Annotated in this window: 42 protein-coding genes and 2 pseudogenes (1 of these 44 running past the window's edge); 22 read left to right on the top strand and 22 right to left on the bottom strand. The window is 66.5% G+C overall.

Translation table 11 applies throughout. The features are described 5' to 3' along the window. The first annotated feature begins 515 nt into the window (after positions 1-515). The 4 genes and pseudogenes from NOF53_RS16245 (at position 516) to NOF53_RS16230 (ending at position 3,492) form a co-directional block, all read left to right on the top strand. Positions 516-914, top strand: a complete 399-nt coding sequence (locus tag NOF53_RS16245) for a hypothetical protein (protein ID WP_255970526.1) — start codon at positions 516-518, stop codon at positions 912-914. Positions 915-919: 5 nt separating this feature from the next. Next, positions 920-1,321: a hypothetical protein gene (locus NOF53_RS16240; RefSeq protein ID WP_255970524.1), complete on the top strand. Its 402-nt coding sequence runs from the start codon at positions 920-922 to the stop codon at positions 1,319-1,321. A gap of 46 nt (positions 1,322-1,367) precedes the next feature. After that, positions 1,368-1,937 (top strand): NADPH-dependent FMN reductase, encoded by a 570-nt coding sequence (locus tag NOF53_RS16235; protein WP_255970522.1) that lies wholly within the window; start codon positions 1,368-1,370, stop codon positions 1,935-1,937. A 120-nt stretch (positions 1,938-2,057) separates the two neighbouring features. Continuing rightward, positions 2,058-3,492: pseudogene (locus tag NOF53_RS16230) on the top strand (IS1380 family transposase). A gap of 200 nt (positions 3,493-3,692) precedes the next feature. Here the strand turns inward: NOF53_RS16230 and NOF53_RS16225 are convergent. Beyond that, positions 3,693-4,442: a hypothetical protein gene (locus tag NOF53_RS16225; protein WP_255970520.1), complete on the bottom strand. Its 750-nt coding sequence runs from the start codon at positions 4,440-4,442 to the stop codon at positions 3,693-3,695. A 235-nt stretch (positions 4,443-4,677) separates the two neighbouring features. On the opposite strand from NOF53_RS16225, the gene NOF53_RS16220 reads away from it, so the two are divergent. Together NOF53_RS16220 and NOF53_RS16215 are read left to right on the top strand one after the other, a co-directional pair. After that, positions 4,678-4,911: a hypothetical protein gene (locus NOF53_RS16220; RefSeq protein WP_255970518.1), complete on the top strand. Its 234-nt coding sequence runs from the start codon at positions 4,678-4,680 to the stop codon at positions 4,909-4,911. A 938-nt stretch (positions 4,912-5,849) separates the two neighbouring features. After that, a complete protein-coding gene (locus NOF53_RS16215; RefSeq protein ID WP_255970516.1) occupies positions 5,850-6,281 on the top strand; it encodes an SMI1/KNR4 family protein in 432 nt (143 codons plus the stop codon). A 570-nt stretch (positions 6,282-6,851) separates the two neighbouring features. On the opposite strand, the gene NOF53_RS16210 is transcribed toward NOF53_RS16215, so the two are convergent. Further along, a complete protein-coding gene (locus tag NOF53_RS16210; protein WP_255970515.1) occupies positions 6,852-7,148 on the bottom strand; it encodes an antibiotic biosynthesis monooxygenase family protein in 297 nt (98 codons plus the stop codon). A 150-nt stretch (positions 7,149-7,298) separates the two neighbouring features. After that, positions 7,299-7,487 (bottom strand): hypothetical protein, encoded by a 189-nt coding sequence (locus NOF53_RS16205; protein WP_255970513.1) that lies wholly within the window; start codon positions 7,485-7,487, stop codon positions 7,299-7,301. A 139-nt stretch (positions 7,488-7,626) separates the two neighbouring features. Between NOF53_RS16205 and dhaL the strand changes: the two genes are divergently transcribed. The 5 genes from dhaL to NOF53_RS16180 all read left to right on the top strand — a co-directional run bounded on the left by dhaL (position 7,627) and on the right by NOF53_RS16180 (position 15,980). Continuing rightward, positions 7,627-9,360 carry a dihydroxyacetone kinase subunit DhaL gene (gene dhaL / locus NOF53_RS16200; RefSeq protein ID WP_255970511.1) on the top strand — a complete coding sequence of 578 codons (1,734 nt, stop codon included), beginning with the start codon at positions 7,627-7,629 and terminating at the stop codon, positions 9,358-9,360. A 125-nt stretch (positions 9,361-9,485) separates the two neighbouring features. Beyond that, a complete protein-coding gene (locus tag NOF53_RS16195; RefSeq protein ID WP_255970509.1) occupies positions 9,486-10,280 on the top strand; it encodes a hypothetical protein in 795 nt (264 codons plus the stop codon). Positions 10,281-10,405: 125 nt separating this feature from the next. After that, positions 10,406-11,128 carry a TrbL/VirB6 family protein gene (locus NOF53_RS28030; protein ID WP_255970507.1) on the top strand — a complete coding sequence of 241 codons (723 nt, stop codon included), beginning with the start codon at positions 10,406-10,408 and terminating at the stop codon, positions 11,126-11,128. A gap of 5 nt (positions 11,129-11,133) precedes the next feature. Beyond that, complete coding sequence (locus NOF53_RS16185) at positions 11,134-15,657, top strand: cation-translocating P-type ATPase (RefSeq protein WP_255970505.1); 4,524 nt, start codon at positions 11,134-11,136, stop codon at positions 15,655-15,657. Positions 15,658-15,689: 32 nt separating this feature from the next. Next, entirely contained in the window at positions 15,690-15,980 is a 291-nt protein-coding gene (locus NOF53_RS16180; protein ID WP_255970503.1) for a hypothetical protein, read from the top strand. Positions 15,981-16,013: 33 nt separating this feature from the next. On the opposite strand, the gene NOF53_RS16175 is transcribed toward NOF53_RS16180, so the two are convergent. Continuing rightward, positions 16,014-16,490, bottom strand: a complete 477-nt coding sequence (locus NOF53_RS16175; RefSeq protein WP_305086947.1) for a WKL family lipoprotein — start codon at positions 16,488-16,490, stop codon at positions 16,014-16,016. A gap of 292 nt (positions 16,491-16,782) precedes the next feature. Between NOF53_RS16175 and NOF53_RS16170 the strand changes: the two genes are divergently transcribed. Further along, entirely contained in the window at positions 16,783-17,880 is a 1,098-nt protein-coding gene (locus NOF53_RS16170; protein WP_255970499.1) for a GIY-YIG nuclease family protein, read from the top strand. Between the two features lie 37 nt (positions 17,881-17,917). On the opposite strand, the gene NOF53_RS16165 is transcribed toward NOF53_RS16170, so the two are convergent. Then, entirely contained in the window at positions 17,918-18,826 is a 909-nt protein-coding gene (locus NOF53_RS16165; RefSeq protein WP_255970498.1) for an MSMEG_6728 family protein, read from the bottom strand. A 171-nt stretch (positions 18,827-18,997) separates the two neighbouring features. Here NOF53_RS16165 and recC point away from each other — a divergent pair, with 171 nt between their 5' ends. The 3 genes from recC to recD are packed head-to-tail and all read left to right on the top strand — an operon-like array spanning position 18,998 to position 27,434. Further along, positions 18,998-22,258, top strand: coding sequence for an exodeoxyribonuclease V subunit gamma (gene recC / locus NOF53_RS16160; RefSeq protein WP_255970497.1), 3,261 nt, complete (start codon positions 18,998-19,000; stop codon positions 22,256-22,258). Beyond that, positions 22,255-25,578 carry a UvrD-helicase domain-containing protein gene (locus NOF53_RS16155; RefSeq protein ID WP_255970495.1) on the top strand — a complete coding sequence of 1,108 codons (3,324 nt, stop codon included), beginning with the start codon at positions 22,255-22,257 and terminating at the stop codon, positions 25,576-25,578. Before recC ends, NOF53_RS16155 begins: the two co-directional genes overlap by 4 nt. After that, a complete protein-coding gene (recD, locus tag NOF53_RS16150; protein ID WP_255970493.1) occupies positions 25,575-27,434 on the top strand; it encodes an exodeoxyribonuclease V subunit alpha in 1,860 nt (619 codons plus the stop codon). The genes NOF53_RS16155 and recD overlap by 4 nt, the downstream gene beginning before the upstream one ends. Here recD and NOF53_RS16145 read toward each other — a convergent pair. The 5 genes from NOF53_RS16145 to NOF53_RS16125 all read right to left on the bottom strand — a co-directional run bounded on the left by NOF53_RS16145 (position 27,352) and on the right by NOF53_RS16125 (position 30,991). Next, a complete protein-coding gene (locus NOF53_RS16145; RefSeq protein ID WP_255970491.1) occupies positions 27,352-27,882 on the bottom strand; it encodes a DoxX family protein in 531 nt (176 codons plus the stop codon). The two genes, recD and NOF53_RS16145, sit on opposite strands and share 83 nt — an antisense overlap. 10 nt (positions 27,883-27,892) lie before the next feature. Continuing rightward, positions 27,893-28,390, bottom strand: coding sequence for a DUF4188 domain-containing protein (locus NOF53_RS16140; protein ID WP_255970489.1), 498 nt, complete (start codon positions 28,388-28,390; stop codon positions 27,893-27,895). A 134-nt stretch (positions 28,391-28,524) separates the two neighbouring features. Continuing rightward, positions 28,525-29,040: a pentapeptide repeat-containing protein gene (locus NOF53_RS16135; RefSeq protein WP_255970487.1), complete on the bottom strand. Its 516-nt coding sequence runs from the start codon at positions 29,038-29,040 to the stop codon at positions 28,525-28,527. A gap of 198 nt (positions 29,041-29,238) precedes the next feature. After that, positions 29,239-29,619, bottom strand: a complete 381-nt coding sequence (locus NOF53_RS16130) for an excalibur calcium-binding domain-containing protein (protein WP_255970484.1) — start codon at positions 29,617-29,619, stop codon at positions 29,239-29,241. Positions 29,620-29,896: 277 nt separating this feature from the next. Further along, positions 29,897-30,991: an alpha/beta hydrolase family protein gene (locus NOF53_RS16125; protein ID WP_255970482.1), complete on the bottom strand. Its 1,095-nt coding sequence runs from the start codon at positions 30,989-30,991 to the stop codon at positions 29,897-29,899. 105 nt (positions 30,992-31,096) lie between these two features. Between NOF53_RS16125 and NOF53_RS16120 the strand changes: the two genes are divergently transcribed. Genes NOF53_RS16120 through NOF53_RS16110 form a run of 3 tightly spaced genes read left to right on the top strand, consistent with a single transcriptional unit; the run spans position 31,097 to position 34,030 of the window. Continuing rightward, positions 31,097-31,951 (top strand): tryptophan 2,3-dioxygenase, encoded by an 855-nt coding sequence (locus tag NOF53_RS16120; RefSeq protein ID WP_255970480.1) that lies wholly within the window; start codon positions 31,097-31,099, stop codon positions 31,949-31,951. Then, entirely contained in the window at positions 31,948-33,183 is a 1,236-nt protein-coding gene (gene kynU, locus NOF53_RS16115; protein WP_255970478.1) for a kynureninase, read from the top strand. The genes NOF53_RS16120 and kynU overlap by 4 nt, the downstream gene beginning before the upstream one ends. Next, entirely contained in the window at positions 33,167-34,030 is an 864-nt protein-coding gene (locus tag NOF53_RS16110; protein WP_255970475.1) for a PaaX family transcriptional regulator, read from the top strand. Before kynU ends, NOF53_RS16110 begins: the two co-directional genes overlap by 17 nt. Positions 34,031-34,035: 5 nt before the next feature. Here NOF53_RS16110 and NOF53_RS16105 read toward each other — a convergent pair whose 3' ends face one another. From NOF53_RS16105 to NOF53_RS16065, 9 genes are all read right to left on the bottom strand, one after another. Continuing rightward, the gene (locus tag NOF53_RS16105; protein ID WP_255970473.1) at positions 34,036-34,485 is read right to left on the bottom strand and encodes a flavodoxin domain-containing protein; all 450 of its coding nucleotides are present in this window, start codon (positions 34,483-34,485) and stop codon (positions 34,036-34,038) included. Positions 34,486-34,522: 37 nt separating this feature from the next. Continuing rightward, complete coding sequence (locus NOF53_RS16100; RefSeq protein ID WP_255970471.1) at positions 34,523-36,292, bottom strand: sulfite reductase subunit alpha; 1,770 nt, start codon at positions 36,290-36,292, stop codon at positions 34,523-34,525. After that, a complete protein-coding gene (locus tag NOF53_RS16095; protein ID WP_255970470.1) occupies positions 36,289-41,781 on the bottom strand; it encodes a glutamate synthase-related protein in 5,493 nt (1,830 codons plus the stop codon). The genes NOF53_RS16100 and NOF53_RS16095 overlap by 4 nt, the downstream gene beginning before the upstream one ends. 181 nt (positions 41,782-41,962) lie before the next feature. After that, the gene (locus tag NOF53_RS16090) at positions 41,963-42,379 is read right to left on the bottom strand and encodes a nitroreductase/quinone reductase family protein (RefSeq protein WP_255970469.1); all 417 of its coding nucleotides are present in this window, start codon (positions 42,377-42,379) and stop codon (positions 41,963-41,965) included. Positions 42,380-42,423: 44 nt separating this feature from the next. After that, a complete protein-coding gene (locus NOF53_RS16085; RefSeq protein ID WP_255970468.1) occupies positions 42,424-43,806 on the bottom strand; it encodes a dicarboxylate/amino acid:cation symporter in 1,383 nt (460 codons plus the stop codon). Positions 43,807-43,996: 190 nt separating this feature from the next. Then, positions 43,997-45,457 (bottom strand): CYTH and CHAD domain-containing protein, encoded by a 1,461-nt coding sequence (locus NOF53_RS16080; protein WP_255970466.1) that lies wholly within the window; start codon positions 45,455-45,457, stop codon positions 43,997-43,999. Then, positions 45,457-46,449, bottom strand: coding sequence for an isopenicillin N synthase family dioxygenase (locus tag NOF53_RS16075; protein ID WP_255970463.1), 993 nt, complete (start codon positions 46,447-46,449; stop codon positions 45,457-45,459). Before NOF53_RS16075 ends, NOF53_RS16080 begins: the two co-directional genes overlap by 1 nt. 118 nt (positions 46,450-46,567) lie before the next feature. Then, entirely contained in the window at positions 46,568-47,776 is a 1,209-nt protein-coding gene (locus tag NOF53_RS16070; protein ID WP_255970460.1) for an enhanced intracellular survival protein Eis, read from the bottom strand. A gap of 81 nt (positions 47,777-47,857) precedes the next feature. Continuing rightward, complete coding sequence (locus tag NOF53_RS16065) at positions 47,858-49,240, bottom strand: DUF2252 domain-containing protein (RefSeq protein WP_255970458.1); 1,383 nt, start codon at positions 49,238-49,240, stop codon at positions 47,858-47,860. Between the two features lie 210 nt (positions 49,241-49,450). Here NOF53_RS16065 and NOF53_RS16060 point away from each other — a divergent pair, with 210 nt between their 5' ends. Beyond that, positions 49,451-50,083 (top strand): hypothetical protein, encoded by a 633-nt coding sequence (locus NOF53_RS16060; protein ID WP_255970587.1) that lies wholly within the window; start codon positions 49,451-49,453, stop codon positions 50,081-50,083. On the opposite strand, the gene NOF53_RS16055 is transcribed toward NOF53_RS16060, so the two are convergent. Further along, positions 50,041-50,958, bottom strand: a complete 918-nt coding sequence (locus tag NOF53_RS16055; RefSeq protein WP_255970456.1) for a dienelactone hydrolase family protein — start codon at positions 50,956-50,958, stop codon at positions 50,041-50,043. The two genes, NOF53_RS16060 and NOF53_RS16055, sit on opposite strands and share 43 nt — an antisense overlap. A gap of 116 nt (positions 50,959-51,074) precedes the next feature. Continuing rightward, positions 51,075-51,482 (bottom strand): VOC family protein, encoded by a 408-nt coding sequence (locus NOF53_RS16050; protein WP_255970454.1) that lies wholly within the window; start codon positions 51,480-51,482, stop codon positions 51,075-51,077. 123 nt (positions 51,483-51,605) lie between these two features. Between NOF53_RS16050 and NOF53_RS16045 the strand changes: the two genes are divergently transcribed. Both NOF53_RS16045 and NOF53_RS16040 read left to right on the top strand, forming a co-directional pair. Then, the gene (locus NOF53_RS16045; protein ID WP_255970452.1) at positions 51,606-52,349 is read left to right on the top strand and encodes a DUF429 domain-containing protein; all 744 of its coding nucleotides are present in this window, start codon (positions 51,606-51,608) and stop codon (positions 52,347-52,349) included. A 195-nt stretch (positions 52,350-52,544) separates the two neighbouring features. Next, positions 52,545-53,000, top strand: coding sequence for a tellurite resistance TerB family protein (locus NOF53_RS16040; protein ID WP_255970449.1), 456 nt, complete (start codon positions 52,545-52,547; stop codon positions 52,998-53,000). Between the two features lie 42 nt (positions 53,001-53,042). Here NOF53_RS16040 and NOF53_RS16035 read toward each other — a convergent pair. Further along, positions 53,043-56,305: pseudogene (locus NOF53_RS16035) on the bottom strand (arabinosyltransferase domain-containing protein). Between the two features lie 417 nt (positions 56,306-56,722). Here NOF53_RS16035 and NOF53_RS16030 point away from each other — a divergent pair. Next, positions 56,723-57,671: the 5' portion of an aldehyde dehydrogenase family protein gene (locus NOF53_RS16030; RefSeq protein WP_255970446.1), read on the top strand. It continues 476 nt past the right edge of the window; only the first 949 of its 1,425 coding nucleotides appear in the window; the start codon lies at positions 56,723-56,725; the stop codon falls past the right edge of the window.

Below are 57,671 nucleotides of genomic sequence, written 5' to 3'. Positions count from 1 at the left end.
GCTTATTGCAGTGTTGGTCATTGCAGTCGCAGCTATCGTGCTGGTCGCGTTCCTCGTAGGACGCGAATCCTTGGCACCTGACTCGTCGACTGCGGCATCTCGGGCTGAGAAATTCTCGCAGTCGACGTGTCCACACCGTGGACCCGTTCAGCGCGGTCACACTTTCGTGTGTTCTCACAGAAGTAACGGTTCATATCTACTCAGCAGGCCAGCGCCGACGGGCAGCGCAGGACCGCGCCGACACATCCGATTCCCACCCGCACTCGATCACCCGCCTGCGTGTCGCCCATAGGGTCGCTGACCCGGGCACCCTTGTCGTTTTTGGCGGCATCGCTGGATATCGGTATGCCAGGGTCCTGCACGCGACCCTGATCAAACACAACAGAGAGGCAATACCCTTGCACCCCGACAATGATGCTTCTGTGCCCGCCGTGCAGTACACATGGACTGCCCAACGCGGAGATTTGAGTCGGTTTACCTGGGTTGCTCTGTGGCGTGTTTTTCGGCGTCCGATAGTGATGGTCTACTTCGCGTTCGTGGTGGTGGCACTGGTGGTGGCCGTGTGGAGCGGTGAAGATGAACTGGCCATACTCTTTGCGGTCATTGTTGTGGGGTTTCCCCTGGCTGTATTCGTTCTGATTTTGCGCGTGAATCGGATGACGGTGCGGGCGGGAGCCCGGTGGGCCAGCGGCTTCAACTCCTTCGGGATGCTCCTGGAAGATCCCAATGCCCAGATAGTCATCGGGCACGGCTCGATTGCCAAGATTGAGGTCATCCATGGATTGGTGTATCTCTACATTCGTGGTGGCTTGGGTCGCGCGGCGTGCGTCCCCGAGTCGCTGTGTCCACCCGATGCACGCGCCTACCTGCTGTCGATGGTTGATGCCCGGTCGCGCACAGCGCACAGTACCTAGCCCTGGTGGGAGTTCCACATGAGCACGGAACCCCGGTGTGTGGACTGTTGCCGCGCGGTGAAGGCTCGGCGCGGCGGCTATCGACCCTGAACTGCAACCGAGGTCGGCACAACCAGAAGGGTCGATGTTGCGCGGCAGGTTCCGTCGCGGACGGTGCTCTGTCCGCAATCCGTGGTGGCCCTTCTGCTCGGCATGCCAATGCGGCCGGTGCGGGTAACGAGCTGAGTGCTGTTGTGCCGGGCGTCGCCGGTCAACAGATCGAGGCTGCCGCGCAGAGCGTGTTCTCAAATGCCTTCATCTCGGTGATGATCGTGTGTGCGTTGGTTTGTGGTGTCGGTTCGCTGATCGCCTACGCCCTCGTCCGGACGAAGGACCTGCACGAGTCGGCAACAATCGACGTCGAGTAACAGTTCGATGCGCCACCCACTGCAGTCAATCTGAAAGGAGTGAACTATGTCGGACATCTTGCTGGTTTCGGGGAGCCTGCGCGGCAGATCAAGCAACTCGGCGCTCCTGCGCACGGCGGAAACCCTGATTCCCGCTGGCTTCCGCGGCGTGCCATACCTGGGAATAGGAGACCTGCCACACTTCAACCCGGATGACGACCACGATCCGTTGCCGGAGGCGGTGGTCGACCTACGCAAGCAAATCGACAGCGCGGCTGCGTTGCTCATCTGCACTCCGGAATACGCGGGGGCACTGCCCGGCTCGTTCAAGAATCTGCTCGATTGGACTGTGGGCGGTATCGAGATCGGTGACAAGCCCACAGCGTGGATCAACGTTTCCGCCAACGCGACGAACGCGGCCAATGCCCACGCGTCGCTGCGATTGGTACTGAACTACACCGGTGCCGCGATCGTCGAGGAAGGGTGTGTCCACCTGCCGGTGATACCCACCATGATCGACAGCGGTGGCATCATCACTGATGTCGCGGTTCGCGAGGGCATCGTCGGCACCCTTGTGGCACTGAGCCAACGTGTGCTCGTCGCGGGGTCACCGGCGACTCCTAGGGATGAAGTTTAGCCTGGATGCACCGATTGGTATGAGCGGCTGAGAGTGTTATAGAGGCGAAATGCCCTGTCGTAGTGGAAGAATAAGACTTCTCTAGGGTCAGATTCAGCCACGCGGAAGGGCATCTCGCGGATGCAACTATCTCACACGCGCCCCGTCGCCGCGGCCAGGTTCGACGATCCGAATCTGATGGCGACCGCGGGACTGGTCCCGGTGATGGCATTGGCCCAGGCGAGCGGCCTGCTCACCCTCGCCGATCAGCACCTGAGCGTGCCGACCGACAAAGGATCCCATGCCGGCCGCAAGATCGGGTCCCTGATCGGCGGGATGGTCGCCGGCGCCGACAGCATCGCCGACCTGGCGATCCTGCGGCACGGCGCGATGGGAACCGTCTTCGACCGCCCGTACGCACCGTCCACGCTGGGATCGTTCCTCCGCGAATTCACCTTCGGACACGTGCGGCAACTCGACGCCGTCGCCTCGAGGTTCCTGAGCGCTCTCGCCGACCGAACGCCCCTGGTCGGTGGAATCGACACCGGGCGAATCATGGTCGATATCGACTTTTGCGATCATCGAGGTCCACGGCCACGGCAAACAAGGCTCCGGCTACGGCTACTCCGGGATCCGCGGGCTGAACGCACTGCTCACCACCGTCACCACGGAGACCGCGGCGCCGGTGATCCTCACCCAACGCCTGCGCCGCGGAGCCTGCGGCTCCGCACGCGGCGCCGCCCGGATGGTCTCCGACGCCCTGGCCACCGTAGACCGGCTGCGCACCCAGGCTGCAGGAACCAGCGGGGACGGCGCGCCGAAGGTTCTGGTCCGCGGCGACTCCGCCTTCTACGGCCATCCCACCATCAGTGCCGCGATTCGTGCCGGCGCCGATGTGTCGGTCACCGTGCGCCTGACCTCCACCATCAAGCGGGCGATCGCATCCATCGACGCCGACGAGTCCGCGTGGACGCCGATCGAATACACCGACGCCGTCTACGACGAGGGCACCGACACCTGGATCTCGCGGGCGGAGGTCGCCGAGATACCGTTCACCGCGTTCACCTCGCAGAAGAAAGCCCACCAGATCCCCGGGCGGCTGGTGGTGCGCCGCATCCCCGACCTGCGACCGAAGAAAGACCAGGACCAGGGCACGTTGTTCGACATCTGGCGGTTCCACGCCTTCTTCACTACCACCGACCCCGACGAGGTCGATACCGTCGCCGCCGACAAGACCCACCGTCAGCACGCCGTCATCGAGCAGGTGCACGCGGACCTGAAGAACTCCGCACTCGCCCATCTGCCGTCGAACTCGTTTTCGGCGAACGCCGCCTGGCTCGTCTGCGCGGTGATGGCATTCAACCTGACCCGTGCCGCCGGCAGCCTCACGGCTGACCCGAAGCTGACGAAAGCGACTACCGGCACCCTCCGCCGCACCATTGTGTCGGTCCCCGCGCACATCGCCTCTTCGGCCCGACGGTTGACGCTGCACCTACCGACCGACTGGCCGTGGGAAACAGCGTGGAACACCCTGTTCGACAGAACATTCGGCCGAAATCACCCGATCATCGTCTAACACCCGCGACACCTGCCCGCCCTCGACGCGAAAGCCCCAGTGGAACACTCCGACACGCAGGTCGGACGATCACCCACGCCCGTAACCTCCTCGCTGCCGCACAACGAAACTCAGCACGAATACATCAGTCGATCGGTGGATTTAGGTTTAGTAGGCCGCACCGATCGCATGTGCCGGTCAGATAGAGGTGAGAACAGCTGTCAGTGGTCGTCGATGCCGAACAGGCGTGCCACCCACTTGTCGATCGCATCCCAGATTGTGCTGTCGACTCGTTCGAGGCCTCCGTGCCACATTTCCCACACACGCCCGGTGTCGTCGCGTATATCCAGTGTCACTGCGTTGTCGGAGATGTGGTCGATGTCGGGTAGTTCAGATTCCGGGATCTTCACGAAATCTCGTAGTTCGTTGGTCACCGGGTCCCGCGATTGGGCGACGTACTTGAAATCGGCTGCCTCCCCGAAGTTCGAAATCCGCGGCATGTCCTGTGCTGGCATCAGACCGATGAAGTCTTCGTTGAAGAATCCGTTCTGCACGGTCGTATAGAAGCGTTCGAGTCCTGGTTCGACCCCGGCAGCGAATAACGGAAGTTCCTTCTGCGCCAACGGCGCCAGCCCATACCCAACCGCATAATACGACGAGTCCGATTCGCCGAAGATGTAGGCCAAGACGATCTCGGTCCGGACTTCTCCGTAGCGGGTCGCCCGGCAAAGTCTGATAGTTGGTGCGGCGTCGCGGATGATCGGTGTGGTGCGCGGAAGTCCCCCGGGGACCGCGTCCTCCCATGCCCGGATCGCGACGTCGACGGGATTGCTCGAGGTTTGCGTATCGCTCCACCACCGGGGGATGGTGCCGGCCTCGTCGTCGCTCAACTGGTCGACGTTGATCGGTTCGAGATCGTGGAACGGATTCCGCGTCGACAGGAGCTGTGCAACTTCTTGGTCTGTGGTCACAAAGCCACACCCTTCTGATCTTTCGTCGTGCGACGGCGCCTGCCCCCGAAGTATGCGCGTGAAATAGCCTCTCCGACCTCGACCTTAGCCACTGTTCTTTGCGCCAATGTCAGCCTCGTGTTCGCGGTGACCTGTCACAGTGGCCGCGCGTTTGGTGAAAGTTGTCTGTTACCGCTCCCCAAGCCGTGCGGGGGGTCGTGGGGCATCACTTCCGGCGTGCCCGCCCCTCGATCACGTGTTCACGAGGGGGATAGACAACGATGCGTGGGAGTCGTTATGGCTGTCCGCGCATCCCGGTGATCCGGGACCGGTGCCGCCGCCTCCGGTGCCGTACACCTGCTATGACCCGGGTCCGGAGCCGGAAGACGAGCCGTTCGATCCGGCTGATCCGGCCGATCCCGGTGCCGACTCGGGCGAGGGGTTGGTCACCGAAACCAATCCCGATGCGAACTCACCACTCACCGTTTAACCAAACCTCAACGGCCCCATGGCCGTTCCGGGCCATGTGCCGCCGGTATTGCCGGGGCAGCCGGTTCCGGCTCCACAGCATCTCCCCGGCGCTGGCTCATCCGACGGCGGTCCGCCGCCCAGCGGCGGGCTTGAGCCGATCACGCGCCCTCTCCATGAGACGGGATGTTCACTCGGGTGCACTGTCATGAGCCGTGAAGAGATTCACGAAGTCGTCACCGAGTCGGCGGCCCGCTCGAAGGCGAGGGCTCCGATCCGATACTTGTCCAGAAGGTCATAGACCGCGTCAACACGCTCAACCGCGGCGCGTTCGGGACGAAAGATCAGATCAAACAAGAAGTCTGGTCCGAGTTCAAAGACGAGTGGTACCAAGCATACCGGGACCGATTCCTCACGCGGCAACGTCGAGATTGCTCCGACAAAACGGACAGGTCCAAGGATTGCGAGGGGCTTGTCGCCGTCTGCTACAAAAGCAAGGAGCGCCCGTCACGCCCGACATCGTGGCTCAGCGCGCGGCGTATATCGCCGGCGCGAATGCTTACACAAATGGCCCGGGTGGTCCGGCACAGAAGACATCCACCGGCGGTGCGCTCGGTGAAGCGCCAAGGCGGCTATCGGCCGCGAGAAATCCGCGAACCCCGGAAAGTACGAAGGCGGGCTCGTTGCTGGTCACGTTCCTGATACCCAATGGACAGGACCGCCACCCGGCAATCCGACCCGGTGTCGTGGCTTCCGATGGACGCGGGACTCAACTCTGCCATCGGTGGCCAGGGCACGTCGTATTCTCAGGGCTACCGTGTCTTGGCATTCGTTCCAGGCGACTATGACGCTGCGAATCAGTGTTCACCGTCCCCCGGATTCCCGTCACCGGGTCTCAGCACGCCTCCCACGTATCTTGGGACCTGATGCAACGTGATTAATCATCGAACGGCCCGTTATATGAAGTCGATTCTTGCCCGGAGGCCACATATGCGGCACCTGAGAAACACCTTCGCGCCCCTGACGGTACTCGTTGTCGCCGGGGCGTGTTCGCAATCTCCGTCGACCGGAGCGGGCGAAACGGACTGGTGGAGCACCGCCATCGAAACGCTGGAGCACGAGCAGCAGGCGGAATACGAACGACAGAAAGATAAGGGGCACGACGACGCCTGGATGCTGACCACGCCCGGACCCCCGGCAACGGACGCGGACATTATCGCCGCCGAAAGCCGGCTCGGGATGAAATTCGATGTGCAGTATAAGGAATGGCTGCACCACGTCAACGGGTGGCGGTTCTACTGCGGAGGCGACAGCCTCTACGCACTCGACGACATCGCTCAGGATTCTCCCAAGAAGCGAAACCTTCCATCTGGCTCGATAGCGCCGAGCTGACACCGAAGGATCTCGGCGTCGGTTCCTTCGATGACCTGATCGCCATCGGCGGCCCCGAAGAGGCGTACTTCATCGTGACGACAGGTTCCCGAAACGACGCGAACCGAGCAACAGCACCCGTCTACGAATTCGGCAGCGGCGATTGGACAAAGCATGGAAGTTTCAAAGAGATTCAGGCCAATATTGATATCGCCAAGGACAGAGTGAACAACCCGTGGTGACGCCGCAGTACTAACAGTCGCGCCACCAGCGACTATGGGGCCATTGAGACCGGTATTGCATCAGATGACCGGTTCAGAAGTTCCCGCCGAGAGTGAGGGGAGAGCATGCATGATCGTCTGTAGGGAGGTTGGAAATGCACCCAAGCGAACCGTTTGCCGGCAAGCCGGTCTCAGAGCCCGATGTTTGCCGGCGCACTGGTGGTGGTCCCGTACTACACCCCGCCCTGCCGAGGCGCGGGTCGTGGCTACCGACGTTTGCAGTGATCGTTCTCCTCGCAGTCACCAGATGTCGATCTACTACGCCTTGCTGGTATCCGCTTCCCGGTAACTACGCCTTCCGTGTGCGGCCTTACGCGTCGTGGACGGGAGTGAAGTGCTCGACGAGTGGGAAGGGATCGTAGAAGTGGTGCAGCAGGTTCCTCCATTTCTGGTATTCACTCGATTGGCGGAAGCCGTGGGTGTGGTCCTCGAGTTCTTCCCATTCGACCAGCAGTATGTAGATGTTGGGTCGCTCGAGGCCGCGTGACAATCGCAGTCGCAGAAATCCGGGCATCGACGAGATGATCGACTTTGCCTGCCCGAATGTGGATTCGAATTCCGTTGCCCTCGCGTGGGCTACTTGCAGCACTGCATGCTCCAGGATCATTTGCACAGTATGCAGACCGGCGCTAGCGCCCGCCCACAGTGCGACACAGTGCAGTGCCGGGGCAGCCTGCGTCGGGTGTCTCGTGTTCTGTCTGTCGATAGTGATTACTGACCTCCACCGGCGTTGCGGGCGTGACGATCTCCGGGTGAATTACCGAGCCTGTTCACGGCTGCGGGTGACCGCTATGTCTGTTGGTGGGACTTGAAGCTGTGCGCTCCGGTCCAGTTCGGAAAGGCTCAACCCGCGACCGATCTGGCAGTGCTCGACGACGGTGACGGTGCGCTCGCGCAGGCACTCGGTGCGTCCGAGAGCCAGGCATTCGTCAGAGGGTTTCTTCACGCGGCTCGCGATGCTGCTCGGATCGCAATGCGGCCGGCGGGAGCTCGAGGAAGCGCTCGCCGTTGCCTCCGCCGCCGTGACAGGCCGAGAACGCTCCATCGCTTCGCGGCAACCTCCTGTGGATGCTTAGTCTGAGAGCATGGCGCATGCACATTTTCTGAACTCGCCCAAGTCCTTCGTCGTCGACGCGCTCCGCGGGACCGTCGCCGCCACCGACGACCTCGAGTGGCATCCGGAACCGGGATACCTCACCCGGCGGCAACCGTTGCCGACCGGTCAGGTGGCACTCCTGTCGGGTGGCGGGTCGGGACACGAACCGCTTCACGCCGGGTTCGTCGGCCGCGGCATGCTGACCGGTGCCTGCCCGGGCCTGGTGTTCAGTTCACCCAATGCGCTCCAGGTGCGGGCTGCCACCAAAGCCGTCGAGGCAGGCGGTGGGGTGGTGCACATCGTGAAGAACTACACCGGTGACGTGCTCAACTTCCGGATCGCCGGCGACATGGCCGAAGAGGACGGTATCGCCGTGGAACACGTCCTCGTCGACGACGATGTCGCATCCGACCGCGCCGGTGGTCCCGGGCGACGGGGCACGGCCGCCACCATTGCCGTCGAGAAGATCTGTGGCGCTTCGGCGGAACGCGGCGACGATCTCGGCACCGTTGCCGAGCTCGGGCGACGGACAGCGCGGAACTCCCGCAGTATGGCCGTCGCGTTGCGCCCGTGCACCGTCCCCGGTGCGGATGCCCCATCCTTCGACCTCCCGGACGGGCAGATCGAGATAGGTATCGGCATTCACGGTGAGCGGGGCACCGAACGCACCGATTCCATGCCCGCGGCGAAGCTGGTGCGCCGTCTCGCCGACCCCGTGATCGCCGCGCTCGATCTGAAGAGCGGGGACCCGGTGATCGCGATAGTGAACGGTCTCGGAGGCACGCCTGCGCTGGAACTGCACCTGCTGTTCGGGGAGCTCGTGGACTACCTCGCCGAGAAAGATGTGGTGCTCCGCCGTTCGCTGGTCGGCAGCTTCGTCACCGCCCTCGACATGGAGGGCGCCTCGATCACGCTGGTGCGCTGTGACGACGAACTCCTGGAGTTGTGGGACGCACCGACCGCCGCGCCGGGCTGGCCCAACGCGCCGACAGGTGAATTCGCCGGTATCGCCGCCGTTTCCGACACCGGGTTCCGTTCGGCGGTGGCCTCCCGCGAAGGTGCAGCCGATGTCGCCGATACCCCCGACTCGCTGGGCCGGGCGGCTGTCGGCCGATGGATCGGCACCTTCGTGGAAAGGGTGTTGGCCGAAGAGCCGAACCTCACCGACCTCGATCGCCGTGCCGGTGACGGCGACTTCGGCACCAACATGGTTGCCGCCCTCGACCACGTGGACGTCGACAAGATCCGTGGCACCTACTCACCGGCGACCATCTTCGAGTCGTTGTCCGACGCCTATCTTTCTCACGCGGGCGGCACGTCCGGAGCGCTGTTCGGCATCTGGTTCCGCCAGTTCTACCGCGCCGCCACCGACAGCGGGGGCGGACTCGACCTCGAGGCCGTCACGACAGCGGCGCGGCAAGGTCTCGACACCATCCGTGAACTCGGCGGCGCGCAGCGTGGCGACAAGACGATGATCGACGCCATCGAGCCCGCCGTCGTCGCGCTCGAATCGGCCGTCGACACCGGCGGGGGCTTACTCGACGGGCTCGCCGACGCAGCCGACGCCGCGACGCGGGGGGCCGAAGCTACCGCGGGCATCACGGCGAGCCGCGGCCGGGCCAGTTACGTCGGCGAGGCGTCACGCGGCATCGTCGATCCCGGCGCGCTGGTGTCGTCGTGGTTTTTCGTCGAGGCGCGGGAAGCGGCTCGCACGCTCGGGTGATACCGCTGGGCGGGTAGTTGCACGTATGGTGAGGGAAGAACGCCGAGTCGTGCTGTGCAAACCCGTCGCCACACCTCTCTCCACCTGCGTACGGGACGCAGCATCACGGATGGACACGTACACAAGTGGAAGACACCGCCAGCCGGGGAATCCAGGCTTTCATTGCCGACGTCACAGAGCGGGGCGGCAAGGCAGTTCGGCTCACCCATTCGCGGCGCAATCCCGTTCAGGTGTGGGGTGATGACGGTCAGAGTCGCATCGTGCGGGTTCGGTCCAAGCTCAGCGGCGACTGGCAGGCACGTAAGCAGGACGAGTCGCTCGACGACGATGACACGGGCTCGCAGTTCTGGGTGTTCGTCGACCTGGCGAGCTCGCCCCATGAGTTCTTCGTGGTGCCCTCCGCCGAGGTCGCCGACGACATCCGCGCCGAGGTGGACCTGTGGATGATGGACACGCCCGGTCGCACGCGAACCGGGCACCACGCGATTCCGCTGAGTCGTGTCGCGCACGGTCGCGGACGTTGGGATCTGCTCGGACTGTCGGGGGAGAAGGACCCGAGCCGATACAGCGACGCGCAGCGGGCCAAAACCGCGGAGACGCTGCACGCCGACGCTCTGGCGCGGTCGAACGCCCGGAAGAAGCCGGCCAAAGCGGCCGCACTGCCGGACGAAGAGATCGATACCCGACTCGAGGTGGTCGCCGACTTCGAAGGGTACCGGTTGGTGGGGCGCTTCGACTCAAAGACGCACAGCCTCGAAATCATGCGCGGTCCGATGCAGGGCCGCCGCTTTCCCGATCCGACCACCGCGGCCAGTGCGGTTGCCAGTCACATCAGCGGTGACATGGAGACGCACGACGGATGGAGTTTCTGGCGCACCGAGCAGGGCGAGCGAATCGACTTGAGGCAGAACAGCATCTGAGGGTGCGCCAGGCTTTGGGCAATCTGCTCGCCGGTGTGCGGGATTGAGAATACCCTGGGGTGGGTACGCAGTGTGGATGCCGCCGCGTCGCGGTGGTGTGTGGCCACAGCCGAGGGGAGTTCGACATGGACATCGTCGACGGCACTGTTCGCGCCGTGACCGGCGTTGCGACCGCCACGACAAGTGCTGTCGGTGCGGTGGGCGGCGCCGCGATCGGTAGCGTTGTCGGCGGTCTGCGTGGCATCGCGACCGGGGCTGTGCGCGGCGCCGCGAGTGGGGCACGAAGCGGATTCGACAGCGGCAGTCATTCGACGTCGACGGCGGTGGCGACGATCGCGGCTGTCGGTGCGGTGGGTCTCGTCGAGTGGCCGGTGGTGGTCGCCGTCGGCGGAACGGCGCTGGCGCTGCGGCAGATCAACGCCGCCCGTGCGCGCGTTCGCAGCAGTTCGGGATCCGTCACATCCTCGCCGCCGCGGAACACGCCGGCGTCGGACGCTGCTCCCGCGTCGAACGCTGCTACTCCTACCCTGAACATGGCGCCGGTCTCCAGCACTGCTGCGACGTCGGTCCTTGCGCCGTCTCCCGGCGCCGCGCCGGCGCAGGGGACAGGGAGGGCGCCCGCCGAGAAGGCTCCGGCCAAGGCGCCGGGCTCGGCGAAGAAGGCGCCGGTGAACACGCCGGCTGCCGCCAAGAAAGCCTCGGCCAAGAAAGCTGCCCCGGCGGCGAACGCGATATCCCGTAAGACTCCGGCGAAGGCGTCACCGCCCGCGAAGTCGTCGAAGGCCGAGCCGTCGGCTTCGAAAGCGACGCGTACACGGTCGACTTCACGATCGACGCGCGCGAAGTAGGCGACGTGGGACTGGGCCGATATCTCGCCGTCGCCGCGTCCGTCCCTGTGCGCAGCGTCGGCTTCGGGCTGGGCGTCGCGACGCACAGCGGCGCTGTGGCGGTTGATCTGATGACCACCACCGCTAGGGTCGCGACGTCGATCGCCGCCGAGGCCCTGGGCGGAACACCGGCACGACGCACCAGTGCAGGGCGTGGCCGGGTATGGATGGAGGTCCGCGGGCTCGACGGTCCTGGCGGCGACGACGTGGCCGCCGAAGTGCTCGAGGCGCTCCGCGCCACCACCGGGGTTCGGAGCGTGCAGCTCAACCGCACGTTGTCCCGGCTGATCGTGTCCCACGGCGACGACGGACCGTCGGTCCCAGAACTGAGTGCCATCGTGTCCGCGGCCGAGAGTCGCGCGCGGACGGGAGACGGTCGGGATCACCCGTCGGAACTGCCGGGCGACGATGTGACGCTCGCCGAGAGCTGCCTTGCCCTGGTGGCAGTCACCACCGGCCTGGCTGCGGCCGCCGCGGGGCGTGCCCTCCGCATTCCCCAGCTGCCCGGTGCGGCAGTGACCACGGTGGTCACTGCCGTGAACTACCAGCCGCGGCTGCGCAAGATCGTCGAGGAACGGTTGGGGTCGGATGCGGCCGAGCTCGTCCTGGCCACAGCTCAAGCGCTCAGTGATGTCATTCGCCAGGCGCCGTCGTCCCTGGCAGTAGACGTGGGGCTGCGGTCTGCGCTGACCGCCGAAGCGTGGTCTTCGCGCCAGGCCTGGCACCGCCGTGAGCCCGAGCTGGCGCAAGGCGCCGCGGACCACGCGTCACATCATCAGCAACCACCCGACCGCACGTCCGGTCCCGTGGAACGGCATGCCGACCGCGCGGCCCTGGCGCAACTGGTCGGCGCGACCGCCGTCGGCGTCGCGACGCGCAGCGCGGCAGGCGCCGGGGACGCCGTGCTGGTTGCGGCTCCGAAAGCGACGCGTACTGCGCGTGAAACCTTCGCGGCCACGTTGGGACGTGGTCTGGCGGACCGCCACGATGTGCTGACGTTGCGCCCCGGCGCGCTCCGAAGCCTCGACCGGGTGGACACGGTCGTGATCGATCCGTCGATTCTGCAGACAGTGGAGCTTCGCGTCAGTCGCATTCGTGGAGTGCGCGACGCCGATCGCACCAGGGTATGGGAAGCCGCGCGATCGGCCGTAGAACACGACGAACTCGGACCGGGTTGGCACTTACTGGCCCATCTGCCGGGTGATCTGGCCGCTGCAGCCGAGCACGAAGACGCCGCCGTGTTCGTCACCCCGGCTCATCACCCGCTCGCGGCAGCGGTGCTGACCCAGGCCCGCAGCTCCGGAGTCGAGGTGGTCTCGGTGGATACAGAGTCCCTAGGCAGTCTCCGTTCCGCCTTCGACGATCTGCATCCGAGCAGTGGCGCAGGCCAGTTCCGGGGTTCACCCGATTCCGATCTTCGTGACGCGGTTGTTCGCCTGCAGGCCGAGGGTGCGACGGTAGCGGTGGTGGCGGCGGGCGCACCCCGTGCGCTGGCTGCCGCTGACGTGGGTATCGGAGTTCTGGCGGACGATACGGCCCCGCCGTGGCCCGCGGACGTGTTCGTCGACGATCTCGCCGGTGTATGGCGGATACTCCGAGCGCTGCCCGAAGCCCGGACCGCTAGCCGGCGCGGCGTGGAGATCGCCACGGCCGCATCGACACTCGGCGCACTCCTGATGCTTCCCGGCGTACGCGGCCGGGGGCCGGGACCGATCACCGCCGGCGCGGCAGCCGGACTGTGGACGGGACACTCGCTGGCACGACGCGTGCTGAAGGCGTCCGTTCCGCCGTCTGCCCCCGTGCACGCCTGGCATGAGATGCCCGTCGAGGAGGTGCGTCGTCTACTCCCTGCTCAGGAAGGTGACGGCGACATCGGTGCCCGGCCCCGTGCGGTCGACTGGGCGCTGGCACCGTTCGAATGGGCCGGCAGTCTCGCGGCCTGGCCGCTCGGGCTCGCCTGGGACTTCGGCCGCGCGATGCGCACGGAACTGTCGGATCCGCTGACGCCCATTCTCGCCACCGGCTCGGCGGCGAGCGCTCTGCTGGGTTCACCGATCGACGCCGTACTCGTCGGGTCCGTGCTGACCGGTAACGCGGCCTTGTCGGCCGTGCAACGACTGCATGCAGAACGCCTGCTGGGTCGACTCCTCGCTGCGGGTGACCCGCCCGCGCATCGGGTCAGCGGATCCCCGCAGAAGCGAGTCAGCGAGCGCGTGGAGGCCTCGCGGTTGCGGATCGGGGACGTGATCGAGATCGGTCCCGGCGAGGTTGTACCCGCGGACGGCCGATTGATCGAGGCGTCCGGGGTCGAGGTCGACGAGTCCTCTCTGACCGGGGAGTCCCTGCCCGTGACCAAGGAGACGTCGGCGACGCCCGGTGCACCGCTGAGTGAGCGCGCCTGCATGGTGTTCGGAGGAAGCACAGTTCTCACCGGGACGGCGACGGCGGTCGTCACGGCAGTGGGGGAGGCGACGGAGGCGGGACGAGCCGGGGCGATCGGTCCCACGGGCGCGTCGCACGTCGGCCTGCAAGCGCAACTGCGCAGCCTCACCGACCGTGTGCTGCCGGTCAGCGTCGGGGGTGGTGCCCTGGTCACCGCCGTCGGCTTCCTCCGCGGGATGGGATTGCGTCAGGCGGTCACCAGCGGTGTCGCGGTCGCAGTCGCGGCGGTTCCCGAGGGACTGCCGTTGGTCGCCACTCTCGCGCAGCAGGCGGCTGCTCGCCGGTTGACCAAGTCGAATGCTCTTGTGCGAGCCCCGCGTTCGGTGGAAGCGCTCGGTCGCGTCGACATCGTGTGCTTCGACAAGACAGGGACGTTGAGCGAGAACCGTCTTCGCGTCATCAGAGTTGCGCCCGAGCCCGCCGAAGAGCACGACGAGGTGCTGATCTGCGCGGCGCGTAGTGCTGTGACGCCCGACGGGCGTCCGGCGGACCATGCCACCGACGTCGCCATCGCGGAGGCTGCCGAGGGCCTCGACCGCGGAGACGACGGGGAGTGGTCCTACCTTCCGTTTCGATCGGGGCGTCCGTATTCGGCGGCACTGTCCGGGACACACCTGTGCTTGAAGGGTGCACCGGAGACGGTCCTGGCCGCGTGCCCCGGCATCGACGCCGACGAGATTCAGTCGCGGGTCCTCGGGATGGCCGCCGACGGGCTCCGGGTGATCGCCGTCGCGCGGCGCACCGTCACCGCGTTCCAGTCCCGGCGCGCCGCCGACGACGGTGCGGTATTCGAAAAGCTCTGCAGTAGTGGTCTCGAGCTGGTCGGATTCCTGGGAATCGCTGACACACCGCGTCCGGAGGCTGCGGGGCTGCTGCCGGAACTGGAACGACAGCAGGTCGGGGTGCGACTGCTCACCGGAGACCATCCCGTCACAGCCACCGCCATCGCGCAGGAATTGGGGTTGGCAGTATCGCCTGATCAGGTGATCAGTGGGGCCGACTGGGACACCTTGTCGCATCGCGGTCAGGAGGCCGCGGTCGAGAAGTGCCTCGTCTTCGCGCGGATGACCCCGGAGAACAAGGTGCAGGTGGTGCAGACCCTCGAGCGTGCCGGACACGTGTGCGCCATGGTCGGGGACGGGGCCAACGATGCGGCCGCCATCCGCGCGGCCAGTGTGGGCATCGGTGTCAGTTCCCGCGGCAGCGACCCGGCGCGCAGTGCGGCCGATGTGGTTCTCCTCGACGGCCGCGTCGACGCGTTGCTCGACGCCCTGGACGAAGGACGTCAACTCTGGCGTCGCGTCCAGGCGGGGGTGTCTGTGCTCCTCGGCGGCAATGCCGGTGAGGTGGCGTTCGCGCTGATCGGTAGTGCGGCCGCTGGACGGTCTCCGCTGACCGCGCGTCAACTGCTCCTGGTCAATGTCCTGACGGATGCCTTGCCGGCGGCGGCGCTCGCGGTGAGTCCGCCCAACGAGCAGGCGCGCGGCGAGGGCCGCGGACCCGACAATGCAGCGTTGTGGCGCACCGTGGCCATCCGCGGCGCCGCGACCGCAGCAGGTGCGACGACGGCATGGACGATGGCGAGCCTGACGGGCAGGCAGCGTCGCGCCTCCACAGTGGGGCTGGTGGCATTGGTCGGAACGCAGCTCGGTCAGACGCTCATCGATTCGCGCAGTCCCTTGGTCGTGCTCACCGCCGGTGGTTCCCTCGCCGCTCTGACGGTGCTGGTGAGCACTCCCGGCGTCAGCCAGTTACTCGGATGCACACCCCTCGGTCCGGTGGGGTGGACGCAGGCGCTGGGGTCGGCCGCTGCCGCCACCGCAGCAGCCGCATTTGCACCGGGCGTGCTGGCGAAGCTTGCGGGAGATCAGTCGACGATGTCGAGTATGCCCGCCCTGACCAACACGGCGTATACCTCGTGCAGCGGGGGAGTGAGCACTCGTGTCACCGCTCCGGTCCAGAACTCGCCGGGGGAGGAGACGACACCGACGGCGGTCCGGGCTGCAGAAATCAACACGTCGGTAACAGTCCTCGATCAACGTGACTGACAGGTGAACAGCACGGACAAGGGAGGCGAACCATGGCCGAAGAGGCACCGAGGGCCGAAGAAACACCGAGCCGGAATGCGCAGCGGGACGCCGTCGCACGGGTGCGGGAGGCATCCAGCTTCGCTGTTCAGCTACCGATACTCGGGCGGGTACCTGTGCCACGTCCCGAACAGCTGGCGTTCTTCGCAGCGATCGGCCTCCTCGCGGCCGTCGAGATCATCGAATGGCCGGTTGCATTGACCATCGCAGCCGGGCACATCCTGATCGCCGATCAGCACAACAGAGCCGTTCAAGAGATCGGGGAGGTCCTGGAATCGGTCTGAGCGACCCCAGTCGATCAGTCCGGGCACGGTCGATCAGGCCGGGCACGCCGGTGAGGTGAGCTGCGCGATGGCCACGATCGAGCACGCCGTCGCCTTCGACAGTCGCCACGTCCCGTTCTCTCCCGGTACGAAGGTCGCGGGAAGGTTGTTCTGCTGAACCTGTCCGTTGATAGTGAGCTGCAGCTGAGCGCTCGCACTCCCGTCACCGTTGTCGATCACGGGGTCCAGAACCTGTACCTGTGCTCCGGACTGCTGTGCCGCCGCGGCCACCTGAGAAAACAGGTTCGGGTCCTGCTCGGAGCCTTCCACCATCGCGATCTTCTCCTCCACGGGAGTTGCGGGATTCAGGCCCCGCTCCATCAACTGGTTGAGTTCGGCAGCTGTGGGGAGTTCGAGTGGTGCCGACGTTTCGGGTGTCGTCGTTGCCGACGCCGTGGTGGTGGTCCCACTCGGCGGAGCCGGATCGTCCGAACCGCACGCGGACATGGTCAGCGCTGTGGCGATCGCCATTGCGGCCACCGTCATTCTTCGAAGCGACACTCGCTTACCCCTTCACTGTGGGCTCTCGATACGGACGGTCTCCTTATCGAGTGTGGAGGTTCGCCGGCCCCTTCGCGGTCGAAGCCGCCGTTTTCTCAGAGTTTTGCCACTCTTGCTGCCCGCGGATCGCGCCACTGTTCCACCGCTCGCGGCGCCCGCTCACCCGAGGGTCGACATCCTAGGTCTCGTGCCCTGGCGTAGAGGCGTGAGCACCAGAGCGTGGCCGCACTTGTTCACCGCGGTTTTCCCTTACGGTGGGGACATGGCTACCGTCTGGACGATCCCGATCGACATCACTTCTCGCTGGCTCGACTCCGCCGAGGTCCAGGCCTTTCTCGCGTCCAACGACCTGGACAACGCATCCCCCGACCCCCTCGTTCGCTTTGCTCAATTCTCTGACGTCACGAAGTCGCTGCAGCGGAACATCGGGCACACCTATTCGTCGGTGCAGGGTGCGGCCACCGCGCTCTTCGACGGAATCGACGGCGGTGTGCCGGTGGCGTTGAAGCTGGCGGCGCTGCGTCTGATCCTTCGGGAGGTCTATCAGACCCGTCGTGCACCGGAACCGTTCCCGCAAAGGGTGGGTGACGAGCTGGGCGCCTACGTCTATGCGCTGCTCGACCCGCGGAACCGGTCGGTGTTCTACGTCGGCAAGGGGCGAGGTACCCGGGTCTACGGCTACGTGTGGGAGGCGTTGGCCGTGGACGAGCACAGGCAGACGCTCAAAGACTCCGAGAAGGACACTGCCGAAGTGGAGGCGGCCACGATTGCCCGCATCCGGGAAATCTACGACTCCGGCCACGAGGTGGAGCACTACATCGTGGCGCATCGCCTGAACGCGACCGGTGACGTCGCCGAAGCCATCAGCGATGGGCTGATCGGAGCGCTGGGTCTGCTGGAGGGATCCATACTCACCAACCTCGCCGGTGGTGCCGGCGAGCACCGCGCCGTACCCGTCGACGACCTGGTGCTGCAATACGCGGCCGAGCCCGTGCCCAACCTGCCGACACCCTGCGTGCTTCTCGAGGTACCGCGCGCCGCCGAGCGCGGAGCGACACCGGAGGAGGTCTACGACCGCGCCCGGGGACCGTGGGCGGCGGGTGCCGCTGTCCGCAATACCGAGAACATTCCCGTGATCGTGTTCGCCGACAACATCGTTCGCGCCGCCTACCGGGCGAAGTCGTGGTCGGGAGTCGCGCGGCCGGGTGACGCGTCGTTGTGGAAGTTCACCGGCGACGTCGATCCCGACCTCGAGGCGCAGTTCGCGAACAAGCGGATCGTTCCCGCGAAGGTCAATCTGAAGAAGTGGCCCTCCCATGGGTGGGTGCCACACCTCACGCAGGCTCGCCCCGGCCGTTGACGGGAGTCGCGTAGGAACCGGTGTGACCGCGCCTGCGTCACATCGGTTCCGCCGCGACCGCCAAAGTGGGTACTCGGTGTAGTTCGGTCGGCGTGGTGTCCGAAGCTGTGATCACCAATCCGTACCGATCGGGATCGGGAATCCGTTGACCGCGGCGGAAGAATCGGAGTCGGTGAGGATCTGCTGCTTCGGCCGTCATCGCCTCCCGGTCTTCCGGTGTCGGCTGACGGGCGATGGACGGGGTGGGGGCTTTGAGTACCTCCTGCACCGCAGCCGGACCCGGTTGCTCGTCGTCCGGGACGGGGTCGGCGTCCAGGATTACAGCGGTCAGGCCGGGACGCACGAGACTGGCTGCCACGATCGTCGACGGCGTCGCGGTTTCCGTCGACACGGATTCGCCGCGGTGCAGGAGCCTGAGCACATCCCAGTTGTCCGCGCCCTCGACGAGGGTTTCGGCCTGCACCGGCGTCAGCACCTCGGTCGGGTCGGCGCTTCGTAGCGGCCACCGCGGATACACCGGGGTCGGCCACACGTACCCGCCGTCGCCGCGCCACTGCGAGGGATACACGTCCGGGGCCTTCTCTGCGAGGACCCGTCGATGGCTGGCGTGCACGTCGGCTCTGCCCATCCAAGGGGGTAGCAGCCCGTGGTCGCGGAGGTCGGTGAAGGTGTCGATACGACCACCGCTGTACTCGAGGAGCTGCGGAGCGAGAGCCTCGGTGTGGCCACGCGCGGCCCACTCGCCGCACATGGCGACACCGTAGGCAACCAGGGCGGGAGTGAAACCCCGCCACATCGCCGTCGCGGGATGATTCTTCCAGCCGTATGACGGCCAGACGAGGGCCCGCAGGATCTGGAACGTCTCGACGCGCTGCTTCCCGAGGCGTCGGTCGTCGAGCAGCTTCGCACTGCGGACGAAGCCGGAGTCGGGCACGAACGTCTGCATCCGCGAACCTTTCCGGGGCCGTGGCGCCGTCGGGCCCCTCTCGAACCAGGCTTCCACAGTCGAGCGGTACGTGCGCAGGAACGTAGTTCGGCACTCAGGTGCGCTACGCGGGTCGGTGCTGTGTGGTAAGTCTGACCCGACACCGGAGTGGGGAGCGAAGGAGGAGGCTACGTGCTCGTACTGCATCGCGCCGAGCGTTCGACCACCCTCGCCGCTGCGCTGGGCGATATCCTCGCCACTCCGCTTGCCGATCCGTTCGCCCGCGAGGTGATCGCGGTGCCCGCGAAGGGTGTGGAGCGCTGGCTGACGCAGCGGCTCTCAGCCGTGCTGGGCGCGCGAGCGCACCACGGTGACGGTGTCGCCGCGAACATCGAATTCCCGTCACCGACACGTCTGGTCGACGACGCACTCGCTGCGGCCACCGGCCTGTCCGCCGAGGACGATCCATGGAATCCCGCCCGACTGCTGTGGGCGCTGCTCGAGGTCGTCGACGGCTGCCTCGACGAACCGTGGTGCGCCGTCCTCTCGAAACACCTAGGTTCCGGTCTTTCGGCGCACGGTCGAGACGATCACCGGCCGGGTCGCCGTTACGCCACGGCGTCGCATGTGGTGGAACTGTTCCGGAGTTACGCCGCTCAGCGGCCCGCAATGCTCGTCGGCTGGGCAGATGGGCATGATGTCGACGGTGCCGGTGGGTCTCTCGACGAGGATCTCCTGTGGCAGGCCGAACTGTGGCGTCGACTGCGCGAACGTATCGGCGGCCCCAGCCCCGCCGAGCGGCTCGACTCGGCCTGTGCGCGACTGCGGGAAGAGTCCGATCTCGTCGACCTTCCGCAACGCCTCTCGCTGTTCGGGCCCACCCGCCTCGCCACCGATCAGATCGCCGTGCTCTCTGCACTGGCCGCCCACCGCGACGTGCACCTGTGGCTGCCGCATCCGAGTCCGGCCATGTGGGCGACCCTGACGGAAACGGAGGAGGTGACTGCCCGCGCCGATGACCACACTGCGCTCACCGTCCGCCATCCTCTCCTCTCGAGCCTTGCCCGCGATGTCCGCGAACTGGAATCGCGCCTGGTCCGTCTCGACCTCGACGATGTCCACCACGACGCGCCTCCCGGGCCGGAGACGCTGTTGGGACGCTTGCAAACCGATATCCGGGACGATCGGACGCCGGTGCGCGCCGAGATCGATCCCGACGAATCCGTGCAGGTGCACGCCTGCCACGGGTCGGCCCGCCAGGTCGAGGTACTGCGCGAGTGTCTCCTCCATCTGTTTCAGAACGACCCCACCCTCGAGCCGCGCGACGTGGTGGTCATGTGCCCCGACGTCGAGTCCTACGCACCGCTGATTCGTGCCGCGTTCGGTCAGGACGTGCTCGGCCATCCCGGACACCGACTCCGGGTTCGCCTCGCGGATCGTGCTCTGCACCAGACCAATCCGGTTCTCGCGGTGGTCGCGACGCTCCTCGAGCTGGCCGATTCCCGCGTGACCGCGAGCCAGGTACTCGATCTCGCCGCCGCGGTCCCGGTGCGGCGAAAGTTCCGTTTCGACGACGACGATCTCGAACGTATCCGGGAATGGGCGACCACCACCGGGGCGCGGTGGGGGATCGGGCCACGTCAGCGAGCCGCTTTCGGCCTCGGAGACTTCCCGCAGAACACCTTCACCACAGCGCTCGATCGGATTCTGCTGGGCGCCGCCGCCGACGAATCGGAAGGGGAATGGCTCGCACTGGCCCTGCCCCTCGACGACGTCGACAGTAACGACATCGACCTCACCGGCAGGCTGGCCGAGTTCGTCGATCGCCTCGACGTCGCTCTCCGTGGGCTTCGCGGACCGCAGCCGGTCGCCGAGTGGTCGCGGGCACTGGCCCGGGCCCTGGACCTCCTCATCGAGGTAAGCGCGGCCGACGCCTGGCAGTCTGCGCAAGCGCGGCGTGAACTGGGCGCCGCGATGGAACACGGGGGAGACATGGTCCTGCGGTTGTCGGACGTGCGCGCCATGCTGGCCGGCAGGCTGGCGGGACGCCCCACGCGTGCCAACTTCCGAACCGGCGAACTGACGGTGTGCACGATGGTGCCGATGCGGTCGGTCCCACACCGTGTCGTCGTTCTCCTCGGACTCGACGACGAGGTGTTCCCACGCGTGGCCGGCGTGGACGGTGACAACGCCCTCGCCCGCAATCCACTACTCGGCGAACGTGATCCGCGCAGCGAGGATCGGCAACTCCTCCTCGACGCGGTGATGTCCGCCGGTGAGAAACTCCTGCTCTTCTACACGGGCGCCGACCCGGTCACCGGTATGCCGCGACCGCCGGCCATCCCGTTGTCCGAGTTGCTCGACGCCGTGGCTGTCACCCTCGGCGACGGTGCTCTGAGCCAGGTGCTCACCCGCCATCCCCTGCAGCCCTTCGACGCCCGCAACTTCCAGCCGGAACATCCGTTCAGCTTCGACCGTGTGGCACTCGCCGGGGCTCGGGCGGCTCGGTCTCCCGCCCCGTCGAATCCCGCCTTCCTCCCGGACCCGCTCCCCGCACCGCCGGCCGAGGACGTCGACCTGGCAGATCTCATCGCGTTCCTCGTCCATCCCACCCAGGCGTTCCTCCGGCAACGGCTGGGTCTGCGCATCCCCGAGGTGGATGAAGACATCGCCGACGCACTCGAGGTCGCGCCCGACCCGCTCGCGCGTTGGGACGTCGGACAACGGATGCTCGTCGCGCGGCTCGCCGGAACCGAGCCGGCCGACTTCCGTGCCGCCGAGTGGCGCCGCGGCACGCTGCCGCCGTTCAAGCTGGGGGAGTCGGTACTCGGGGCCATCGAGCACGGCGTCGAGGCGCTCGTCGCAGTCAGCGCACCCGTCCATGTGGGCCGCGCGCAGACGGTCGATGTGGACGTCGATCTCGGTTCGGGCCGGCGTCTCACCGGGACCGTCGGCGGCGTCCACGGTTCGGTGATCGCGAACACCACGTATTCGCGGCTCGGTCCGAAGCATCGCCTCGCCGCGTGGGCGCAACTGCTCGCAGTGGCGGCGTCGGACAGCACCCGCGAATGGTCTGCCGTCACCACGGGGCGTGGCTCCTACAGCAGGCCCGCTTGGCGTTCCACGCTGACCGCTCCGCCCGAGGCCCTCGAACAACTCTCCAGTCTCGTCGAACTCCGCGACCTCGGTCTTCACGCGCCGCTGCCCATCGCGACCGGGGCCTCAGCGGCGTACGCGGAACGGCGATACGGCGGCAGCAGCGTCGAGGATGCGATCGAGGCGGCGCGGCGGGAATGGAGCAGCGACTTCGGGGACGCGAAAGACCGTCACATCGTCTATGTGCACGGACCGTCGCCGAGTATCAACGTTCTCGGGGATTCGGTGATATTCGACGACTACGCCCGGAGATTGTGGGCGCCGCTACTGGCGGCGGAGACGCTGGCGCAGCCATGAACGACACGCGAGGATTCAACCTGCTCGGACCGCTGCCGGTGGGCACCATCGTGCTGGAAGCCAGCGCAGGGACGGGAAAAACCTACGCGATCGTCGGACTCGCTGCCCGCTTCGTCGCCGAGGGCGGAATCGACCTCTCACGACTTCTGTTGGTCACCTTCAGTCGCGCGGCAACCCAAGAGTTGCGGGAACGCACCCGCGAGCGCTTTCGCAGTGCAGCAACAGAGTTGGCTGATCCCAGGCGTGCTCTCCTCGGCGAGGATCACGTCATCCGGCATCTGGCCGATGCCGACCCCGAAGAGGTGGCACTGCGGCGACGTCGACTGCTCCAAGCTCTGTCCGACTTCGATGCGGCCACCATCGTCACCACCCACAGCTTCTGCCAGCGCATGCTCGACGGTCTCGGCATCGCCGGTGAGCGGGACCCCGACGCGGTGATCGTCGAGGCCGCCGACGACCTCGTCACCGAGGTAATCGACGACCTCTACCTCAGCGCCTACAGCCGCGCCGAGTCCGCACCGTTCACCCCGGCGGAGGCCACTGCCGCTGCGCGGGCCGCCATCTTCGATCCCCAAGCCGTGCTCGCACCGGAGGACGCGCGCGGCACCCCGGCCGGTGAACGGGTGGCGTTCGCCGACGCCGTGCGCGCCGAGGTGGAACGCCGCAAACGCGCTGTCGGACTGCGGGATTTCGACGATCTGCCTGCCCTCCTCCATCGCGTGCTCACCGATCCCGAACACGGCGAGGCCGCGTGCCGGCGAGTGCGGGACCGGTACGACGTCGTACTCGTCGACGAATTCCAGGACACCGACCCCCTGCAATGGGACATCCTCGGCAGAACCTTCCACGACGGCGGTCGATCCCCCCGCGAGAGCACGCGAACGCTGGTGCTCGTGGGCGACCCGAAGCAGGCGATCTATGCGTTCCGTGGGGCCGAGGTACTCAGCTACCTCGACGCGGTGCAGTCGGCCGACAGTCACGAGGAACTGGTCACCAACTGGCGCAGCGACCAGGAACTGCTCGACGCCCTGGAGTACCTGCACGGAGGAGCTGCCCTCGGCCATCCCGACATCGTCGTGCATCGGGTGGACGGGGCCCGGCCGAAGTCGCGGCTCGGCGGTGCGGCACCCTTGCGCCTGCGTTATCTGCCTCGAACCGGCGCGGGTGCAATCAACAAATCTGGATACCCCGCGGTCGGACCGCTGCGCAACCGGGTGGCCGCCGACCTCGCGGCGGACATCGTCCGCACCCTCGACGGCGGTGTCACGCTCGACATCGGTGGCGTGTCCCGCGGGGTCCAGCCGGGAGACATCGCCGTCCTGGTGCGCACCAACGCGCAGATCACGCTGGTACACGAAGCCCTCGACCGTGCCGGTGTGCCGTCGGTACTCGCAGGCGGTGCCAGTGTGTTCACCACGCCCGCCGCACAGCATTGGTTGTGGGTTCTGCAGGCGCTCGAGCAACCGCACCGTTCCGATCGGGTGCGGCTCGCCGCTCTCACGCCGCTGCTCGGACACACGGCCGAGCAACTCGATTCCCGCGGCGACGACATCGTCGCCGAAGTCGGGGGGCTGCTGCGTGAACTCGCCTCCGTGTTCGCGCTGTCCGGTTTTGCTGCCCTCTTCGAACGACTCGCCGCGATCGGTTCGCTCGAGGCACGCCTGCTCGCCGTCTCCGCCGGAGAGCGCAGCCTCACCGATCTCCGTCATGTGGCGCAGTTGCTCAACGGCGCCGCAGTGGAGCAGTCTCTCGGTCTCACCGCCATCACCCGATGGCTCACCGAACGGATGAAGGATCCGTCGTCCGGCGGTGTCGACCGCAGCCGACGTCTCGACAGTGATGCCGCGGCGGTACAGATCGCGACGGTCCACGCCAGCAAGGGTCTCGAGTTCCACCTCGTCTACCTGCCCTATGCGTGGGATGCGGCGAAGAATCCGAAGCCGAACAAGCTTCTGCTGCACGACGAGAACGGGCGTCGCATCCTCGATGTCGGTGGGGCCGGGAGTCCGGGGTACGCGGAACGCAAGGGCCGGCACGATGCGGAAGAAGCGGGTGAAGAGCTTCGCCTGCTGTATGTCGCGCTCACCCGCGCGATGTGCGGACTCGTGCTGTGGTGGGCGCCCGCGTTCTCGACGGGGGGTGCGCCGCTGCACCGGATGATTCTCGGACGCGCTCCGGGGCAGCGTGACGTGCCGCAGAAAGCGAACGTCCCGGAAGACCCAATCGTCGCGGATCGGCTGTCGGCCTGGGGTGCCGGCTGCCCCGACACCGTGCGTGTCGAGGCTGTCGGCTCCGAAGCGGTGCCGCCCGCGCAGTGGTCACCGCCCAGAGAGACCGGCGGCAACCTCGAGGCCGCCCGGTTCCAGCGAGTTCTCGACTCTCGCTGGCGCCGAACCTCGTACTCGGCGTTGACCGCGTCCGCGCACAAGAGTCCGGCAGTGGGCAGTGAGGCGGAGGTCGACGTGAAGGCGGACGAACCGGATGAACCGCCACTGCACGAGCCGGCAGACGAGAGCACCGGTATCGCGTCGACGATGAACGACCTACCCGGCGGCACGACGTTCGGAACCCTCGTCCATGCCGTGTTCGAAATCGTCGACACCACCGCCCCCGACCTCGAAGCGGAACTTCTGCGCTGCTGCACCGAGGTGATCGCCTCGACCATGTCGGAAATCGATCCGGCGCAGCTCGCTGGCGCCCTGCTGCCCGTACTGCACACACCCCTCGGATCTGCGGCAGCACAGCCGCTCGCTGCTATCGCGCCCGCCGACCTGCTGGCGGAACTCGAGTTCGAACTTCCCCTCGCCGGCGGAGACGCACCGTCTCTCACCGTGATGCTCGACGGCATCGGCCGACTACTCCGCACCCACCTCGCTGCCGACGATCCGCTGCGGTCGTATGCGGATGCGGTGAGCACTCTGGAACCCACGCCCCTGCGCGGTTACCTCACCGGCAGTATCGACGCGGTGCTGCGGCTGCCCGGGCCCAAATACGTCGTCGTCGACTACAAGACAAATCGACTCGCCCAGGGTGAGCTGACCACCGCCCACTACACGCGGGAGCGGATGGCCATGGAGATGATCCGGTCGCACTATCCGCTGCAGGCTCTGCTGTATTCCGTCGCGCTGCATCGCTATCTGCGGTGGCGTCAAGCCGGCTACGATCCAGGCCTCCACCTCGGTGGTGTGCAATATCTGTTCGTGCGAGGGATGGTCGGGCCTGACACGCCACCGGGCTGCGGGGTCTTCGACTGGACGCCCCCGGCTGCACTGGTGACCGAACTGTCCGACCTGCTGTCCGGGATCGAGGTCACGCCATGACCGATGTCCGGGTAGCCCAGCGCGGTAAAGGCGTGCTGCGAATCTTCAACGAGGCGGGAGTGCTCACGGCTGCGGATGTTCATGTCGCGCTGCGGTTGTCCGCACTCGCCGGAGAGACTTCTTCGGACGTGTTCCTGGCCACGGCCCTCGCGGTCCGGGCGGTGCGGGCCGGCTCGGTGTGTCTCGATCTGACTCGCTTGCGGGAGGTGACGGTCGACGAGGAGTCCGAGGTAGACCTGGACGACCTACCGTGGCCGGAGGACTCCGACGTCCTCGAGGCACTGCGCCGCAGCCCGCTCGTCGTCGGTGGACCGGCCGGACCGTTGCGACCGCTGCGGCTGGTGGATACCGCTGAAGGCCAGTTGCTGTATCTCGACCGGTATTTTCGGCAGGAAGAGACGATCCGGCACGTCCTCGACCAGCGCGCTCTGGGCTACCCCGTCGTCGACGAAGCGTCACTTCGCCGTGGGTTGGACACGCTGTTCCGCGATCCGTCCGGTTCCTCGCCCCCGCCGGATCGTCAGCGCATAGCGGCCGCTGTCGCCGCGACCCACTGGACCTCGGTGATCGTGGGTGGACCGGGTACCGGTAAGACGCACACCGTCGCCCGGGTGCTGGCCCTGCTGTCGATGCAGACGGGCCGGCCACGACGCATCGCCCTCGCCGCACCCACCGGCAAGGCGGCGGCGCGGTTGCAGGAGTCGGTGCGCGATCAGGCCGGCGAGCTGGGTTTGCCGCCCGATCTGACGGCGATGACGTTGCACCGCTTGCTGGGGTGGCAACGGGGCCGCGGCAGTCGGTTCCGCTACAACGCCGACAACCACGTGCCGCACGATGTGATCGTGGTCGACGAGACCTCGATGGTGTCGTTGACGATGATGTGCCGACTTCTCGAGGCGCTTCGCCCCGACACGCAACTCGTGCTCGTCGGCGATCCGGACCAGTTGACGTCGGTCGATGCGGGCGCGGTGCTGGCCGACCTGGTGGCTCGACCCGTGTCGGGGAAGGAGAATCCGCTGCTCGCCCGCGTGGTGGGAGATGATCTGAACGCGGCGGACGACCCTCTCGAGGCTGCGCTGAGTACGGTGGAACGGGATCGGTTGCGCGCAGGAGTGGTGCGCCTGAGCCGCGGTCGCCGTTTCGGCGGCGGCATCGCCCAACTTGCTGTCGCGGTGCGCGACGCGGACGAGGACCGCGTGATGGAGCTACTGCGCAGCGGCGCCCCCGAGGTGTCGTTCCACGATCTCGACGACCTCGCGGCCCTGCGAAGGGACGTTGTCGACACGGCGGTGGGTGTCACCGAGGCGGCGTCCGTCGGCGATGCCCAAGCGGCACTGCAGCTTTCGGAGGCTCATCGCTTGCTGTGCGCGCACCGGGAGGGTCCGTACGGTGTGCAGTGGTGGGCACGGCAGGCGATGGAGTGGATCGGCGAGGCCTCAGGGCAGAGGCTGGATCCCGACCGCTGGTACCCAGGCCAGCCGCTTCTGGTCACGGCGAACGATCATGAGACGCGCATTTACAACGGTGACACCGGTGTGATCGTGCGCCGTGCCGACGACGAACTCGTCGCCGCCTTTGCGCGTGGCAACGAGCCGTTTCTGCTGCATCCCACGCACCTGTCCGCGGTGCAGACGGTGTACGCCATGACAATTCACCGCAGTCAGGGCAGTCAGTACGACACGGTGTCCGTGGTGCTGCCGGGAGAGGAGTCTTCGCTACTGACCCGGGAACTTCTGTATACGGCAATCACGCGGGCCCGTCGGCACGTGCGGATCATCGGGACCGAGGAAGCGGTGCGGGCGGGAGTGCAGCGCCGGGTCCTGAGGGCGAGTGGGCTGCGGCGGACCTTTCGCTAGACCGGCTCCGCCGAGACGAGATCAGAACGGCAACGGTCGCGCTCACGAAGACGATCTGCAGCAGGGTGCGGGGCACTAGTTCTTCGAATGGGCCCGCCGAAAGTCCTTCGACGGCGGCGTAGACGTTCGCCGGGAACATCAGGATCAACAGAAGGGTTAGGCATCCAGCCGCCCACCCTGCAGTTCGTCGTAACAGCAGGCCCGTAGCACCGGCCAATTCGAGCAGGCCGGTGAGGGTCACGAGCAGCGCCGGATTCGGCAGCGCGGGTGGAACCATCGCGATGAGTTCCGCACGCAGTCCGAAGAAGTGGGCGCCTCCCGTCAGTACGAACATGGCCGCGAGCCCGCCCCTCAGCGCAACCGGCCACGGCCGCAATCGATCGATCCCCGCAGCACCGGCGAGAAGTATTGCCGCAGTGACGACAACGAGAGTGATCAACGGTTCCATGGCTGTTTCCTCAACCGTCAGTGCTGTCGGATGGTGTTGTTCGGGCCAGTCGATCGCGGGCCCGATTGCCTGCCGGTGCGACGGGAACGCGCGCGGTGAATCGTGCCAGCCCCAGCGCCGGCGCGCCGACATAAATCGACTCCGCGCGATCGACCGAATAGGTTTCGTGCCACACCCCGACTGCGCCCGGCGCCCGGCGTGCGCGCCGATTGAAGGCCGCCCAGGCTGGGCGGTGTCGGGCGTCGGAATTGCTCGCGTAGGCGTACAGCTGTTCGGCTGAACTCCAGTACTGGATCACCGTCGGGCCGCGCCCCTCGATGGTGAGGCGGTACCCCAGCATTCCCGAGTCGGGGTCCTGTGACAGTTCACGCAGCATCCTCGGCATGGCGAGGAAAGCAGGCAGCCACAGATCCGGGCGCCAGGGTCGGTTGATGGTCATCCCGATCAGGAAGATCACCAGCTCACCGTCGTAGTGGTGGGTTGATCGGCCCGGCTCGATTGTCGACATCGGATGCCTCCCATGATTGGATAGCATTACTATCTAATTGTGGATAGTGCGAATATCCAATGTCAAGGGGTTTGGGCGCAAGAAATCCCGGGGATGTGCAGGGCACACCCCGGTCGTGAGGAATCAGGCGGGAACTACGGGGACGGGGCGGGCGATGTAACCGGGACGACGGAGTCGAGGGCACGCTCGTGGGCGTCGGTAGACCATTGCGGCTCAGTCGTGATGTTGAGGTCGCCGACGATTCTGCCGAAGATGTCGATGCCCGTGCTGTACAGGATCATGGCGTTGCGCTGCGAGTCCGTGAAGTTCGCGTTCGTGAGGTTCGCGTCGCTCAAATCGGCGTACGACAGGTTCGCGGCGGTGAAGTTTGTGCCGGCGAGGTTGGCCCAGGTCAGGTTCGCACCCGACAGGTCGGCGAAACTCAGGTTCAGGCCCGCCAGGTTCGCCGAACTCAGATCGGCGCCGGGGCAGGTCGTGTGATGCTCGGGCGTCGGGTCGGCCACGATCGTGCAGCCCTTGATCTGGGTGTCTGCGGAGGCCGCACCCGCGCCGCAGGTGAGCGCGACACCAGCGGCCACCGCCACCGCCACAGTTCCGAAATATGTCCTGCTCATGCCGGACCGCCCCTCACCGAGAACCTCAACCGTCACCGCCGAACATAGTGCGGAGCACACTGCCCCGCACGAGGAATGGCGACACCGGTCCGTCGTGCGAGGGGTTGTGAGGCTGCGAGGCGTTGTGAGACACCCACGCACCCCTTCTCGGTAGACGCACCCGTTCCAGGGCCCGAAAACGGGTGCGTGGGCGCAGAAGGGGTGCGTGCGTGGGTGCGGTGCCGGGGGAATCGACTACTCGCAGGCGATGCCGTCGTTGTCCCGGTCGAGGTGCGGCGCGTATCCGTCCTGGCCGCGGTAGATCGGCGTCACGCCGGCGTTGCGGGCCTCGGTGCAGTTCTTGTACCCAGCCCGCGGCGCGGGAGCAGGCGGTACGGGAGCCAGCTGGGGCGCGGGGGCGGCTTGTGGAGCCGGCGCCACCTGTGGTGCGGGTGCCGGGGCGGCGGGTGCGAGCGGCAGAAGCGGGTTCACGGCGTCGGCCGAACCGCTCGGGATCAGTGCGGCGATCTCCGGCGGCAGGAAGTCGAAAACAGTGGACGCCTGCGCGGTCGGCGCCGCTGCCAGGGCAATGGCCGCAGATCCGAAGATGGTGAGAGCTGCACGTCGTGCCTTCATGGTGTTTCCTCGTTCATAGGGGGTGGGCTGCGACAGGACGCGGGGCCGAATAGGCGAACCGCACTGTCGGATGTTAGCCACGGCATAGCGGAGCGTGAAACCCGGTGTAGGTCAGGGAGGTTCGTTGTCAGTCGAGTGAATGACATCCGTGCCGAGTGACTCGCGCACTTCTTTTCGTCAGACGCACCCGTTCCAGGGTCCGAAAACGGGTGCGTGGGCGCAGAAGGGGCGCGTGTGTGGGTGCGGCGCCGGGGATTTACTGTGCGGGTGCCGGCTTCTACGCGCCGGGGATCATCCGTGCGTCGATTACCTCGGCGATGGTGTGCCAGATCCGGCTTGCCGGATCGATGACGGCGAAGTGATCGCCGGGCCCCTCGATCAGCACGACGTCATCGGTAGTCGCTGCGGCGACTGCGTGGTACTCCCTGCTCATCTCCAGCATGTCCGGTTCGTCTTGCAGGGCGGAGGCCACCAGTTGTGGGATGCCGAGAGGGAGTCGATCGATCGGCGACGACTCCTCGTACGTCACGCGGTCCCCGGCCCAGTCACTACCGACGGCGATCGCCACGGCGCCTTCGCCGAGGTGGCGATCGTCCGCGAGCCGCAGATTCAGGACACCGGCGAGGCTGACGGCCAGCGCTGGACGCACTGCGGCACCAACGGCGTCGGCAGCGGCGCGGAGCGCGAGCTGACCGCCAGCCGAGTGACCGAGGACGACGACTCGACCCGGGTCCGCCTCCGGGACGGTCGTGACGGCCTGGACGGCGTCGGCGACATCGGACTCCATTGCGGCCCAGCGGTTCTCCGCGCCCCGCCGGTACTCGACATTCCAGGTGACGTACCCGCGGGCCGTCAGGTCGACTGCCAGCGCATCCATCAGGTCGGACTCCCAGCGTGGCCGCCAGAATCCGCCGTGGATGAGCACGGCGACGGGGAAGGGGCCGTCGCCGCCCGGAATCCGCAGTTCCACTCGCTGATCGGGGTGGTCGCCGTAGCGGACGATCCGTGCGGGATGGAAGCGATGGTGATACCAGCTGTCCACGGCGTAGCGGAGTCCGTCGAGACCCCTGCCGCGAATGTGGACGCGGACGCCCGCTGCGCGGTCTGCCTCACATTCGCCGAAGTCGACGCGGATCACCCCGCAGGCTGGGGCAGTGAAGGGTGCCCCGGCACCGGGCACGACGATGAGCTCGCCTCGCCCCGCCGCCGACTGCACGGCCCGCTCCAGCCCGGCGGTGTCCAGAGCGAACGTCAACTCGCCGGTCAGGCCGCGTGCAGCCATTGCCCGGTGCACGAGTTCCTCCGCGGTTCCGCGGTGCGCCACGGCCCCCGGCGCGAAGACGACGTCGACTCGGCGCGTGGGTTGGTTCACGGATCTACCCTACTTTTTCCAGATGACATCTGTATAGCGGTCGCCACGATTATGTAATATGAAGGTCGAGAGCCCGGCACTCGAACACCAGTAGTGAGGACAGTCATGGGCGTGCAGGCCAACACCAGAGCCATCGAGAGAGACATCGTCACCGACTTCAGCAAGCGAATGAGTTACGGCGCGTACCTCGACCTCGACACCCTGCTGAGCGCGCAGAAACCGGTGAGCCGGCCGGAGCATCACGACGAACTGCTGTTCATCATCCAGCACCAGACCACCGAACTCTGGTTGAAGCTCGTTCTGCACGAAACACTGGCGGCCCGAGCCGCTTTCGACGCGGACGAGATCGGCCGGGCGCTCAAGTGCGTGGCCCGCGTCAAGCACATCCAGAAGACGCTGACCGAACAGTGGTCGGTGCTGGCCACGCTGACCCCCACCGAGTACTCGGAATTCCGCCAATTCCTCGGCAACTCGTCGGGGTTCCAGTCCTACCAGTACCGCGCCGTCGAGTTCGTGCTCGGAAACAAGAACGCCGACATGTTGAAGGTATTCGAAGCCGATCCCGCCGCCCACGATCTGCTGGGGCGACTCCTCACCGAGCCGAGTTTGTACGACGCGTTCTGGCAGTGCCTGTCGCGGCTCGGGTATGACGTGCCGGCCTCCGCGCTGGACCGCGACATAACCACCGCCTACACGCTGAACGAGGACCTGATGCCCCTGATCAAGTTCATCTACGAGAACCACGACGAGCACTGGGCCGTCTACGAGGCCTTCGAGGAGTTCGTCGACCTCGAGGAGAACTTCCAGCTGTGGCGCTTTCGCCACATGCGCACGGTTCTGCGCACCATCGGCATGAAGTCCGGCACGGGAGGATCGAGCGGAGTGGGATTTCTGCAGAAGGCACTGGAGCTGACGTTCTTCCCCGAACTGCTGGCCGTACGCACCGAGATCGGACGATGATGACCGCGTCGACCGATGTGCTGACTACCCGGGCCGAGGAACTCGACGCCTCGGATCCGCTGCGTTCCTACCGTGACCTGTTCATCGGCGCCGACGATCCCGCGGTCGTGGCGTACCTCGACGGCAACTCTCTCGGACGGCCCACCAAGTCGAGTGCCGAGCGGATCAACTCCTTCGTCACCCAGGCGTGGGGTAGCCGGCTGATCCGCGGATGGGACGAGGAGTGGTTCGAACTTCCGATCACGATCGGGGACACCCTCGCGAGGGTGGCGCTCGGCGCGGCCGCCGGGCAGACCACTATCGGCGACTCGACGACGGTCCTGCTGTACAAACTCGCGCGAGGTGCGCTCGCGTTGCGGCCGGACCGTACCGAGATCGTCGTGGACCGCGACAACTTCCCTACGGACCGGTACGTGCTCGAGGCCGTCGCCGGAGAACTCGGGCTCACGTTGCGGTGGATCGAGTCCGATACCCGCGGCGGCGTCACCACCGGCGACCTGAAGTCCGTGGTCTCCGAACACACCGCACTCGTCGTGCTCAGCCACGTCGCGTACCGCTCGGGCTACCTGGTCGACGCCGCCGGCGCCGCTCGCGTGACGCACGACGCCGGTGCGCTCCTGCTGCTCGACCTGTGTCACTCCGTCGGCTCGGTTTCCCTCGAACTCGACACGTGGGGTGTCGATCTGGCGGTCGGGTGCACGTACAAGTATCTGAACGGCGGTCCGGGCTCACCGGCGTTCGCCTACGTTCGCGCCGAACATCAGCAGGACTTCGTGCAGCCGATCTGGGGCTGGATGGGCCGCGACAACCCGTTCGCGATGGAGCAGGGCTACCGACCGGCGCCCGGCATCCGGCGGGTGATCAGCGGAACGCCGTCTGTCCTCGGCATGATCGCCATGCAGGACACTCTCGCGCTGATTGACGAGGTCGGCATGGAGGCCGTTCGGGCCAAGTCGGTGGCGCTGACGCAATACGCGCTCGAACTCGTGCGGAAGTTGTTGACTCCGTTGGGCGTAGAGATCGGATCGCCGGAGGATCCCGCCGAGCGGGGTGGTCACGTGATCATCGACCACCAGCGATTCGAGGCTGTCATCGAAAGGTTGTGGCAGAAGGGTGTCATCCCCGATTTCCGGGCCCCGCAGGGGCTGCGGCTCGGCCTGAGCCCGCTGAGTACGAGCTTCTCCGAGGTGTGTGCCGGGATACTCGCGATCCGTGATGAACTCACCGACTGAACCCGCGAGCGCGATCCTCGACGACTTCGATTCGCGGCCGGGCAGCGCGACGTCGCTGATCCGGACCGTCCTCGGCGCGTACGTGCGCGACCTCGGCGGGTGGGTTGCGATCGCCGACTTCGTGGAATTGATGCAAGCCGTCGGTATCCCGTCCGAATCGACGCGGATCGCCGTGGCCCGCTTGAAGAAGAAGGGGGTGCTGCGGCCGCTGACCCGCGACGGGCGGAGCGGGTACGAGGTGACGGAGCAGGCCGAGGCGATGTTCAGACGCGGCGATCCGCGGATCTTCGGCTTCCGTCAGATGGCGGACACCGACCCCTGGCGGCTGATCTCGTTCACCATCCCCGAATCGCAACGGGCAGCGCGACACCAGTTGCGCAGGCGGCTCGGGTGGATCGGGTGCGGCGCCGTGTCAGCGGGTCTGTGGATCGCCCCCGAGTATCTCGCGGGTGAGGTGGGGGACATCGTCGACGCACTGGGCCTGTCCGACTATGTGATCACCTTCGTGTCCACGTCGATGTCCGTGCCCGGTTCGATGGCGGACGCGGCGGCGCGGTGGTGGGATCTGGGCGGCATCGCTGCCCGTCACCGAGAATTCCTGAACCATCACCGCGCTGCTCTCCCGGCGGCAGAGGAGGTTTCGCCGCGCGAGGCCTTCGTCCGCTTCGTTCCGCTGCTCGACGAATGGCGCATCATTCCGTACATCGACCCGGGCCTGCCCGCCGGCATGCTGCCCGAGGACTGGCCTGGATCCGACAGTGTTCGCCTCTTCGCCGCGGCGCGGGACCGCTACCTCGCCGGGAGTCGAGAGTGGGTGCGAAGCGTTCAGTCCCCGCTCCCGGCGTGAGGTGTCTATCCCAGGAACTCCTCGCCGATGATCTTGGCCCACTCCTCGGCCTGGTCCTTGGGGCGGATGGTGCTGGACCCATCGTGCCGGCCGTGTTCGCCAACCTGTACCGCGCCGAGGGAGGCGAGCTTCTCCGCGATGATCTCGCCGCCGCGGTTGTAGGTGTCTTCGTAGACCTTGTCGCCGAGGCCGAAGAGCGCGAATCGCAGACCCGTCAGATTTGGCTCGTCCTCCTCGAGACCCTCGAAGAAGGGTTCCGCGCCGGTGGGCAGCTCGCCCTCACCGTAGGTGGAGCACACGATGACGTGGAAATTCTCGGGGTCGAGATCACCCGCGTCGAACTCCATCATGTCGTACAGGGACGTGTCGTCGTAGGCGCCGAGCACGTCGGCGAGATGATCGGCTACCAGTTCGGCGGTTCCGCCCTCGCTGCCGTACAGAATCACCACTGCCATGTTTCTTGCTTCTCCTCGTAAGTTGGTGCGGGCGTGCTCAGTACACGTCGCGTAGGTAGCGCTTGTCTTTCTTGAGCTTGTTGACGTACTCCGACGCATCCTCGGCCGAGAGACCACCGTGGGTGGCGATCACCTGGTGCAGTGCCCGATCGACGTCCTTCGCCATGCGGGTTGCGTCGCCGCACACGTAGAAGTGGCCGCCGTCCTCGAGCCAGGCGAAGAGTTCCTTGCCGTTCTCGAGCATCCGGTTCTGGACGTAGATCTTCCCGGCCTGGTCGCGGGAGAAGGCGAGGTCGAGACGGGTGAGGAGACCGCTGTCGCTCATGGCACCGATCTCGTCCTCGTAGATGTAGTCGGACGCGCGGTGCTGGTCGCCGAAGAACAACCAGTTGCGCCCCGACGCGCCCCGCGCCTGGCGTTCCTGCAGGAACGCGCGGAACGGTGCGATACCGGTTCCGGGGCCCACCATGATCATTGGCGCGTGATCGTCGGTAGGCACGCGGAACGACTTGTTCTTGGATACGAAGATTCCGCCGGTACTGCCCTCGGCGACACGGTCGGCCAGGTAGGTCGAGCACACACCGCCGCGGTCCCGACCGGCGGAGGTGTGCCGGACGCTGGCCACGGTGAGGTGCACACTGCCGGGGTCGGCGAGTGGACTCGACGAAATGGAGTACGCCCGGTGCTGCAGAGGCTTGAGCACCCCCACGAACTCGTCGGCGGTCATCGACAGCGCAGGAGCGAGGAGTAGCAGATCGAGGACGTCCTTGCCCCACAGCCACGCATCGAGTGCCTCCTTGTCACCGTGCCGGAGGACGTGAGTCAACTCGTCGTTCCCGGCCCGCTTCTCGATCTCGTCGAGGAATTCGTGGGACGGCGTGGAGATTTCGCAAGAGTGCATCAGCAGATCGCTGAACGGACGTTCCTTGCCGGTGACGGCGGCGTCCGCCGGGATGCCCAGCCGGGACACCAGAGCGTCGACGAGCGCGGGATCGTTGATCGGCATCACACCGAGCGCGTCACCGGCCTCGTACTCGAGACCACTGTCGGCCAGTGCAAACTCGTAGTGCCGGATCTCCTTCGCGGAGGCGTCACCCGACAGCCTCCGGTTGACAGCCAGTGTGGACACGTAGGGGTTCTTGCGGTTCCACTGCGACCGCTTGCGGGCCGGCTTCGTTTCGGGCTCGGCGACAGCGGCGACGGGGGACTCGCCGCGAATGCCTTCGACGGCCGCGAACAAGGGGAGGGTGTCGGCGACCCATGCGGCGGCGGTGTCCTCGTAGTCGACGTCGCAGTCGACGCGTGGAGTAACCCGGCGGGCGCCGAGCTGCTCGAGCCGGGTGTCGATCATCTTGCCGGCCTGGCAGTACCCGTCGTAGCCGGTGTCGCCGAGTGCGAGCACGGCGAAGTCGGTGGTTTCCAATCGCGGCGCGGTCTCCGCGGACAGCGCCTGCCAGAACAGTTCCGCGTTGTCGGGCATTTCGCCCTCACCGTAGGTGGAGGTGACGACGAGCACACGTTGCATCGACACCAGGGCGTCGACCTCGACGTCGTCGAGCGCACTGACCACCGGCGCGAAGCCGTGCGAACGTGCCGCGGCGGCAGCATCTTCGGCGACGCCCTCGGCGTTGCCGGTCTGGCTGCCGTACAGCACGTGGACAGCGGGGAGTTGCCCAGCGGCGGCAGCGGGCGCGTCGGAATTGCTGCCGACCGCGAGACGGGAACTCATTCCGGCCAGAAAGCCGGTGAGCCACACACGCTGGTCCTCGCTGAACGGGGCGTCCTGGGGGATGTAGGGCATCTTCATGAGGGGACCACGTCTCTCGTGGGAATCAGATCGGGGAGAGCGTGCTGCGCGAACAGTTCCTCGAAACCGGGCAGCCGGCCGATCTTGTCGACGTTCTTCGCATCCTGGTGCAGAATCCAGCCGTAGGTACCGGGGGCGTCGATGGACCGGACGTTGCGGCGGCGCAGCGCATCCTTGTAGTCGGCGAGGCGCTTGGCCGCCACCATCACCGCCAGGTCCTCGTCGCTGTAACCCTTCAGGGCTTCGCGGGCGTACCGCTGCAGTCGCTGCATGAGGAAGAAGTCCTCGGTGAGCAGCAGGTTGCGGACGGCCTTGTCGACCGCCGGATCGGACGGATCCGCGGCACCCGGCAGCTTGGACAGCGCCATCTCCTGCGCCGCGTTCAGCACCGTGTAGTTGTTCAGCAGCGCGAACATGGCTTCGGTGTCGGCCTCGCCGTAGCCGGGCACTGCGCCGCCCAGTACTGCGTGACCGTCGCGGTAGTCCAGCTTGAACTTGCGTACCTGGTGCGCCACCAGTGCCGCGGCGAGTTCGTCGGCCAAGTCCTTGCGAGGCTTGGCTTTCAGGATTTCGTCGCTGTCCTGGTACTGCAGCAGTGCACGCGGCATGCCGTACACGAAGTGGTGCTGCTCGGTCTCCCAGTTCTCGAGGAGCCATGCCGCCTTCGCGGACCCCGTGGCCGCGAGGTGCCAGCCGAGCAGCACGTGCACGGCCTGGTGGTGCAGTGCCGCGTGCTCGTCGTCGCCGGTGATCGAACCGAGCAGGATGGAATCGGCACTGGCCTTGCCGGGCAGCTTGCCCTCGGGGTCGTATTGGTAGACGAACCCGCCGCTCATTCCGTTGCCGACACCCTTGCCGAACCCGCCGAGGTTGAGCACCGCGCCGTTGGTCATGTACTCGCAGGCGAAATCGCCGACGCCCTCGACCACTGCGGTGGCTCCCGAATTGCGGACAGCGAAGCGGTCACCGGCCTGACCCTCGACGAACGTGCGTCCACCGGTGGCCCCGAACAAGGCGAAATTGCCGATCAGCACGTTGCCGCCGTGCAGGTCTGAGCCGCCACCGGGCGAGCACACGGCAATGCTGCCGCCGTTGGCACCCTTGCCGACACCGTCGTTGGCGGTGCCTGTGTGGACGAGGGACATACCGTCGTTGCAGAACGCGCCGTACGACAGGCCCGCGGACCCGGAGGTGGAGATCCGGACGCTGCCCTCGCGCAGGTAACCGCGACCACGTTCGTCACGAAGCACTGCCGGCAGAACCTGTTCGGTCAGTTCGTGATTGAGCATGCGTTCGATGTCGATGGCCAATTGTGCGCCGACGCTTTTGTTACGGTTGCTCAGCCGCACACCGTCACCGAGTTCGACGGTGGACTGGCCCTGCTCGACCAGGGCCGCCCGCAGCTGGACCAGCCAGCCGTCGTCGAGTGTGTAGTCCTTCTCGAGATACACCGGATCACCGATCGTGACCTCGTCGACTACCGCGAGCATCGCCCGCAGGTCGAGCTGGCCCACACTCGACGGGTGGTCGAGCAGGTGCAGCAGGTCGGACCGGCCGCGAGCCTCACGCAATGAGGTCATGCCCAGCTCGGCGAGCACCTCCCGAGTCTCGTGGGCGATGTTGAGCAGGTACTGCGCCATGGCCCGCGGGTCACCGTCGAACAGTTCCGGGTTGGTGGTGAGGCCGGCGGGGCACTTGATGTTGCAGTTCTTGGCCATGACGCACTTGAGCATCATCAGCGCGGTGGTGCCGAACTCGAAGCTGTCGGCCCCGAGGAGCGCCGACTTCACCACGTCACTCGCCGTCTGGTGCGCGCCGGAACACCGGAGCAGCACCTTCTGCCGCAAACCGTTGGCGCACAGTGCCTGATGAACCTCGGCCACACCGATTTCGGCGGAACGCCCGGCGTACTTGAGGCTGGTGACCGCAGCAGCGCCGGTGCCGCCGGTGTTGCCGGCGACGTTGATGACATCTGCGCCGGCCTTCGCGACACCCACCGCGATGGTCCCGATACCCTCCGAGGACACGAGCTTGACGATGACGCGAACCCGTGCCGCCTTGCAGTCGTGGATCAGCTGCGCGAGGTCCTCGATGGAGTAGGTGTCGTGATGCGGTGGGGGCGAGACGAGCTCGACGCCGGGTGTGCCGCCGCGGGCGGCCGCGATCTCGACGGTCACCTTGGGTGCGGGCAGCTGCCCGCCCTCGCCGGGCTTGGCGCCCTGCGCGATCTTGATCTCGAGTTCCTCGAGCATCGGGTCGGCCAGGTAGCCGGCCCACACACCGAAGCGGCCGGACGCGAACTGTTTGATCCGGGAACCGCGGATGGTGCCGTAGCGGGAGATGTGCTCGCCGCCCTCGCCGCTGTTCGACATCCCGCCGACCATGTTCGTGCCGTGTGCGACGGCCTCGTGCGCATTGGAGTTCAACGCGCCGTGGCTCATGGCGCCGGACGTGAGGAACGGGGTGATCTCACTGGCCTTCTGGACCGTGTCGATCGGAACGCTGGGCGGCGCGGTGCGCAGCAGGGCGAGGCATCGCAGTGCCTCACCGGACGCCCGGACGACGAGGGCGTCGTCGTCGATCCGATGTTCACGGAGGTCGTCACCGAACCGCAGGATCAGCGACTCACCCAGCGCGGCGAGCACGGTGGGGTCGCCGGCGTGCGGGCCGGTGAGTCGCAGGCGGAACTCGTCGTCCCCGACTTGCTCGGATGCGAGGCCACGAACCGCGAAACTGTTGTTGCCCTGACGGGAGAACCTGCCCATCTGCCGGCGGAACTCGTGCGCGGTGGTGAGGAACGTGACGTCGGCAGGCAGGTCCAGGACGTCGCGCAGCGCCGCGGGACGACGAGTGCGCTCCTCCGCCATCGTCCGCGCGAACGCCCGGTAGCCGGGGGTGATGTCGAACCCGTCGATCGTCTCGGGCGTCAGCTTCTGGAAGCCGGCGTTGCGGTAGGCGTCGTCGTCGAGACCGAACGCGTCCCCGAGCCGGTTCAACGGCAGCAGTCGCAGCGATTCCGTGTGGTCCTGGGTACCGGCGGTGTCGAACGCGATCGGCTCCTCGGTGAGGTCGACGAAGCCGCGCACGGCAGCCGTGCCGTACGAGTGACCGGCGCCTTCCGCGCGCTCCTTGAACAGGCCGAGCAGCGGGACGTCCTTCTCCCCGGTGACTGTCAAAGCCTTTGCGTGCCAGTCCGCGACGGCCTGGGCGATCACGGCGAATCCCACACCACCCACGGGTGTCTTGACGTTCGCGAAGAAGCGGCGCAGAACCGGGTCGTCGGTGTCGAGGTAGTTGGGTTCGAAGAACTCGCCCCCGATGTAGCTTTCGGCGGTGCACAGGCCGACCCGGCCCATCGTCTTCATCAACGACTTCTCGGCCGCCTTGGCGAAGCGCTTGAACGCCTCGTCCGCGTTGTCCGCGAACTTCTCCTCGGCGCGCAGACGGACGGCGAGGGGGTAGATCGCGGCGGCGCCGAACCCGAGTGCAGCGGCCACGTGGTGCGAGGAGGAGATCTGCCCGCTCTCGGCCACCACCGACACCCGCAGACGCAGACCCGCCTCGATCAGCCGCTGATTGACGGCGGAGATCGCGATGATCATCGGCAGGGCGGCGCGGTCGGTGGCGACATGCCGGTCGGTGAGGATCGCGATGCCGCCGCGTTCGCGGGCGAACGCTTCCACCTCGTCGCACAATCCGTCCACCGCAGCCTCGAGCGCGGCCGCGTTGGCAGCGGCGTCAGCAGGGACAGGGCTGTACAGCATCGGGAAACGCTGCACCGGCGTCTCGGTCTGCTTGCGGATCCGCAGCATGTCCAGGTGTGTGAGGATCGGCGACGGCACCACGATCTGCGGGGCAGACTCTGCACCGCTGTGCAGCTTGGCGCCCAACGCGACCCGCAGAGTCATGCCGTCCGACTCCCGGATGCTGTCCAGCGAAGGGTTGGTGACCTGCGCGAAACGCTGCGAAAAGTACTTGGCCACACCACCTTCCTGGTCGGAAAGCGCGTTGATGGCATTGCCGTAGCCCATCGCGGAGATCTTCTCCTGACCCGACGCCAGCATCGGATCCATCATGAACTTGAAGCTTTCCTGGTTGTGCGAGTACGCGACGTACCGCTGATGGCGTTCCAGGTCGCCGTTGTAGCGCAGTGGGCCGGGCTCGGCGTCCACCTCGGGCAGGGCGTCGATGGTGTGGCGCGCTTCGGCGACGAGGGCGCAGTAGTCGTGCCGGCCGGCCAGCAGCTCGAGCGCCTCTTCGGAGGAGTACGCGCGACCCTCGCGGTGGTCGAAGTACAGCATGCCGCCCGCTTCTATGCGTCCGCGGTGACGCACCGTGTCGGGGTCGAAGTCGATCTGCCCTGCCTCGGAGGTGACGCACAGGTAGTCGTCGGTCTCCACGCTGCGCAGCGGACGCAACCCCAGCCGGTCGAGACGCGCTCCGACCACGGTCCCGTTCCCGAAGATGACCGCGGCCGGGCCGTCGTTCTTCTCCTCGTAGAGGGAGAAGTACTCGAGCATCGCCCGGACCTCGGGGGAGAGGTTCGTGTCGTTCTCCCATGCGGGAGGCATCATCGACACGACGGCGGTGACGAGATCGAGGCCGTCCTCGACGACACGGCTCTGCAGCGTCTGATCGAGACGGCAGCTGTCCGACTGCCCGTGCGGACGAACGATCTCCCGGTTCCTGGCCCGGGCCACGGCCGTCTCGGAGAGCCGGTTCTTCTTGTCGGTGTTGAGCTCGCCGTTGTGCGCCATGAGCCGGAACGGCTGCGCCATCGTCGGGTGCGGGTCGGTGTTGGTCGAGAACCGGGTGTGGAAGAACAGGGTGTGGACGGCGTGAGCCGGATCGACCAGGTCACAGAAGTACGGGATCACCTCATGGGAATTGAGGCGACCCTTGAGCACCTGCGTGCGAGCGCTGAGCGAGAGCGGATACATCCCGGCGAGGTCCGGTCGGGTGTAGGCGACAGCCTCGATGGCGAGCAAAGCGTCGTGGATGCGGCGGTCGAACTCGACCCCGTCCGTGCACGCCTCGGGAGCGGTGAAGACCCACTGGCGAATGGGCAGCTGGTACTTGATCGCGGCGGGACGCAGCACGGTGGCGTCGACTGGGACGTCACGTTCGAGCAGCACCTCGAAACCCTGCTCGGCGAGGGCCCGCTCGATGACGGCCTCGGCGTCGGCGTGGAACGCGACGTCGGTGGGGAGGAAGAAGTTGCCGACACCGAAGCGACAAGCCTCCAGCTCTCCCCGTCCGGTGAGGGCGCGGAAGAAGGGCACCGAGAGGTCGATACAGATGCCGGCCCCGTCACCGACGCCCTCGGCCGACATGCCACCGCGGTGAGGAACAGCACACAGAGCCTCATTGCCCAGAGCCAGAACATCCGGGGTCTGCACGCCGTCTTTGCGGGTGATGAAGCCCACGCCGCAGCTGCTCTTGTCGAGCGTCCTGTCGTACAGGCCGGACTCGGTGGCACTCGTGTTCAACCGACTGTCTCCTCGCGATACTCGCCGAAATAGGGTCCGTGCAGCACACGGGTGGCGTCGGCGAGAGGATCACGGCGGAGAACCGGCCCCGAACCGATACGCCGGTGAGGCAGACGTCGTTGTCTGTAGTGCGGACCCTGACGAGTCCACGCGAAATCGCAGATTAGCCGAGGCTAAGTCTCTACTGCAAGCTGCTCGTTTCGCGGTCTACGAGATCGACCCGCACGGTCAGTAGGTCGGTGCCGACCACGCGGACCGCAGCGCTGTTGAGCCGCGGGAGCTGCGCCAGGCGGGCGACGGCGTCGTCGTCCGGCAGCACGGTCGCGGTGCCCGTGTGCCACATGCCGTGCAGTCGCAGTCGCACGGCGTTGTTCGCGCGGATGTTGCGGATGTAGTTCGACTGCTCGCCGTGCTCGGAGACGAGCCGGAACTGGTTGCCGGTTCGCTGCCCACCGATCGGCGTGACGCGCGGCTCACCGCTCTTGCGTCCGACGGTTTCCAGAAGCGTCTGGCTCGGCAACCGAGTGGTGACCGGGTTGAGGACCCGCTTCTGGAATTGGGTGATGATCCGCCACTTCAACGTGTTGACATCGGCCATGGACGAGAGCCTTCCATGAAAAGAAGGCCCTCGTCGAGCCTTCGTTATGCGGCGGCCTCGGCCGCGTCTTCCTCGTCGGCGAACGGGTCACCGTTGCGTTCGGCGTTGTATCGGACCTCGTCGAGGATGCCTTCACGCTTGGCGACGATCGTCGGGACGAGCGCCTGACCGGTGACGTTCACCGCGGTGCGGCCCATGTCGACGATCGGTTCGACGGCGAGCAGGAGTCCCACTCCGGCGAGGGGCAGACCCAGCGTCGACAGGGTCAGCGTCAGCATGACCGTGGCACCGGTGGTGCCTGCGGTGGCCGCCGACCCGATCACCGACACCACGACGATCAGCAGGTAGTCGGTGACGGACAGCGGAACACCGTAGAACTGGGCGACGAAGATCGCGGCGATGGCGGGGTAGACGGCGGCGCACCCGTCCATCTTGGTGGTCGCTCCGAGTGGGACCGCGAACGACGCGTACTCGCGGGGGACGCCGAGATTACGTTCGGCGACGCGCTCGGTGAGGGGGAGGGTGCCGATCGACGACCGGGAGACGAACCCGAGCTGGGTGGCGGGCCACACGCCGGAATAGAAGGCACGCACCGACAGCCCGTGGGCACGGATCAGGACGGGGTAGACGACAAGGAACACCAGGGCCAGCCCGATGTACACGGCAGCAGTGAACCAGCCCAGCGAGCCGATGGCATCCCAGCCGTACGTGGCGACCGCGTTGGCGATCAGCGCGGCGGTGCCGATCGGAGCGAGGCGGATGATCCACCACAGCACCTTCTGCACGATTGCCAGCAAGGCGGCGTTGACCTGCAGGAACGGCTCCGCTTTGGCGCCGACCTTCAGTGCGGCGATACCGATGGCAGCGGCCACGACCAGTAGTTGCAGCACATTGAAGCTCAGCGACGTACTGGCCGCACCTTCGGTAACGGTAGTTTTCGCGCTCAGGCCGAGGACGTTGCTGGGCACCAAGCCGGTGACGAACGCCCACCACGATCCGGTGGTTGCCGGCTCCTTGCCTTCGCCGGTCACCGTCGTGTGTGCGCCGGGTTGGGTGAGAAGTCCGACGACGATTCCGATGACCACCGCGATGAACGCGGTGATCGCAAACCACAGGAGGGTCTGGACAGCCAGCCGGGCGGCGTTGGCCACTTCCCGTAGGTTGGCGATGGAGCTGACGATGGCAGTGAACACCAGCGGGATCACCGCGACGGTGAGGAGTTTGACGTAGCTCGTGCCGATGGTGTGGACGGTGCCGACGAGCCAGTTCTCGTTTCCGTCGGCGGCTGCGGGCAAGGATCGGGCGACGAGCCCGAGGATGACGCCGACGACGAGGCCGGTGACGATCTGTGGGCCGAACGAGCCCGCCCACTTCGGTAGGCGCCGAGAGGTGTTCTCGGCGCGCGCGGACAGCGCGGAGCTGGGCATGGGTGTGCCTTTCGCATGAAGCCGTCAGCCGACGCCGGATAAGGCGGGATGCGGCGGGGAAGATTCCTGAGAGGTGTGAAGAGGGTCCGTCAGAGCGTGCGCGGACAGATGGCGCTCGCCTGCAGCCGGAGGTCGACGTAACGTCGAGAGGTCAGGAACAACACCGCAGCAACTGTACTCGCCGACTCGATTACCGCACGAGACGGGCAGCCTCCGCGCGGGCTTGCCGGGCATGCTCGAGTTCGAGTGCATACAGGAGTCCGAAGGTAAAGCCGTTCTCCCCCTCCGTAACTCCGGCGCGCGCCCCGAGAGCGCGAAGGTTGTCGGCGGCGACACCGCTGTCCTGATGCTCACCGAGCACTTTCTGGAGGTGCTTGAACTCCGATACCTTCTTCGCCGCTTTCCCACCGAGGAGCGGTGTGGCGAGCTCGGCCGCGTACCTGGCGCGCTTGCCCGCTTTCCGGGCGCGGTGCAACTCCGCCGCGTCGGAATCGGCCACGGCGGTAGTCAGTCGTTTCCGCGCCTTGCGCCCGGCCCGCTTGACAGCCTTCTTGATCACTTTCGGACCGGCGTCGGGTTCGATGGTCAACGGTGGGGCTGTGCGCCATTGCGCCAGCGTCGCCAGGAGAGCGCGGTAGCGCGCGTCGTCGAGAGCCGACATGACGGCGGTCAGGGCACGCTGCTGTTCCCCCAGCAGGTCCTGTTCGATTCGTGCGGCGACAGGACCCATGACCAACTCGACAGGCAGGCCGGCAACCAATTCCCCGAGCCGGTGTCGTTGCACCTGACGGTCGCGCACCTCGCCGAGTAGCCCGGCGTACCAGACAAGTTCGGCCTCGAGCGTCGACCGCGCGTCCGGGTCGACCAGATCTTTGAACACGCGGAGAGTGCTGCGGAACCGGCGAATGGCCACGCGGGTGGCGTGTATCGGGTCGAGTCCGCGGCGCAGCCACACATCACCCGCAACGATCTCGTCGATCTGGGTGTCGAGATAGTCCGTGAGTGCTCGTCGCGCCGGGCTCCGGGTGTCGGCGTCGGAGCGCTGCGGCTCGATTGCCAGCGCGCGCGCCAGTTTCGAGGCGTATGACGACGTGTGCGCCCCGCTCCGAACGAGGCGTTCACCGATGGCGCGCAGCATCTGCTCGTCGCCGTGATCACCGAGTTCCACCTCGACTTCGCGCCACTGACTGGCAATGGCTCCACCGTTGTCGGCGGTTGCGGTGGCCCGTACCGAGTCGTCCGCCAGTTCCGCCAGCAAATTTCCTGCCGAGTCGACCACACGATGGCGTCGTCGGACGGTGGAGAGCGAGGCCACTCGCAGCAGTGGTTTGCCGAGTGCCACCCCCACCACAGCGTGCGCCAGCTCGTCCGGGACGGATTCGTCGCCGGTCGGCGGAAGACGGACCTCGGTGCGGGCATCGCCGGCGGGCACCTTGAGATGCCATCCGAGGTCGTCGTCCCCCGAGCGGCGACGAAGCGTCAAATGGTGACGGAGAAGGTCATGGTCGGCGGTGTCGAAATAGACACTGTCGAGCCGGATGGTGTCGATGTCTTCCCGGCCCTGCTTTGGAGTCAGCTCTTCGAGAGCCGGTACCTCGAAGTCGAGGCTCACATCGTATTTGTCTTCGCGTTCCGACTGTTCTGCCGCCATCAGTCCAGTTTGCACCCCGCGTCTTTCGGATACCAGCGGCGGAAAACGTCCGGGTGCGCGCGGGTCCGGCTCTTCCACGCATTTTCGCCGTATGTCCGGTACAGCGGGTTGTCGGGATCTCGATCGACTCCCCGGGCGCGGGACGCCAGGTGCGGCGGCAGGGAGATAGTCGGAACGGTCGCGTCGAGTGCGGGATTGAGGAAGTACGGCACCGACAGCCGCTCGGGTGCGCCCGCAGGTGTGAGCACCCGGTGACGGGTAGCACGCAGGAATCCGCCCGTGGCGACCTCGAGCAGTTCGCCGATGTTGACCAGGAAGGACCCAGCGCGGGCGGGAGCATCGATCCAGCTGCCGTCCTCGCTCTCCACCTGCAGCCCCGTCGAGCCGGGCTCGAGGAGTAGCAGGGTGAGCACTCCCGAGTCCTTGTGGGCGCCCACACCCTGCTCACCGGTGTGATCGTCGCTCGGCCGCGCCGGATACCGCACCACCTTGATGAGCGTGGCCGGGGCGCGGGCGAACGCGTCGTCGAATATCCCCGGATCGGCGTCGAGGGAAGCTGCCCAGTGTCGGAGCAGGCGCATCCCGACCTCGGCCAGTGCCGCGTCGAACTCCTCGATCGTGGACCTCAGCGCGGGTAGCGCTCGAGGCCACTGGTTCGGGCCCTGCAGCCGCAGGTAGTCGGTCGCATTCGGAACCGGGTCCCGCTCCGGGCCGATGTCGATCTGCTCACGCCAGTCGATCTCGCCGTTGGTCAGTTCCCCGCCCAGCCGGTTATAGCCGCGAAAATGTGGACTGTCGATCATGGCGATCGACATTTTCGACTCTTCGGGCAGCGCGAAGAATTCGCGGGCAACTGTGAACACCCCATCGAGAAGGCCGCGGTCGACACCGTGACCGTCGAGGTAGAAGAACCCGACGTGGTGGGTGACCTCCCGCAGCCGCTCACGCCCGACGGGTGTGTTCAGGTCGGCGAGGTCGATGACGGGAAGCACATTTCCACGGTATCCCCGGGGGCGCCATGTTTTCGAGGCGAATGTGCTGTTCGACGCCTCCGACTCGTCCGGAGGTACCTTCGCCCGGCGAATCAGGGGCTGGGCAAGGGCGAGGGAGTCAGAACCCCCAGCCCATCTGGGCGGAATTTTCGGAACCGAAGGCGAGGTCCACGGCGTCGAGGGTTTGCGAGTCGACCGCCCAAAGCCTGTGCGCGGCGGCGAACGAGCGCGCCCGGTGGGCACCGAGATAGAGGCTTCCCAGCACCTCCAGGTCGAGCACCACCTGTGGGTCCGCTTCGGTGCGGGTGCACGCCGCGCGGCCGTTCTTCACACTCAATGCGAATCGGCCGCCGGCATCGAGGAAATCGTCGTCGACGTGGACCACGATGTCGAGGTCGCGTCGGTATACCCGAGCTTCGAGAGCGGCGGGAACGTCCATGATCCGCACCCACAGTTCGTCGTGACGGGACGTCGTTCGAACCAGTCTGCTGTCGGTCAGTAGGTACGGCAGTGGATCGTCGGGAACGACAGCGGCCTCGATCCGCCGGATCAGGTCCAGACCCAGCAGGGCGCGCCAGAGGGCGGCATGGCTCTCGTCGGTGATCGAGCGGATCTCCTGGACGCGTGCGGTTGCCCCTTGCTCACCGGAGACACGGCGATACAGCACGTACCCGTCGTCGTGGAGCAGCCCGAACAGACTCGTACCGCCGCCACGCTCGTTCTCGGGATCGGCAAAGATCCGATCCCACACGCAGTCCGGGCGCACTTGGGCGCCGGGTGTACGTCGCTGCCACCGGTCGTAGGTGTCGGCGATCGAGGGACGCACCTCGGCGGGGCGGACCATGCGGACCCCACCGGGATCGGGCACGGCCGGGTGCAGAGCGGCGAACCGGCGATCGATGCCGACCGTGGATTCGACGGTCGCCGGACCGTACCCGAACCGGCCGTAGATTCCGCCCTCGCTGGCGGTCAGAATCGAGAGTGGCACGCCGGACTGCTGGATACGCGCGTGATGCTCGGTGTAGAGCGCGCGAAGAATTCCCCGCCTGCGGTGCGTGGGAGCGACGGTCACCGCGGTGATCCCGGCTGCCGCGACGCTGCGACCACCCGGCACGGTGACGGTCATCGGTATGTCCATGGTGGCGCCCACTACGGCATCACCGTCCAGTGCGATGACCGGGCGATCCGCCCCCACCATTCCCTTCCAGAAGGCCGTGAGTTCGGGCGTCTGTGGTGTGAGAAAGCAGATCTCGTTGAGCAGGATGAGGTTCGGCCAATCCTGCTCGGTCGCGGATCTGATCGTGATGCCGTCGGTGGTGGTCGTCATGCCCCGACACTGGCACACGGCACCCTGTGCTGCACACGAATTTCATCGCACCGTGGGTGCTGACGGCGCACCCGCAGCAGCTCAGTACGGCTCGGCGGCGATCCGCCCCGACTTCACGGCGTCGACCAGTGCCGCATGGTCGGCTTCGGTTCGATCGGCGTAGCGGACGGCGTACCGTCCGATCGCTTCGTCCAGTTCCTCGTCGCCGGCGAAGTAGCCACCGAGTAGCCGCGGATCGAGCGAGCGGGTATGTGCACGCGCGAGGAGGGCGCCGGCCAGGCGGCCATAGTCGTCGAGATGGTCTCGCGCGAGACCGGTCGGGTCGATGTCCCCTTTGAGGTTGCGGAGTTGACGCACGATATAGGGAAGACCGCCTATCGTCGTCCAGCCCAGGAGAATGTCCGACTCCGTTTGCACCAACCGGGCACCGTGCACTATCCGCTTGCCCTCGTGTTTGGGTGTACTGACCGGCAAGTACGGCGACAATGCGGACGGCCGGGCTTGCTTCAGTTGTAGGACGAGCACCTCGTCCCGGTTGCCGTGCAGCAGGGCGATGTAGCTGCGTAATCCCACGCTGCCGGTTCCTACGATCCGGAAGGCGACATCGGACACCGCGAATCGGGTGATGAGGTTTCGGCGCGACTCGCGCAGTGACTCGACATAGAGTTCGAGTCCGTCGATGACGGCATCGGCAGTGGCCTGGTCGACGCGGGTGAGAACGGGCGGGTCCTCGACGAATCGTCTTCGGCGGATCCCGGTTTCGTGATCGTCGAGGTGCGTGGTCCATTTGGCCGCGACCTTCTCGCTGGTGTTGCGGCGGGCCTTCTGCGCGGCTTTGTCGAAGTCGTCGAGCAGATCGTCTGCTTTTGCCCGTTCGAGCGCCGACTTGTCCGGAAGTGCGTTCCAGGACTGGAGGAACGGCTGTTCGGCGAGATCGCGAATCGTGCGCCGATACGAGGTCACGGCGTCTACAGCGGCCTCGATGCAGCCGCTCTCGGACACACTGCCTTCGCGCCCGGCGAGGACCAGGCTTGCGGCGAGACGTTTGAGGTCCCACTCCCACGGCCCCGGGAGCGTCTCATCGAAATCGTTGATGTCCATCACGATCTGTCCGTCCGGTGTGCCGTACAGGCCGAAGTTGGCGGCGTGCGCGTCACCGCACAGCTGCGCCGTCAATCCTGTGACCGGTGAGCCGGCGAGGTCGGCTGCCATGAGGCCGGCGGCGCCCCGGAAGAACGCGAAGGGAGAGGCGATCATCCGACCGATTCGCAGCGGAACCAGACTCGTCAGCCTGCCCTCGTTGGTGGCCTCGACGAACTCGAGCACACCGGGCCGGTCTGCCCCGGCGGCGGCGTGGTCGTGCGCGCTGGACGGCACTGACGCCTGCAGAGCCTTGCCGCGCGCTGCGACGTCGTCCGCCTCGACCTTCGTTCGAAGGTCGACTCGCACTCGATCGGTCGTCACGACGGTGACCTTATCCCAGGGCGCCGGCGCGAGCCTGCCTTATCTCGGGAGGCATTGGTCCGTCAGTGGGATCGGGGGCCGACTTAGGAGGGACCCAGACAGGTCGTCATCCCCGCGTCGGACATTCGGCTAAGGTCCGGTGCATGCGGAGCAAGTGTGGCAACCGTGCCGCGGGGTGAGCCGGGGACCCCTCTGCGTCGGGGCCTGCGCATGCGCCGGGAATCCTGGGGTTTCGCGATCGGATCGGTGTTGTTCGCGCTCGGCGCGCTGCAGGTGTACGGGGACGCCGTCGGTCGGGAGATCGACAACGTGACGTACTTCGTCGGATCGCTGTTCTTCACCGCCGCGGGGTACATCCAGTTCCGACTCAGTGGGCGACCGGTTCCCGGCGCGGAGTCCGTGCGCGTCGAACGGTATGACTGGTGGGCGTCGCTGGTCCAGTTCGTCGGCACCCTTCTGTTCAACATCAGTACGGGCGTGGCACTCGTCCACGGCCTGACGGCGGAACAGGACCAAGCGTGGCAGTGGCGGCCGGATCTGTTCGGGTCGACTGCCTTCCTCATCGCGAGTGGCCTGGCAGTGGTGGCCACCACCGAAACCGACAAACTGTGGGATCCCCATGCACGTAACTGGCGGAGCACATGGCTGAACATGCTCGGGTCGGTGGCGTTCGGTGTGTCAGCGGTCGCCGCCTTCATCGTGCCGGGAACGGACGTGCCGGCCAATCCGGTGGCTGCAGATCTCGGAACATTCGTGGGCGCGCTCTGCTTCTTGGTCGCCGCGCTGCTGATGCGCCCGCCTCACCGCACGTATTCGTCGAACCAGTCGAGTACGCGGTCGTAGGCGTCGGTCGCCGCTGCGGGGTTGTACCGTTGCCCGGTGTCGTTGAAGAAGGCGTGGTCGGCGCCCGGGATCGTGACGATCTCGTGTGGCAGTGCCGCGCGATCCAGTGCGGCGGCGGCCGCGTCCCGGCTCGCATTCACGCGCGCATCTTGCTCCGCATAGATGGCCAGCACCGCGGCTCGAGAACCGGAGAAATTCGCATTGTCGGGCAGAGGGCCGTAGAACGGGACGGCGGCGGCCAGTCGCGGTTCGCCGGACGCAAGCAGTAGCCACACCATTCCGCCGCCGAAGCAGAACCCGACAGCAGCTGCCTTCTTGTTGGGCACCCGTCGTTCGAGTTCGTCGACGCCGGCCGACATGTCGGCCACGAAGCGTTCCGGCGGCACCTTCGCCAGTGCCGCGGTGGCGTGGGCGGGATCGGTGAAGGACGCGGTGCCGCCCTCTTCCGACAGCAGGTCGACGGCGAGAGCGGAATACCCCGCTCCTGCGAAACGGCCTGCCACCGAACGAATATGGTCGGTGAGGCCTTTGTTCTCATGGATGACGAGTACTGCTCCGCGGGGTTCGGCCGCAGCCGCCCACGCTCCTTGCAGGGTCCGACCCTCGGGCCCGGGAAGCGTCACCGATTCGGTGGCGACCGCATCTGCCGCACCGGGTGGCTGGACGTCTTCACCGGGTGGTGGGGGAGGCTCACCGGATGCAGAGGTCGCCGTTGTCGCACCTTGGTCGTCGGAGCAGGCGGCGAGAAGTGAGGTAGCGGCAGCCACTCCGAGGCCTATCAGGCCCAGTCTCCGCAGAGCTTCCCGGCGGGTGATCAGACCGTCCGCGTGGTCTACCGCGATCTCCTCGGCGATATAGCGTTGCAATGGCGTCATGATGGCCCCCGTTCGCACGGCTGATGATGAGCATGGTCGCGTGTCCGCGACTCGACCGGAGCCGTTGTCCGTTCCGGCATGAACGACTGAACAGACATCGGGCGATTGACAATTTCTTATGGGGCGGAGCCTGCCTGCGCCGGTGCGAAGAACTCGAGCGCGATGTTGTCGGGATCGCGGAACGAGAGACCCGTCCCGTACTGCGCAGTCTTGATTCCACCGTGCTCGATGCCGAGTGCATCGAGCCGATCCCGCCACTCCACGAGATCGGAACACTGGAACGCCACGTGGTCGAGTCCGACCTGCCGTTCGTCGAACGTGCTCCCGGCGCTGCCGCCGGTGTGCGCGTGCAAGCCGAACAGCATTCCGCCGTCGAGAGCGAACACGGTGTGGTGGAAGGTCCCTGACTCTTCGTCCTCGTCGAGAACGGGTGCCGAATCGAACAGCGCGCTGTACCACGCAGTGCTGGTCGGCAGGTCGGAGACCGTGATCGCGATGTGGGCCAGGCCCGGGAAACTGGACATGTGGGGCATCCCTTCTCCGGCGAAATACTTGCACGGATCCTTAAGACACTATCGACTTCCGGCACCGGACACACGCAGAAACGGCCCAAGACTGCGACAGGCTCGGGCGGCTAGCCTGAGGCGATGCGCACCGTGGGCGTCGATCTCGCCGCCGAACCGAACAGGACAGCCCTGGCTGTCGTCGATTGGTCGGACGGCATGGCCCGCGTCGAATCCGTGACGGTCGGCGTACGCAACGACGCCATCACCGCCGCAATCCTCGACAGCGACCGGGCGGGAATCGATGCACCGTTCGGGTGGCCCGACGCCTTTGTCCAGATGGTGTCGGAGCACCACGCCGGAAGGTTGACGGTCACCGAAGAACTGTCACACCGCGCCGGCCGCAGGCCCCTCACGAAACGCCGGACCGACCTGGTGGTGCAGGCTGGAACCGGTATCGCACCGCTCAGTGTCTCCGCAGATCTCATCGCCCACGTGGCGCTGCGCTGCGCCGGAATTCTCGCCGAACTCGGCGACCTCGGGGCCGACAATGACCGCGTCGAAGGCCGGGCCGTCGAGGTATACCCCGCCGCTGCCCTGCGGCGTTGGGGACTGCTGTCGCGCGGGTACAAGCGATCCGCGAATCGGGTGACACTGGGGGAGTTGGTCGACACGCTCCTCGCTGCGGCGCCGTGGATGAGCCTCGGTGCGCACGAGCCGCTCTGCCGCACCTCGGACGACGCCCTCGACGCCGTCCTGTCGGCCGTGATCGCACGTGCGGCGGCCGTGGGATGTACAGAGATGCCCAACGAAGCGGACCGTCGGATCGCCCAGCGTGAGGGCTGGATCCACGTGCCTGCGGGAAGCCTGCAGTCGCTACAGCCCTAGGGTCGTAGTGGAGCGTGTCCTCCCACTCGGGACGCTGCACTCATCATGATTCGCTGCGCGCCGTGCCTCGCGCGGCACCTTCTCCGATCAGGCCTGGTCTGCGCGCTGGAGACAGGCCGCTCCGACGCCCTCGACCGAAACCAGGCAAAGTGGACAGCACACGCACAGTGCGTGGAGAGACGACGAAGGAGACCCATGGCTTTCTGGGATCAGCTGAAGGCAAAGGCGTTCGAAATGAACGGCCAGCTCAAGACGAAAACGGCACAGTTCCAGAACAAGGAGTTCGCCAACGCCAGCATGGCCATGTGCGCGCTCATCGCCGCAGCAGACGGCACCATCGACCCTTCGGAACGACAGAAGACTGCGGCGCTGATCACCAGCAACGACGCGCTCAGTGTCTTTCCCTCGGACGAGCTGCGTCAGAAGTTCGAGTGGTACTGCAGCAAGCTGCAGTCGGATTTCGAGTTCGGCAAGATCGAAGCCACCGCCACCATCGCGAAGCTGAAGTCCAAGCAGGACCAGGCGCGGGCCGTGATCCAGATCGGCATCGTCATCGGCGGCGCAGACGGCAACTTCGACCAGCACGAGCGAAACGTGGTGCGCGACGCCTGTTTCGCGGTCGGCATAGCTCCGGCGGAATTCGAACTGTGACGTGATCGGTGGCGCGCCACTGTCGTGGCGCGCTACCGGCGTTCAGTACGCCGTGATGACGGGTGCTGGGTTCCACAGGCCGGAGCGCCCGATTCGGGTGGTGTCGATCTGAGCGGTTTTCACGCCTGGGTCGAGCGGCGAATACTGTTCCACTCCGCCCCAATCGCGGTCCCAGTCGTGTTTCAGGTACGACGGTATGGTTCGGCTGGCTCGCGTCATCTCGATCCATCCCAGCGGTCCGCCGCCGTACCGGTCCTGCCACAGGCTGGTCATGATCGCCCCGGGGCGGTCCGGCAGGATCCGGTAAACGGGGGCCTCCGCGACCCCGGCCCGGTGATCGAACGGTCGCTGACACGGAAAGGCAAGCCCCACTTCCCAGTCCACCATCACGGGCGTCTCGGATCCGATGACCTCGTTCAACGACCGCGTCTGGGGAACGCGTGGGGGCGTGACCGCAAGCCACTGTTCGGGATCGCCGTCGGTGTCGGAGGCAACCATACGTATGACATCCGCGCCGGCAGGCACGTCGTCGAGGGGTACGCGAAGGTTGCGCCACGACGGTGCGGGACCGATATCGATCGGCGTGACCCTGCCCGCCACCATCACCGTGCCGTCCGGTCGAGCCTGCCGTACTCCACCTCGAGGCTCTGCCCGTAGGTTTCGATGCCGTCTGCGTCGACCGACCGGATGCGACCCGCCGCGGCGATGGACACGATGTCGCCGCGACCGCCGTCGGATTCCTCGGGCGGCAGACGGTACCACCCCGTTGTCAGCGACGCGTCGTCGTCGCCCCCGGCACTGCCGAGGGCCGGCGTCGTGGCGGGATCGAGGCCGAACGGTAGGGCCACGGCACTGCCGTTGACACCCACCGCACCCTCTCCGCCGCCGGTGCCGGCCGAATTGCTCGATGCCGATTGCGCCGTGTTGTCCGTCTCCACCGAATTCGCGACGCCGGCATCGGACGATTCCTCGTCGGCGCTCAGATCTGCGGCCACGCCGTTCGGGGTGAATCCGGTGCTGTCGGTGCCGGCGAGCGCTGTCGAGGGAGTACCGGACAGTGGCGGCAACACCGACGCGTTGGGATCCGTTTCGAGCAGGACGTCGTTCGCCAGACCGCACGGCTCGCCGGCGACGGCTTCGCCATTGGAACGGGCCAGTGAGAAGGCCGGGTACTGGGCTACTGCGCCCTTGGCCATCGACAGGACCTCGAACAGCACCAGTGCGGCGGCGGCCACCGTCAGCGGGGGCAGTGCCCAGAAGCGACTGTGCTGCACCGGGCCATGTTGCCGAAAGGGTTCTCGAAAGTAGCACCATGCCGCGATCAGCAACATCAGCAGCGTGGCGCCGAGCAGGATCGTGCCCACACCCACACCCGCGACGAACACCGGCTTGTCCCACCACGGCACGCCGTAACTCGACACGTACCACCAGCCGTTGGAACTGGTGAAGGTCATGGCCAGCAAGAACAGCACAGCGGCGGCGAAGAGGGCACGGTTGCGGGCCGAGCGCACGACGGCTGTGCTCACGGCCACCGACGTCAGAACGGCGAGGGCTCCCGCGAGTCCGGCGTAGATGCCGAAATGGTGCGTCCACTTCGTCGGTGTGAACATCATGAGCGCCATCGCGGCAACAGTGATGCCGATGAGCCGCCGGGACGGACCGGTCGCGGTCCCGGGAATTCGTCCGCCCTTGCGAAGCATCACGAAAATAGTGACCGCGAGCGACAACACCATCACGAACACACCGAATCGCCGGGACAACGATCCGTCCACCGAGATGTTGAGCAGGAACTGATATCGGAGGTATTCGTCGAACCACGGCATGTCCGGGCCGATGGCATGCACCCGCTGCATTTCCATCGCAGCTGCGAGGGTTTGATCGGCGAATACGGCCACCAGGATCACCGTGCCCGAGGCGACCAGCGGCGCGAGCAGGGCAAGGTAGCCGACCGACTTCGCACGGGCGATCACGATCTGCAGAATCGGTCGCCCACCCGCCAGGAGGGCGCCGAAGCAGATCAGGCCGGAAGGTCCCGCGGTCAGCGTCGCCGCCCCGACCAGGACAGCCACGGCCGCCGGGAGCAGGCGTCGGGTCGCGACGGCCCGCTCCACCGAGCACCAGGTGAGGAGCACACCTACCGCGACAATCGGTTCCGGCCGCAGACCGTTGTTGTAGGGGAGCCAGAAGGCGAGGAACACCAGTCCGCCGGTCCACAGGGCCAGTCGATTGTTCCGGACTGCCGCGCCGAGGCGCGGTGCCACCTCCCGGCTGATCACCAGCCACGCCACGACACCGGCGACGAGTGCGGGCAGGCGCACCCAGGGACTGGCGGGGCTGATTGCGGCGAGCACACCCAGCAGGTCGTAGTACGGCGTCCCGAACGGCGTTTCCGGAACCCCGTACCAACGAAAGTAGTTGGCCATGTAGCCGGCGGCGCTCGAGGCGCGGGCCATGGTGAACTGGTAGCCGTCGTCGGAGGTGGTGGAACCGATGAAGTGCCATAGCACGAGAGTGCCGATCACGACCGCGTCGATCCGGCGGAACGACCACCAGCGCGTCGGCAGGAAACGCCGCGACCGACGTCCGTCGACTTTGTCGAGTCGGTGGAGCGCAAGTAATGCCGAGACCGTCGCGAGAACGCCCACCACCATGGCAATCAACTTGATCAGTGACGGCGTCGACGAGAAGCGGCTGTCGATCTGGACGGTCACCCGAAGCCCTTCGGGCACCGGGCCGTCGAGGTCGCTGAAGATACCCACCAGCTGGGGTCGTAGGTCACCCTGAATGACGGTAGGGGGTTGCTGCCCTGGGGCGACGACACCCGCGGCGGTGCGGGCGGTATCTGACGACACCACGAGTGCGCAGTCGGCGGGCAACTGATCGAGCGACGACGTCAGCAGCACCTGGTTTCGGAGGGTCACCTGAACCTCGGCGGGTCCTGCGTCGGCCGAACTCACTCTGGCCACCAGGCCGTACTTCCCCGGATCTGCGGCGGAGGGAGCCGTCGATGCAAGGACGCCGCCACGCTGGGCGAGTTCACTTATCGCCGAGCAGGGAATCGACATGTCAAGGGTGATCGGTGCGTACGACACCAGCGGCGCTTCTACGCTGCCGGTGTTGCCGTTCTGCGGCCAGGACAACGATGCGCTGTCCTGCTCGACGGGCAGGAATGGCAACGACACAGTGAGCAGCACCCCGACGACGGAGGCGACGATCGCAAGGAGGCGCGCCGAACGAACGGAAGGACGAGCGGTCGACTGGGGCGCGACTACGAGCCGTGACTCATCAGGGTCGTCTCTGGACACATTCGCCGGTTCCACCCTGCTGTCAGTCACGACGTCGGATAGTACCTACCCGCGCATGCTCGCAGCGGCGGCGAGAGCCTCCTGATGGGAGGCTCACTCGGTGTTCCGAGGTGTCAGCGAGACCAATGCTGGAGGATTCGTGCCGTGCGTTCCGTCCGGCTCATGTGGTGATGGTGACGGCGCGGCCCCCGTCGGTGCTGCACCTCGGAATGGACTTCGCGAATGATGTCGAACATCGCTCCGTCCTCCATCCTCTGGGTCCTGCCCCGACGCCGGACACACCGGGGCGTCTAATTCTGTTCTACCCGATCGGCGGGCATTCAGGCGTGTTTCGGACATTGCATTTCTGGCATCGTTCCGCGCGGCCGCCGTAGGGTCGAGGTAGTCGCACAACCCGATATCTACGGAGGCTGACCGATGACCGAAGTTCTCGACCGCACCAAGATCTACATCGACGGGGAGTGGGTGGATTCGCAGGGGGCGGGCCGTATCGACGTGGTCAATCCCGCCACCGAGGAGGTTATCGCGGTGGTCGCGGACGGCGCAGCCGAGGACGTCGACCGCGCCGCCGAGGCTGCCCGCGCCGCCTTCCCCGCGTGGTCGGCCCTCAGCGGTGAAGAGCGCGGCGAGTACTTGCGCAAAGCCGCCGGTCTCGTAAAGGAACGAGTCGACGAACTCGCCGCACTGGTCTCCAGCGACATGGGAATGCCTCTGGGGTTCGCGAAGCCTGTACAGATCGGGATGCCGTTGGCGAACCTCGCTGCCTTCGCGGACTTGGCCGCTACCTACAACTTCGACGCCCAGGAGGTCGGCAATTCGCTGATCGTGCGGGAGCCGATCGGCGTGGTCGGTGCCATCACCCCCTGGAATTTTCCCCTTCATCAGGTGGTCCTGAAGGTCGGCGGCGCACTGGCCGCAGGATGCACCGTTGTGCTCAAGCCGACCGAGGTTGCGCCCCTCATCACCTACGCGCTCACCGACATCTTCCACGAGGTCGGTCTGCCGGCGGGCGTGTTCAATCTCGTCAGCGGGTATGGCCCCGTGGTCGGGGAGGCCATCGCAGGACATCCCGAGGTAGACATGGTCTCCTTCACCGGCTCCACTCGTGCCGGTAAGCGGGTTGCCGTCGTCGCGGCCGAGACGGTGAAGAAGGTGGCGCTCGAGCTGGGCGGCAAGTCGGCCAACGTCATTCTCGACGACGCGGACCTCACCAAGGCCGTCACCGACGGGGTGGCCAAGTGCTATCTCAACTCGGGCCAAACGTGTTCGGCCCTCACCCGCATGCTCGTCCCGGCGGACAAGGTGGACGAGGCGGCGGCCATCGCTGCGCAGGTCGCGCAGAATTACGCCGTAGGTGACCCGACCG

Source organism: Rhodococcus tibetensis, assembly GCF_024438035.1.
Classification (GTDB): Bacteria; Actinomycetota; Actinomycetes; order Mycobacteriales; family Mycobacteriaceae; genus Rhodococcus_F; species Rhodococcus_F tibetensis.
The sequence above is the reverse complement of the archived record's forward strand: the minus strand, read 5'-3'. Positions and strand labels throughout refer to the sequence as shown.

What these genes read in the sequence shown, in the direction of transcription:
- NOF53_RS16235 (WP_255970522.1), top strand. Translation starts at nt 1,368, where the DNA reads ATGTCGGACATCTTGCTGGTTTCGGGGAGCCTGCGCGGCAGATCAAGC.
- NOF53_RS16215 (WP_255970516.1), top strand. Translation starts at nt 5,850, where the DNA reads ATGAAGTCGATTCTTGCCCGGAGGCCACATATGCGGCACCTGAGAAAC.
- NOF53_RS16210 (WP_255970515.1), bottom strand. Translation starts at nt 7,148, where the DNA reads ATGATCCTGGAGCATGCAGTGCTGCAAGTAGCCCACGCGAGGGCAACG.
- dhaL (WP_255970511.1), top strand. Translation starts at nt 7,627, where the DNA reads ATGGCGCATGCACATTTTCTGAACTCGCCCAAGTCCTTCGTCGTCGAC.
- NOF53_RS28030 (WP_255970507.1), top strand. Translation starts at nt 10,406, where the DNA reads ATGGACATCGTCGACGGCACTGTTCGCGCCGTGACCGGCGTTGCGACC.
- NOF53_RS16180 (WP_255970503.1), top strand. Translation starts at nt 15,690, where the DNA reads ATGGCCGAAGAGGCACCGAGGGCCGAAGAAACACCGAGCCGGAATGCG.
- NOF53_RS16175 (WP_305086947.1), bottom strand. Translation starts at nt 16,490, where the DNA reads ATGGCGATCGCCACAGCGCTGACCATGTCCGCGTGCGGTTCGGACGAT.
- NOF53_RS16170 (WP_255970499.1), top strand. Translation starts at nt 16,783, where the DNA reads ATGGCTACCGTCTGGACGATCCCGATCGACATCACTTCTCGCTGGCTC.
- NOF53_RS16165 (WP_255970498.1), bottom strand. Translation starts at nt 18,826, where the DNA reads ATGCAGACGTTCGTGCCCGACTCCGGCTTCGTCCGCAGTGCGAAGCTG.
- NOF53_RS16155 (WP_255970495.1), top strand. Translation starts at nt 22,255, where the DNA reads ATGAACGACACGCGAGGATTCAACCTGCTCGGACCGCTGCCGGTGGGC.
- recD (WP_255970493.1), top strand. Translation starts at nt 25,575, where the DNA reads ATGACCGATGTCCGGGTAGCCCAGCGCGGTAAAGGCGTGCTGCGAATC.
- NOF53_RS16145 (WP_255970491.1), bottom strand. Translation starts at nt 27,882, where the DNA reads ATGGAACCGTTGATCACTCTCGTTGTCGTCACTGCGGCAATACTTCTC.
- NOF53_RS16140 (WP_255970489.1), bottom strand. Translation starts at nt 28,390, where the DNA reads ATGTCGACAATCGAGCCGGGCCGATCAACCCACCACTACGACGGTGAG.
- NOF53_RS16130 (WP_255970484.1), bottom strand. Translation starts at nt 29,619, where the DNA reads ATGAAGGCACGACGTGCAGCTCTCACCATCTTCGGATCTGCGGCCATT.
- NOF53_RS16120 (WP_255970480.1), top strand. Translation starts at nt 31,097, where the DNA reads ATGGGCGTGCAGGCCAACACCAGAGCCATCGAGAGAGACATCGTCACC.
- kynU (WP_255970478.1), top strand. Translation starts at nt 31,948, where the DNA reads ATGATGACCGCGTCGACCGATGTGCTGACTACCCGGGCCGAGGAACTC.
- NOF53_RS16110 (WP_255970475.1), top strand. Translation starts at nt 33,167, where the DNA reads ATGAACTCACCGACTGAACCCGCGAGCGCGATCCTCGACGACTTCGAT.
- NOF53_RS16105 (WP_255970473.1), bottom strand. Translation starts at nt 34,485, where the DNA reads ATGGCAGTGGTGATTCTGTACGGCAGCGAGGGCGGAACCGCCGAACTG.
- NOF53_RS16100 (WP_255970471.1), bottom strand. Translation starts at nt 36,292, where the DNA reads ATGAAGATGCCCTACATCCCCCAGGACGCCCCGTTCAGCGAGGACCAG.
- NOF53_RS16090 (WP_255970469.1), bottom strand. Translation starts at nt 42,379, where the DNA reads ATGGCCGATGTCAACACGTTGAAGTGGCGGATCATCACCCAATTCCAG.
- NOF53_RS16085 (WP_255970468.1), bottom strand. Translation starts at nt 43,806, where the DNA reads ATGCCCAGCTCCGCGCTGTCCGCGCGCGCCGAGAACACCTCTCGGCGC.
- NOF53_RS16080 (WP_255970466.1), bottom strand. Translation starts at nt 45,457, where the DNA reads ATGGCGGCAGAACAGTCGGAACGCGAAGACAAATACGATGTGAGCCTC.
- NOF53_RS16070 (WP_255970460.1), bottom strand. Translation starts at nt 47,776, where the DNA reads ATGACGACCACCACCGACGGCATCACGATCAGATCCGCGACCGAGCAG.
- NOF53_RS16060 (WP_255970587.1), top strand. Translation starts at nt 49,451, where the DNA reads ATGCGCCGGGAATCCTGGGGTTTCGCGATCGGATCGGTGTTGTTCGCG.
- NOF53_RS16055 (WP_255970456.1), bottom strand. Translation starts at nt 50,958, where the DNA reads ATGACGCCATTGCAACGCTATATCGCCGAGGAGATCGCGGTAGACCAC.
- NOF53_RS16050 (WP_255970454.1), bottom strand. Translation starts at nt 51,482, where the DNA reads ATGTCCAGTTTCCCGGGCCTGGCCCACATCGCGATCACGGTCTCCGAC.
- NOF53_RS16045 (WP_255970452.1), top strand. Translation starts at nt 51,606, where the DNA reads ATGCGCACCGTGGGCGTCGATCTCGCCGCCGAACCGAACAGGACAGCC.
- NOF53_RS16040 (WP_255970449.1), top strand. Translation starts at nt 52,545, where the DNA reads ATGGCTTTCTGGGATCAGCTGAAGGCAAAGGCGTTCGAAATGAACGGC.